The sequence below is a fragment of the Frankia sp. CcMO1 genome (assembly GCF_977945845.1).
Genome location: NZ_CDWTMG010000014.1, coordinates 1 through 40691 on the forward strand (window position 1 = coordinate 1; position 40691 = coordinate 40691).

The 40691-nt window shown below is 70.2% G+C and carries 30 protein-coding genes, 1 tRNA gene and 3 pseudogenes; 23 read left to right on the forward strand and 11 right to left on the reverse strand.

The genetic code is table 11. The annotated features are described in order from the left end of the window. The 5 genes and pseudogenes from AC08OU_RS03635 to AC08OU_RS03655 all read left to right on the forward strand — a co-directional run. A partial coding sequence (locus tag AC08OU_RS03635; RefSeq protein ID WP_476604354.1) for an ATPase, T2SS/T4P/T4SS family occupies positions 1-631 on the forward strand: 631 nt, incomplete at its 5' end. Beyond that, the gene (locus tag AC08OU_RS03640) at positions 628-1971 is read left to right on the forward strand and encodes a type II secretion system F family protein (protein ID WP_476602074.1); all 1344 of its coding nucleotides are present in this window, start codon (positions 628-630) and stop codon (positions 1969-1971) included. The genes AC08OU_RS03635 and AC08OU_RS03640, both read left to right, overlap by 4 nt. Positions 1972-2112: 141 nt before the next feature. Further along, positions 2113-2307 carry a DUF4244 domain-containing protein gene (locus tag AC08OU_RS03645; protein ID WP_041258051.1) on the forward strand — a complete coding sequence of 65 codons (195 nt, stop codon included), beginning with the start codon at positions 2113-2115 and terminating at the stop codon, positions 2305-2307. Between the two features lie 11 nt (positions 2308-2318). Next, positions 2319-2780: a TadE family type IV pilus minor pilin gene (locus AC08OU_RS03650; protein ID WP_462202813.1), complete on the forward strand. Its 462-nt coding sequence runs from the start codon at positions 2319-2321 to the stop codon at positions 2778-2780. Further along, a pseudogene (locus tag AC08OU_RS03655) lies at positions 2756-3163 on the forward strand (Rv3654c family TadE-like protein); the annotation flags it as partial. The gene AC08OU_RS03650 and the pseudogene AC08OU_RS03655, both read left to right, overlap by 25 nt. Before the next feature lie 32 nt (positions 3164-3195). Here AC08OU_RS03655 and AC08OU_RS03660 read toward each other — a convergent pair. Both AC08OU_RS03660 and AC08OU_RS03665 read right to left on the reverse strand, forming a co-directional pair. After that, positions 3196-3762 carry a hypothetical protein gene (locus tag AC08OU_RS03660; protein WP_476602076.1) on the reverse strand — a complete coding sequence of 189 codons (567 nt, stop codon included), beginning with the start codon at positions 3760-3762 and terminating at the stop codon, positions 3196-3198. Positions 3763-3973: 211 nt separating this feature from the next. Continuing rightward, positions 3974-6391 carry a DEAD/DEAH box helicase gene (locus AC08OU_RS03665; protein ID WP_476604355.1) on the reverse strand — a complete coding sequence of 806 codons (2418 nt, stop codon included), beginning with the start codon at positions 6389-6391 and terminating at the stop codon, positions 3974-3976. A 349-nt stretch (positions 6392-6740) separates the two neighbouring features. Here AC08OU_RS03665 and AC08OU_RS03670 point away from each other — a divergent pair, with 349 nt between their 5' ends. The 7 genes from AC08OU_RS03670 to AC08OU_RS03700 all read left to right on the forward strand — a co-directional run bounded on the left by AC08OU_RS03670 (position 6741) and on the right by AC08OU_RS03700 (position 18866). Beyond that, the gene (locus tag AC08OU_RS03670; RefSeq protein WP_462185864.1) at positions 6741-7082 is read left to right on the forward strand and encodes an STAS domain-containing protein; all 342 of its coding nucleotides are present in this window, start codon (positions 6741-6743) and stop codon (positions 7080-7082) included. Between the two features lie 38 nt (positions 7083-7120). After that, positions 7121-7651, forward strand: coding sequence for an ATP-binding protein (locus tag AC08OU_RS03675; RefSeq protein WP_462202610.1), 531 nt, complete (start codon positions 7121-7123; stop codon positions 7649-7651). A 517-nt stretch (positions 7652-8168) separates the two neighbouring features. Next, positions 8169-10508 carry a sodium-translocating pyrophosphatase gene (locus AC08OU_RS03680; RefSeq protein ID WP_476604356.1) on the forward strand — a complete coding sequence of 780 codons (2340 nt, stop codon included), beginning with the start codon at positions 8169-8171 and terminating at the stop codon, positions 10506-10508. 457 nt (positions 10509-10965) lie between these two features. Further along, positions 10966-14112, forward strand: a complete 3147-nt coding sequence (topA, locus tag AC08OU_RS03685) for a type I DNA topoisomerase (protein WP_476604357.1) — start codon at positions 10966-10968, stop codon at positions 14110-14112. Positions 14113-14288: 176 nt separating this feature from the next. Next, entirely contained in the window at positions 14289-16472 is a 2184-nt protein-coding gene (gene tmk, locus AC08OU_RS03690) for a dTMP kinase (RefSeq protein ID WP_476598867.1), read from the forward strand. Between the two features lie 57 nt (positions 16473-16529). After that, a complete protein-coding gene (locus AC08OU_RS03695) occupies positions 16530-17774 on the forward strand; it encodes a DNA polymerase III subunit delta' (RefSeq protein ID WP_476598869.1) in 1245 nt (414 codons plus the stop codon). A 195-nt stretch (positions 17775-17969) separates the two neighbouring features. After that, entirely contained in the window at positions 17970-18866 is an 897-nt protein-coding gene (locus AC08OU_RS03700; RefSeq protein WP_476604358.1) for a PSP1 domain-containing protein, read from the forward strand. Here the strand turns inward: AC08OU_RS03700 and AC08OU_RS03705 are convergent. Further along, a complete protein-coding gene (locus AC08OU_RS03705) occupies positions 18848-19582 on the reverse strand; it encodes a response regulator transcription factor (protein WP_476598873.1) in 735 nt (244 codons plus the stop codon). The two genes, AC08OU_RS03700 and AC08OU_RS03705, sit on opposite strands and share 19 nt — an antisense overlap. 331 nt (positions 19583-19913) lie before the next feature. On the opposite strand from AC08OU_RS03705, the gene AC08OU_RS03710 reads away from it, so the two are divergent. Next, positions 19914-19985, forward strand: a tRNA-Thr gene (locus AC08OU_RS03710). Between the two features lie 178 nt (positions 19986-20163). On the opposite strand, the gene AC08OU_RS03715 is transcribed toward AC08OU_RS03710, so the two are convergent. After that, the gene (locus tag AC08OU_RS03715) at positions 20164-20703 is read right to left on the reverse strand and encodes an inorganic diphosphatase (protein ID WP_462185870.1); all 540 of its coding nucleotides are present in this window, start codon (positions 20701-20703) and stop codon (positions 20164-20166) included. Positions 20704-20792: 89 nt separating this feature from the next. Here AC08OU_RS03715 and AC08OU_RS03720 point away from each other — a divergent pair, with 89 nt between their 5' ends. The 6 genes from AC08OU_RS03720 to folE all read left to right on the forward strand — a co-directional run bounded on the left by AC08OU_RS03720 (position 20793) and on the right by folE (position 28982). After that, positions 20793-21209, forward strand: coding sequence for a hypothetical protein (locus tag AC08OU_RS03720; RefSeq protein ID WP_476591795.1), 417 nt, complete (start codon positions 20793-20795; stop codon positions 21207-21209). Between the two features lie 9 nt (positions 21210-21218). Beyond that, positions 21219-22652 carry a D-alanyl-D-alanine carboxypeptidase/D-alanyl-D-alanine endopeptidase gene (dacB, locus tag AC08OU_RS03725; protein ID WP_476598875.1) on the forward strand — a complete coding sequence of 478 codons (1434 nt, stop codon included), beginning with the start codon at positions 21219-21221 and terminating at the stop codon, positions 22650-22652. Between the two features lie 95 nt (positions 22653-22747). Then, entirely contained in the window at positions 22748-23887 is a 1140-nt protein-coding gene (locus tag AC08OU_RS03730) for a zinc-dependent metalloprotease (RefSeq protein WP_476598877.1), read from the forward strand. A 73-nt stretch (positions 23888-23960) separates the two neighbouring features. Continuing rightward, positions 23961-25748, forward strand: a complete 1788-nt coding sequence (hpt, locus tag AC08OU_RS03735) for a hypoxanthine phosphoribosyltransferase (protein ID WP_476598879.1) — start codon at positions 23961-23963, stop codon at positions 25746-25748. Positions 25749-25983: 235 nt separating this feature from the next. Next, a complete protein-coding gene (gene ftsH / locus AC08OU_RS03740) occupies positions 25984-28245 on the forward strand; it encodes an ATP-dependent zinc metalloprotease FtsH (RefSeq protein ID WP_476598880.1) in 2262 nt (753 codons plus the stop codon). Further along, positions 28242-28982, forward strand: a complete 741-nt coding sequence (folE, locus tag AC08OU_RS03745) for a GTP cyclohydrolase I FolE (protein ID WP_476598882.1) — start codon at positions 28242-28244, stop codon at positions 28980-28982. The genes ftsH and folE overlap by 4 nt, the downstream gene beginning before the upstream one ends. Positions 28983-28998: 16 nt before the next feature. Here the strand turns inward: folE and hisG are convergent, their stop codons facing one another. Then, complete coding sequence (gene hisG, locus AC08OU_RS03750) at positions 28999-29847, reverse strand: ATP phosphoribosyltransferase (RefSeq protein ID WP_476598884.1); 849 nt, start codon at positions 29845-29847, stop codon at positions 28999-29001. A gap of 40 nt (positions 29848-29887) precedes the next feature. Beyond that, positions 29888-30217 (reverse strand): phosphoribosyl-ATP diphosphatase, encoded by a 330-nt coding sequence (locus AC08OU_RS03755; RefSeq protein WP_462185852.1) that lies wholly within the window; start codon positions 30215-30217, stop codon positions 29888-29890. Positions 30218-30373: 156 nt separating this feature from the next. On the opposite strand from AC08OU_RS03755, the gene AC08OU_RS03760 reads away from it, so the two are divergent. The 3 genes from AC08OU_RS03760 to AC08OU_RS03770 all read left to right on the forward strand — a co-directional run bounded on the left by AC08OU_RS03760 (position 30374) and on the right by AC08OU_RS03770 (position 34516). Beyond that, positions 30374-31168 carry a Cof-type HAD-IIB family hydrolase gene (locus tag AC08OU_RS03760; protein ID WP_476598888.1) on the forward strand — a complete coding sequence of 265 codons (795 nt, stop codon included), beginning with the start codon at positions 30374-30376 and terminating at the stop codon, positions 31166-31168. Positions 31169-31430: 262 nt separating this feature from the next. Then, positions 31431-32999: a TldD/PmbA family protein gene (locus tag AC08OU_RS03765; protein WP_462185849.1), complete on the forward strand. Its 1569-nt coding sequence runs from the start codon at positions 31431-31433 to the stop codon at positions 32997-32999. Then, positions 32996-34516 (forward strand): metallopeptidase TldD-related protein, encoded by a 1521-nt coding sequence (locus AC08OU_RS03770; RefSeq protein ID WP_476598890.1) that lies wholly within the window; start codon positions 32996-32998, stop codon positions 34514-34516. Before AC08OU_RS03765 ends, AC08OU_RS03770 begins: the two co-directional genes overlap by 4 nt. Before the next feature lie 87 nt (positions 34517-34603). On the opposite strand, the gene AC08OU_RS03775 is transcribed toward AC08OU_RS03770, so the two are convergent. The 4 genes and pseudogenes from AC08OU_RS03775 to AC08OU_RS03790 all read right to left on the reverse strand — a co-directional run bounded on the left by AC08OU_RS03775 (position 34604) and on the right by AC08OU_RS03790 (position 38559). After that, positions 34604-36400, reverse strand: coding sequence for a serine/threonine-protein kinase (locus AC08OU_RS03775; protein ID WP_476598892.1), 1797 nt, complete (start codon positions 36398-36400; stop codon positions 34604-34606). A gap of 230 nt (positions 36401-36630) precedes the next feature. Beyond that, positions 36631-36720: pseudogene (locus AC08OU_RS03780) on the reverse strand (IS5/IS1182 family transposase); the annotation flags it as partial. Between the two features lie 180 nt (positions 36721-36900). Beyond that, positions 36901-37473, reverse strand: a pseudogene (locus AC08OU_RS03785) (bacterial proteasome activator family protein). Between the two features lie 81 nt (positions 37474-37554). Then, entirely contained in the window at positions 37555-38559 is a 1005-nt protein-coding gene (locus tag AC08OU_RS03790; RefSeq protein WP_476598894.1) for an NAD(P)H-quinone oxidoreductase, read from the reverse strand. A gap of 886 nt (positions 38560-39445) precedes the next feature. On the opposite strand from AC08OU_RS03790, the gene AC08OU_RS03795 reads away from it, so the two are divergent. Next, the gene (locus AC08OU_RS03795; RefSeq protein ID WP_462203695.1) at positions 39446-40225 is read left to right on the forward strand and encodes a SigE family RNA polymerase sigma factor; all 780 of its coding nucleotides are present in this window, start codon (positions 39446-39448) and stop codon (positions 40223-40225) included. 184 nt (positions 40226-40409) lie between these two features. On the opposite strand, the gene AC08OU_RS03800 is transcribed toward AC08OU_RS03795, so the two are convergent. Then, positions 40410-40691, reverse strand: a 282-nt coding sequence (locus AC08OU_RS03800) for a hypothetical protein (RefSeq protein WP_476604359.1), incomplete at its 5' end; no start/stop codon positions are given.

A 40691-nucleotide genomic window follows, 5' to 3' on the forward strand; every position in this document is an offset into this window, starting at 1 on the left:
GAATGGCTGCCCCGATAAACTTCCCAAACAGGCCCTAGTGGAGGACACCGCCGAGCTCGTCATGGACCGTCCGGGGATGGTGCGGCTCGAGGCCCGCTCGCCGAACATCGAGGGCGCTGGCGAGGTGACCCAGCGCGATCTGGTCCGCCAGGCGCTGCGCATGCGCCCGGACCGGCTGGTGCTCGGCGAGGTCCGCGGCCCCGAGGTGCTCGATCTCCTCGTCGCCCTCAACACCGGTCACGAGGGCGGGTTGAGCACCGTGCACGCCAACGACACCAGTGCGCTGCCCACCCGTCTGGAGGCTCTCGCCGCCCTCGCCGGGCTGTCCCGCCCAGCGGTCCACAGCCAGATCGCGGCAGCGATCCACACCGCCGTTCATCTTCGCCGGGAGGCCGACGGCCGCCGCCGGGTCTGCGCGATCGGGGTGTTCCGCCAGGCGGGCAGCGGACTGGTTCAGGTCGTGCCGGCCCTGGTCGTTCCTGCCTCACCTTCCCGGAACGGGCTAGCCATGCGCGCCTGCGACCCGACGCCGGCGGAGGGCCTGCCGATCCTGCGCGACCTGCTGGACGTGCGCGGTGTCTCGCTTCCAACCCTGGTCGACGCCGGGTCGCAGGTGCGGAGGCGAGCATGACCGTACTCGAGCGCGTGGGGACCGTCCCGGCAACCGTCGCAGTCACCCGGCCGAGGACCGGAACCGTGATCGGTTCGGGAATCGGCCTGGTCCTCGGTGCCGTCCTGCTCACGCTGGCCGCCGGACCGGTGGCGGCGGGCGTCGTGGCCGTGCTGCTCTGCTGTCTCGCCCGGGCGCGACGGCGGTCACGGGAGCGGCGTAGGCAGGTGGCGGTCCGCCAGTCCGCCGAAGACCTCCTCGCCGCGTTCGCGGCCGAGCTCGACGCCGGCGCACCCCAGCTCGAGGCCCTGCGCCGGGCGGCGGGCGGCATCGACGAACTCGTTGCGGCACCGACGGGACGATCGGCCTGGGTGCCCCTGGACCAGCTCGGTGCCGCGCTCGACCGGACGGAGGAGCCCGGTCCATTGTTGTGCCGCAGTGAGGCGTCATCACTGCGACAGCTCGGAGTCGCCTACCAGGTCTGCGCGGCCGTCGGCGCAAGGCTGGCTCCCGTCGCGACGATGCTCGCGGCGGTCGCCCGCGCCGACGCGGTGCGGGCGGGCGAGCTGACCTCGGCACTGGCCGGGCCCCGGTCATCCGGACGGCTGGTGGCCTCGCTCCCGCTGGCCGGAATCGTCCTGGGGTCGCTCGCGGGAGCAGCGCCGATCGCGGTGTTGCTGGGCACGCCGGCGGGGATCGGATGCCTGCTCGTGGGCGGGCTCGCCGACCTGGTCGGAGTCCGCTGGCTTCGCCGCTTGGCGGACGGCGTGGAGCGACGGGGAGGGCCGGTAGCCGTGGATGCAACGGGCGTCGCGCCCCCGACCTCCGCCGCGGGGCACGACCGGTTCCTCGCCGACTTTCCCCTGGCGCTGGACCTGATCGCGGCGTGTCTGCGCAGCGGGGGGACCATCGTGTCGGCGGTGCGGGCCGTCGGCGCCGCCACCGGTGGTGTGTTGGGCGCGGAACTGTGCTCCGTAGGCGATGCACTCGCGGCGGGCGCCACGGTGGGCGCCGCCTGCGAGCGACTGGTGGCCGCGAGTCATGCTCCCCAGCTCACCGACCGGTTGCCCGGATGGGCTCGCCGCGGACGCGTGACCCCGCCATCCCGGCGGGCCAGGATGGTGCGGGCAGCGATCATGGCGCTCGATCGCGCGGAGACGTCCGGGGCGAAGCTCGCCGCCACTCTCACCCGACTGGCCGATCGTGCCAGGGACGAAGCCCACGCGGAGAGCATCGCCGCGGCTCGTCGGGCAGGTGTCCTGGCGGTCGCGCCCCTGGGCCTGTGCTTCCTTCCCGCTTTTCTCCTGCTCGGAGTGGTCCCCATGGTCCTCGGATCCGTCCCCGCGCTGTTGCCGGCCTGAAGTCCCGATCATCCAGCTGCCACCGCGGCGCCGAGCATCCAGGCCTGACCCATCGCTCGATCCCGATCCTCCCCTGTCCCGGAGGTAGTTCTCATGTTCCTGGCAGCCCGCTCCTCGTGCCGACGCCTGTCACGATGGCCGGTGTCCCGGCGGCTCCTCAGCGTGTGGCGCCCGGCCGTCCAGGCCCGCGACCACGGCATGTCCACCGCCGAGTACGCGGTCGGCACGCTTGCGGCCGTGGCGTTCGCCGGCGTCCTCTACGCGGTGGTGTCAAGCTCCGCGACCCGGTCGCTGGTCTCCTCGGTGGTGCAGCGCGCGCTGACCGTGGCGTTCTGAGCGCGGCCGTGATGCCTGTGCGCTCCTCCCAGCGGCCGCCGCGGCCGGTGACCCGTCGACGTGGGAGATCCGTCCGCGGGCCGGACCGCGGCCAGGCCACCGCCGAGCTCGCGATCGGCCTGCCCTCACTGTTCGTCGTCTTCTTCCTGGCCGCCTGGATGCTCGGTGCCGTCGCAGCCCAGGCCCGATGCGCCGACGCGGCACGCATCGGCGCCCGCTTGGCTGCCAGGGGGGAGCCGGATTCGGCCGTGCATACCGTGGTGATCCAGGCGGCACCCGTCGGCTCCACCGTGACGCTGCACCGTGGCGCGGGTCGGCTCGAGGTACAGGTGTCGGTGCACGTCGGTGGCATCGGCGTCAGCCGGCTGGTTCCCGGCATCGAGGTGGCGGCGCGGGCCGTCACCCCCGTCGAAGCGACGGCCGATCTTCCGTCCGATGCCCCCACCGGATGCCCGGCCCGGATGGCGTCGTGAGCGGGACGCGCCGGCTGAGGACGCTGCCGACCGTCACGCCGGGGGTAGCGCCGTCCGCCGCGGCCCCCGATGCAGGGTCCGCGACGGTATGGCTGCTGGCCGTCCTGTTCGCGCTGCTCTCGCTGGTGAGCGTCGCGTTCACCGTGACGGTGATCAGCACGGTCCGGCAGCGGGCCGCTGGAGCGGCGGATCTCGCCGCCCTCGCGGCCGCAGCGATGCCGCCCACCAACCAGCGGACGATGTGCGCGCGGGCCGACGAGGTCAGCGCAGCCAACGGGGCGCGGCTGGCGGCCTGCCGGGTCGACGGCAACGCCGTCGAGGTGACGGTCCTCGCGCGCCTACCGGCGGTACTCGGCCCGCTCCCGGAGCTGTCCGCCCGTGCCCGTGCCGGGCCGTGGGGAGGAGCGGAGGGTGTCTACTTCCCAGTCGGCGTGGACGACCCGGTTCCGGAACGGACGCCCTCGCGAGGTTGGGCGGCGCCACTCGCCGCATCACCGCCACTGTCACGGCGCCGCAGATCAGCGACGCGGGCGACGATCCGGTCACCCCGGTGGGGATGGGTGATGATCTGGCCCGAGGACGCTGCAGTGGGAGCAGTCGCGGGCATCGGAGCGGTCGCGGAGGCCGGACGCGCCTGGGGCGGGGCCGTCCGGGTTCGTGCCCCGCCGGTGTCGGCTTCGACGGACCGGGGGGCGCTGGTGGCGGGCGCGGCTGGCGCGGAACGCACCAGCGCCTCCATCTCCCGGGCGCGCTGGCGTTCCATCCGGTGGCGGCGGCGATCCCGCGCGAGGCCCTGCAGGAAGAGCTGCACGCCGGCCGCTACCAGCACTCCCGTTACCAGGCCGAGGACGAACAGGCCCCAGATGTCGAACGAGAGCATCTGCCCCATGATCAGGACATCGGTGTGGCCGCTGTTCTCCAACACGAGATCCGCGGTGAGAACTCCAGCCACCAGCAACAGCACGACACCGACGGTTACCACCGAGACCTCCAAAACCATGGACGTTGGCATAAACGACGGAGAAAAGCCGATCTGGTCGACATACCCGGGTCCGGTCGCGGGGGAACCACGCCGCGGCGAAGTGGTCACGGGGCTAGCCGATCATGGGGGACGTAATGAAGTAACAAATACGTGATCGAGAGCATCATCGCAGGTCACAGGCCTGTGGAGGGTTCGAAACGCGCAAGTTATTTCATTTCGACTCCATGGCGGTCACCGCGGCGAGGAGCCGCCAGGCAGCCGCCTTATCGAGCGGCTCATTGCCATTTCCGCATTTGGGCGACTGGACGCACGACGGGCACCCCGCCGGGCACTCACACGCTTCGATCGCGTCCCGGGTCGCAGCCAGCCAGGCACCGATTCGGAGAAATCCCCGTTCGGCGAAACCCGCCCCGCCGGCGTGTCCGTCGTAGACGAAGACGCTGGTGCGTTCGGTGTCCGGATGGCGCGCGGTCGAGACACCGCCGATGTCCCAACGGTCACAGGTCGCGAACAGCGGGAGCAGACCGATCGCCGCGTGTTCGGCGGCGTGGACGGCGCCGGGGACGTCCGCCGGCTCGATCGCGGCTCGGGCAAGCAGGTCGTCGGACAGCGTGTACCAGACGGCCCGGGTTCGCAGCTGACGCGGCGGCAGATCGAGAGGCTCCTGCCCGAGCACCTCGCCCGTCGCGATCAGCCGCCGCTGGTATCCGACGACCTGGCTGGTGACCTCGACCACGCCGAGGTGCACCTCCACGTCGGGCAGCACCCGGGATCGCGACGACTCCACCACCCTGATGTCGGTGTGGTCACGCGCGGTGGTCGTCCATTCCGGCGTCGACTCGCATACGAACGCGACGGATTCCTCGAGGTCGAGGTCCTCGACCACGAAGCTCGATCCCTGGTGAAGATAGACCGCGCCAGCGTGCACCGTCGTGTGCGAGGTCGCGGCGTCCACAGTGCCCAGGAGCCGGCCGGTCCGCGCTTCGACGATGCGAACCGGTGGTCCTCCCGCCCCTCGGATGTCCACATCCGGCCGGGCCCGTTGCGTCCAGAACCAGCCCGTGGGCCGGCGGCGCAGCCGTCCTCGGCGGACCAGGTCGTCGACGGCGAACGCAGCGGTCGGTCCGAACAACGCCAGATCCGCCTCGGTCAGCGCCAACTCGGCCGCGGCGCACTCCAGGTGCGGAGCGAGCACGTAGGGATTGTCGGGGTCGAAGACGCTGGCCTCCACCGGCCGTCCGAAGACGGCTTCGGGATGATGCACCAGGTAGGTGTCAAGCGGATCGTCCCGGGCGACCAACACGGCCAGCGATCGCCGGCCATCCCGCCCGGCGCGCCCGGCCTGCTGCCAGAGCGAGGCGAGCGTGCCAGGAAAACCGGCGGTGACGGTGGCGTCCAGCCCGCTGATGTCCACCCCGAGCTCGAGTGCCGGCGTCGCGGCCGCCCCGAGCAGGGCGCCCGAGCGGAGATCCTCCTCCAGGGCCCGTCGCTCCTCCGGCAGGTAGCCCGCCCGATACGCCGCCACCCGGTCGACGAGGTCTGCAGCGATCCGACCGAGTTCGCGGCGGGCAGTCACCGCCACCACCTCGGCGGCCCGTCGCGAGCGGACGAAGACCAGGGTGCGCACACCGTCCGCGACGAGGTCCGCCAGCAGATCCGCGGACTCGGCGGTCACCGACCGGCGGACGGGGGCGCCGTTCTCGCCCGGGCCGGGCGCGGAGGTCGGGTCCTCCCGGTCCGGCGAGCTCTGCCCGGCCGTGAGCAGCGGAGGTTCGTAGAGCACGAAGTCCAGTGGCCCCCGCGGAGATCCGTCGACGTCGACCACCTCGACCTCCACGCCGGTGAGCCGTGCGGCCGAGACCCCGGGATCGGCGACGGTCGCGGACGCAAGCAGGAACACCGGATCGGTCCCGTAGCGCGCGCAGATCCGCCGCAGCCGGCGGATCACCGCGGCCACGTGTGCGCCGAATACCCCTCGGTAGCCGTGGCACTCGTCGACGACGACGTAACGCAGGCCGCGCAGGAACTGGGCCCACCGCCGGTGGAAGGGCAGGATGCCACGGTGGAGCATGTCGGGGTTGGTCAGGACCAGGCCGGCGTGCGCCCGGACCCAGTCCCGTTCGGCCGCCGGCGTGTCCCCGTCGAACGCGGCGGCCCGGATACCGGTGAGCCGCAGCGACCGCACGGCTCTAAGCTGGTCGTGGGCCAGCGCCTTCGTGGGCGCCAGGTAGAGTGCCCGGGCACCGGGCTCGGCGAGCAGCCGGGACAGCACCGGCATCAGATAGCCAAGCGACTTGCCCGAGGCCGTGCCGGTCGCCAGCACCACGCTGCGCCCAGCGTACGCGGCCTCGGCGGCAGCCGCCTGGTGGCTCCAGGGGCTCGCGATCCCGGCGGCCGTCCACCGTCCCCGCAGGACCGGATCGATCCAGTCCGGCCATGGCGCCGGGCAGCCGTCCCGGGCAGGGACGCGCTCGATGTGCGTCATGCACCGCGCTCGTCGCACGTCGCGGCGCAGCCCGGCAAGGGCCGTGTCCGCACCGTCGACATCCACCGGCGAGCCCACGACGATCGAGGATATGCGTCTCGACGCGGTCACGGCGCCCTTCAGCCGGACAAACCCCCGGAGCATCGCCCTCTCGGGCCCCCGGCCGATCGAGCCCGAGGATCCCGGATCCCGGTCCGGGGAACATCTCGGCGTGGCTACGGGCAGCGATGCCGACGACAAGACGACAGGCGGACCACAGAGTGTCCCCGCGGGACCAGCTGCGTCGAAACCGCCGATGCAGTCGGTCGACCCCCACGCGAGCGCCAAGATCGGGGATACATTTCATCAGACGTCATCAGCCGGCGACGCCGCAACACCGGACCCGCGATCTGTGTCGCGGCACACCGGATTGATCCTCCTCGTGGGAGGGTAATGGCGCCGTGATGTCGGTCGCCCGAAGCACGGGACGGCCGGAGGCACACAAGGAGGATCCGTGGACCTGTCCCTCACGACACGCCAAGAAGGCAACCACACGGTCGTGGTGGTGGGCGGCGAGATCGACGTCTACACCGCGCCGAAGCTTCGCGAGCAGCTCATCGATCTCGTGTCCGGGGGGTCATACCACCTCGTCGTCGACATGGAAGGCGTCGAGTTCCTCGATTCGACGGGCCTCGGGGTCCTCGTCGGCGGGCTCAAGCGGGTGCGTGCGCACGAGGGTTCACTGCGTCTGGTCTGCACTCAGGAGCGCATCCTGAAGATTTTCCGGATCACCGGCCTGACCAAGGTCTTCCCCATCCACTCCTCCGTCGAGGAAGCCCTTGCCGCGAGCGACTGAGCCGGACATCACTCTTTCGCGAAAGGCAGGCCCGCCGTATGCCCACCGTTGAGCTGCGGTTCGCTGCCCTGAACGGGCACGTTCGTACCGCCAGGATGATCGCGACGGCGGTCAGCCGGCGCGCAGGAGTTCCGGTCAGCGCGGCCGACGAGATCAAACTTGCGGTGACGGAGGCATGCACCCGAGCGGTGCGCGTCAACCGCAAGCATGCGCCGCAGGCCCCGGTGCATGTCGCGCTCATCGACGGCGCCGATTCCTTCACCATCACGGTGGCCGACTGCGGTAGAACCGGAGACGAGGTCGCCCCCGGTCCGGACGGTGGCCTCGTCACCGCGACCACCCTGCTCGAACTCGAATCCGAGTCGACTCAGCCGCCAGGTTGGGCGGAACCGGCGGACGACGATCTCTCGGAGGACAACTCCGGTTTCCCACCGGGGCTCGGACTCGCCCTCATCGAGGGACTCGTCGACGAGATCGAGATCAGGCGCGGCCCCGACGGCGTGGGTACGGTTGTCGCGATGACCTGGCACACCGGCGCCACATCGGATCCCTGCGAATCCGCGGTGTAGGACCTCTCCGGTCTCCCTGCCTGGGCCTGGCGACTGTTCCAGCCTCCGACCGTGCCGCCATGTGCCCCGCGCCAGGTTCCGAAGGCGGGGCACCTAGAACCTGACATTGAGGTGGAGCCACGGCGCCAGTCTGCCATGTCAGCAATAGCACAAGTGATCTTTTTACACCGAATATTCCCGAATCGACCCGTTTCCGGATTATCGCCAGGGCGGTGAGAGGTACCCGAGAGCACGCGACCCGGGCCGCCGCTACCGAAAAACGAGCGCACGTCACAGACGTGTGGATAGACTCCGCCGCATCTCATGGACGGCTGATCCAACCATCCGTGATTCCCTTGGTGCTTCCCGCGAGACCGGTCAGATGTCTAGAAATGGGAAGAATCGGCCGATCTCGCCCAAAGCGTCGCCGGATGCGGCGCGTGACCGTGACCGTCTCGATGCCGTGGCGACCGCCGTGAGGGCGCCCAAGAGCACCGGCACCCTCACGGAGGGCGCACAGAGCAGACCGGGAGGAGCCATGTCCTCGATCCAAGCCCTACAGGCCGAGGGTGCTGGAATTGACCTTAGCGGCAGAGCCCTCGGACTGGTCGCCGGTGTGGCGATAGTCGCAGCCCTCGCATTGCTTGTTGCCGGTTATCTGGTTCGTGAGGTATTGGCGGCGAGTCCGGGCACCCCGAGGATGGTGGAGGTCGGCCGGGCGGTCCAGGAGGGGGCCGAAGCCTATCTCAGACGGCAGTTCACCACACTCGCGGGATTCGTCGTCGTCATCCCCTTCGTACTACTGCTCCTGCCAGCCGAGAACACTGGAGCAAAGATCGGTCGGTCGATCTTCTTCGTGGTCGGTGCGATCTTCTCCGCGTTGGTCGGATCCGTCGGGATGTCGCTGGCGACCCGGGCCAACACCCGCACCGCGGCCGCCGCCATGACCCGAGGGGAACGAGCCGCCGTCCGCATCGCCTTCCGCACCGGCGGGGTGGTGGGGATGTTCACCGTCGGTCTCGGGCTCCTGGGGGCGGCGGCTGTGGTCCTCGTCTTCCGGGACACCGCCCCCCAGGTCCTGGAGGGATTCGGATTCGGCGCCGCTCTGCTCGCGATGTTCATGCGAGTAGGCGGAGGGATCTTCACCAAGGCCGCCGATGTTGGGGCGGACCTGGTTGGCAAGGTGGAACAGGGGATTCCCGAGGATGATCCCCGCAACGCCGCGACGATCGCCGACAACGTCGGCGACAACGTCGGCGACTGCGCCGGCATGGCCGCCGACCTGTTCGAATCCTATGCGGTGACGCTCGTCGCGGCGCTGATTCTCGGGGTCGAGGCGTTCGGCGAACGCGGCCTGGTGTTCCCCCTGCTCATCCCAGCGGTCGGGGTTGTGACCGCGGTCATCGGAATCTTCGCGGTGTCGCCGCGGGCCGGTGACCGCACCGGAATGTCCGCCATCAACCGGGGTTTCTTCATCTCCGCGGTGGTGTCCGCGGTCGGCGTCGTCGCCGTCTCGCTGCTCTACCTCCCGGCGAGCTTCGCCGATTTCCCCGGGATGCAGGGGAGCACCCAGTCTGGCAATCCACGAGTGATCGCGATCGGCGCGGTCCTGATCGGGATCGTGCTCGCCGCCGCCATCCAGCTGCTCACCGGGTATTTCACCGAGACCGGCCGGCGGCCGGTGCAGGACATCGCAAAGGCGTCGCTCACCGGACCGGCCACCAACATCCTCGCCGGAATCGGGGTAGGTCTGGAGTCGGCGGTCTATTCTTCGCTTCTCATCGGTGCCGCGGTCTTCGGCGCCTACCTGCTCGGCTCCGGCAGCGTCACGATCGCGCTGTTCGCGGTGGCGCTGGCGGGGACCGGTCTGCTGACGACGGTGGGTGTCATCGTCTCGATGGACACCTTCGGGCCGGTGAGCGACAACGCGCAGGGCATCGCCGAGATGTCCGGCGACATGGACGAGGCGGGCGCAGCCATCCTCACCTCGCTCGACGCCGTCGGCAACACCACCAAGGCGATCACGAAGGGCATCGCGATCGCCACCGCGGTGCTCGCCGCCTCCGCGCTGTTCGGCTCGTTCACCGACACCGTGACGACGGCTCTCCGCGAGGCCGGAGCGCTGCCCGAGGCGGGTCGGGGCATCGTTGGCGGCCTGAACATCGCCTACCCCGACGCGCTGGTCGGGCTCACCATAGGGGCATCCGTGGTCTTCCTGTTCTCCGGGCTCGCGATCAATGCGGTGGGCCGCGCGGCCGGGCGGGTCGTCCTGGAGGTGCGCAACCAGTTCCGGTCCAGGCCTGGAATCATGACCGGCGACGAGAAGCCGGATTACAGTGCGGTCGTCGACATCTGCACCCGCGATTCGCTCCGTGAACTGATTACACCGGGGACGCTGGCGGTTCTCGCCCCGATCGCGGTCGGTTTCGGCCTGGGATACCCGCCGCTCGGCGCGTTCCTCGGCGGCGCCATCGCCGCCGGCGTGCTGATGGCCGTGTTCCTCGCGAACTCCGGCGGGGCCTGGGATAACGCGAAGAAGATGGTCGAGGACGGCAACCACGGCGGAAAGGGTTCGGAGGTCCACGCGGCCACGGTGATCGGCGATACCGTGGGAGATCCATTCAAGGACACCGCCGGCCCTTCGATCAACCCGCTGCTCAAGGTGATGAATCTGGTCAGCCTGTTGATCGCTCCGACAGTCGTGAAGTACTCGGTGGGCGCGGACGAGAACACGGGGCTGCGCATCGGTGTCGCCCTCGCCGCCCTCGCCGCCATCGCCGCCGTGATCATCATCTCCAAGCGACGGAGCTCAATGATCAACGATGTGCCCGCTATGACACAATCGACACCGACCCTCAGCGAGAAGATCAACGCCTGACCCACATCGTTCCGTCACCGCCGACCCCCGCGGCTCGCACGAGGCCACGCGGGTCGGCGGCGCTGTTTCGCACCGATGGAACCTCGGGAACCGGTGGAACCTCGGGATGCGGGATCGGCACCGCCCGTGGGCCGGGTGATGCGCCGGCGGACCATCCGCGCCACCCACATCGGATCGGAGAAGCAGTGGGTGAGCGTCGGGCTACGGTCGCCATACCGGGACGGGAGGATCCGCGAGACGGAATGGCGGCGTACGGTGCTGCGAGGCACCGCTCTCACTCCGACGGCCGCCACCCGCACGACCACCGTCCGCCGGACACCCGTACCGCCCCCGCCAGATCCAGTAACGCGCTCCGCCTCCGCAACATCCGCCATGTTCGAGACCTACGCTCCGTAGAAGCAACCTACGCTTTCGCCCCACAGAGCACTAAAACGAGCACGTCGCACCGAGGAGAGAAGTGCCAGCGCGCACGAAGACGACGACACGGGCGACCGCGCGGTCATCCGCACCGGTCGCCGAGCCCACCGAGGCCGGGCTCCCGCCGGAGACCGGCTCGAGCGAGGCATCCGCCGACGTACCCGTCGGCGCCACCAGCCGGACGGCAAACAGCAGGACGGCGAACGGGCGAACGGGGACTGGCCATTCGGAGAACGGCTCAGGCGGAGCCAGCGGCGCCCACGGCAGCCGCGCCACCGGCTCCGGCCGGGGCCCGGGCAACCGCCTGGTGATCGTGGAGTCGCCGGCGAAGGCGAAGACGATCGCCGGCTATCTCGGTCCGGGGTGGCAGGTCGAATCCAGCATCGGGCACATCCGTGACCTCCCGCGCAGTGCCGCCGATGTCCCGGCCGCGCACAAGGGCAAGCCGTGGGCTCGGCTCGGCGTCGACGTCGACAACGACTTCGAACCGCTCTACATCGTGACGCCGGACAAGAAACCGCAGGTCAGCAAGCTCAAGGCGCTCGTGAAAGACGCCAGCGAGCTCTACCTCGCGACGGATGAGGACCGCGAGGGCGAGGCCATCGCCTGGCATCTGCTCCAGACGCTGAAGCCGACGGTGCCGGTCAAGCGGATGGTGTTCCACGAGATCACCCCCCAGGCGATCCAGCGGGCCGTCGACAATCCGCGCGAGATCGACAAGAACCTGGTCCACGCTCAGGAAACGCGTCGCATCCTGGACCGCCTCTACGGCTACGAAGTCTCTCCCGTACTGTGGAAGAAGGTCATGCCGAGGCTGTCGGCGGGCCGGGTCCAGAGCGTGGCGACCCGCATCCTGGTGGAGCGGGAACGTGCCCGGATGCGGTTCCGCTCGGCAGAGTACTGGAACATCGAGGGCCTGTTCGGGACGACCGTCGCCCGCCAGGCGTGGTCGGACGCGGACGGCACACCGGGGTCCGGGCCGGGCGGACCCGGCACCGGATCCGCCCGCGGCGACGGGGTCGAGAAGGCCCCGCTCCCGGCGACCCTGGTCGCCCTGCACGGCAACCGGATCGCGACGGGCCGTGACTTCTCCCCGACGGGGCAACTCGTCTCCTCCGGGGTGATGCGGCTGGACGAGGCCGCCGCCCGGTCGCTGGCCGAGCGGCTCGCCGACGCCGCATTCACGGTGCGCTCGGTGGAGACCAAGCCCTACCGCCGTTCGCCGTACCCGCCCTTCATGACCTCGACGTTGCAGCAGGAGGCCGGCCGTAAACTGCGTTTCTCCAGCCAGCGCACGATGCAGGTGGCGCAGCGGCTGTACGAGAACGGCTACATCACCTACATGCGGACGGACTCGACGAACCTGTCCGAGACCGCCCTGACCGCGGCCCGCGCGCAGGCGGCGAGCCTGTACGGGCCGGAGTACGTGCCGGCACGCCCCCGCACGTACGCCAAGAAGGTCAAGAACGCGCAGGAGGCCCACGAGGCCATCCGACCCGCCGGGGACCACTTCCGGACCCCGGGTGAGGTTCGTGGCGAGCTCGACGTCGACTCCTACCGGCTCTACGAACTGATCTGGCAGCGGACGGTGGCCAGCCAGATGGCGGACGCCCGCGGCACGAGCGCCACGATCCGGCTCGGCGCGACCTCGTCCGCCGGGGAGGACGCCGAGTTCTCGGCATCGGGGAAGGTCATCACCTTCCCCGGCTTCCTGCGCGCCTACGTCGAGGGCGCCGACGATCCAGACGCGGAGCTGGAGGACCGGGAGCGGCGGCTGCCGGACGTACGCCAAGGCGACCCACTGACCACCCGCTCGCTGACCCCCCGCGGGCACACCACCAGCCCGCCGGCGCGCTTCACCGAGGCCAGCCTGGTCAAGACGCTCGAGGAGCTCGGGATCGGTCGGCCGTCCACCTACGCCTCGATCATCGGCACCATCCAGGACCGCGGCTACGTGTGGAAGAAGGGCTCGGCCCTGGTGCCGAGCTTCGTCGCGTTCGCTGTCGTCGGCCTGTTGGAGGACCACTTCACCCGGCTGGTCGACTACCGGTTCACCGCGACGATGGAGGACGACCTCGACGACATCGCCGCCGGCACGGCCGCCCCGACCGACTGGTTGACCCGCTTCTACTTCGGAACCGGCGACGGCACCGACCCGGCCGCCGACGGACTGAAGCATCTGGTCAATAAGCGGCTCGGAGAGATCGACGCCCGCGAGGTGAACTCGATCCCCCTCGGCGAGACCGACGACGGCACCCTGCTGGTCGTCCGGGTGGGCCGCTACGGCCCCTACGTCCAGCACGGGGAACGCCGTGCCAGCGTGCCGGACGATCTCGCACCGGACGAACTCACCGTCGGCAAGGCGCTGGAGCTGCTGGCCGCGCCCAGTGGCGACCGGGTGCTGGGAATCGACCCGGCGTCGGGGGCGACCATCACGGCGAAGGCGGGTCGCTTCGGCCCCTACGTCACCACCGACACCGACCCGCCGCGCACGTCCAGTCTGCTGCGTGGCATGTCGTTGGAGACGCTGACCCTCGACGACGCCGTGCGGTTGCTCACCCTTCCGCGCATTCTGGGTGCGGGGGAGGACGGGGAGGAGGTCACCGCCCAGAATGGCCGCTATGGCCCATATGTGAAGAAAGGCACCGAAAGTCGGTCGTTGGAATCCGAGGATCAGTTGTTCACCGTGACCCTGGACGAGGCCTTGGTGCTGCTCTCCCAGCCCAAGGCCCGCGGTCGGCGCCAGGCCGCGCAGAGCCCGCCGCTGCGAGAGCTCGGGACCGACCCGGCCAGCGGCAAGCCGATGGTGGTGCGGGATGGCCGGTTCGGCCCCTACGTCACCGACGGTGAGACCAACGCCAGTCTGCGCAAGGGTGACACGGTCGAGACGATCACCGATGAGCGTGCCGCGGAGCTGCTGGCAGACCGTCGGGCCCGCGGACCGGCCACCGCGAAGCGTTCTGCCCGGGGCACCGCGAAAGCCGGCACCGCCAAGACCGGCACCGGCACCGCGAAGACCGGCCCGAAAACCACCAAGGCCAAGCCGGGTACGGCGAAGACCGGCACCGCGAAGACCGGCACCGCCAGGTCCAAGACCGCCCAGACGGTGACGGACGACGGCGATGGCTCCGATGGCTCCGGTAGCTCCGGTAGCTCGTCGTCCGGTGGCACCCGCCGGACGGACTGATGGCGCTGCCGATCGGTAGGAGCCCTGGAGAACCTGGAGAAGCGGACGCGCCCCGGGTGGTTTCCGAGGTCACGGCGTTCACTGTCGGCGACTTGGAATCCACATCTGGTGACACAGGGCCGTCCGATGTGACCGGCAGGTCCACCACCCCGGTCGAGACGTCCGGAGGAGACCCTGTGGCCACCGACCATGCAGCCGGGCATCGGGACGCCGGGCGGCGCCCACCCCGGCCCGTCCGGCGACCGCGGGCCCACCGCTCGCCGAGCAGGCATCCGGTGACGACGGTTCCCTCGCCGCCGCTGCCGTCCGCCATCGCCGCCGGAGGCGACAGCGACATCCGTGCCGTCCTACGGATCCCCGCGTTCCGCCGGATGTGGATTCAGCTCAGCCTGTCCAGCCTGGGTGACTGGATGGGTCTGCTGGCAACCACCGCACTGGTGACCCAGCTCCAGGAGAGCTTCTCCGGGCAGGCGTACGCCATCGGCTCGCTGCTGATCGTCCGGTTGATGCCGGCCCTGATCCTGGGCCCACTCGCCGGTGCCCTCGCCGACAGGCTAGACCGCCGGCTGACCATGGTCGTGACGGACGTCATGCGGTTCGGGCTGTTCATGTCGATCCCGATCATCGGAACGCTCGAGTGGCTGCTCATCGCCTCGTTCCTGGTGGAGGCGGTCACCCTGGTGTGGGCGCCGGCGAAGGACGCAAGCGTCCCGCACCTGGTCCCCAAGGAGCAGCTCGCAGCCGCCAACACCCTCAGCCTGATCATGACTTACGGCACGGCCCCGATCGCCGCGACGATCTTCACGATGCTTGCGACGATCTCACGGACGCTCGGCTCCAGCGTGTCGTTCTTCCATGACTCCTCGCTCGACCTCGCGTTGTACTTCAATGCGGCGACGTTCCTCGGCTCGGCAATCGTGATCTGGGGACTGAAGGGCATCGGACGGGCCGCGCGGCCGGAGACCGGCCCCGAGCCCGGGTTCCTGGCCTCCATCACCGAGGGATGGCGCTACGTCGGCCAGGACAAACTGGTCCGCGGACTCGTCGTGGGCATCCTGGGCGGGTTCGCCGGCGCCGGCTGCGTCATCGCCCTCGGCCGGCTCTACGTGGAGATCTTGGGCGGCGGCGACTCCGCGTACGGGGTGCTCTTCGGCGCGGTGTTCGTCGGCCTCGCCGCCGGCATGGCCGCCGGTCCCAGGCTGCTCGGCGACTACAGTCGGACTCGCCTGTTCGGCGTCTGCGTGACCGGGGCGGGTATCACCCTGGTGATCGTCGCGATCATCCCGAACCTGGTCATCGCCTGCATCCTCGTGGTCGCGGTGGGGGCGTTCGCCGGCGTGGCCTGGGTGACCGGATACACCCTGCTCCAAGCCGAGGTCTCCGACAAGCTGCGGGGGCGCACCTTCGCCCTGGTGCAGTCGCTGGTCCGCATCGACCTGCTGCTCGTGCTCGCCGCCGCGCCCGGGCTCGTTGGCCTCATCGGCTCGCACGAGATCCATCTGTGGGGCGACATCAACGTCCGCGCGGACGGCGTCACCGCGGTCCTGCTCGCCGGCGGGCTGCTCGCCGTCGCGGTCGGCCTGTTCGCCTATCGGCAGATGGACGACCCGACCGGAGCCGCGGTCTGGCCCGAGCTGTGGAACGCGCTGCGCGGCCGGCAGCCGGCGGCCGTACGTCCCCGCCACGCCGGCCTGTTCATCGCGATCGAGGGCGTCGATGGCGCCGGCAAGAGCACCCAGGTGGAGCTGCTGCGGACGTGGCTCGCCTCCTCCGGCCGGGAGGTGGTGGTGACCTCCGAATCCGGCGGCACCGCGCTGGGAGCGGGCCTGCGGGAACTGCTCCTCGACCCGACGGTACGGCTGCACGCTCGGACCGAGGCGCTGCTGACCGCGGCGGACCGCGCTGAACACGTCGCGCGGGTGATCGAACCCGCGCTGGCCCGGGGAGCGATCGTCATCACCGATCGTTACGTCGACTCGTTCATCGCCTTCCAGAGCGTGAGCCGGGCCATCGGCACCGACGAGCTGTCCGTCCTCGCCCAGTGGGCGACGCACGCGCTGCTTCCCGACGTCACGGTCCTGTTGGATCTGCCGGCAGAGATCGTCCTGCGCCGCATGCGGATGGCCGCGTATCCCGGTCCGCCGCCGGGGCCGCCGGACGGCCCGGCCGAGGCGGACGACGCCGGGAAGTTGACCTTCCATGGCCGGGTACGCGAGGCGTTCCGCCGGCTGGCGCAGAAGGAGCCCGATCGTTATCTTCCGCTCGACGCGACGCGGTCACCGGAGGAGATCCACGCCGAGATCCGCTCGTTCATGGCCAGCCGCATCGATCGGCTGGCCGTCCCGCTCGGTGTGCTCTGACCGACGCGCTCCGGACCGACGCGCTCCGGACCGACGCGGCTTGGGGATGATGGCCCAGTGACGATCTGGGAGACGCTCGTCGGGCAGGACGCGGTGGTCGCGATGCTGAACGCCGCGGCGTCCGCCGCGAGTGCCGGGCTCGCGAGTGGAGGCGGCGCGCCGGCCGCCGCCCGTGCCGGGATGACGCACTCGTGGCTGTTCACCGGACCCGCCGGGGCAGGTCACCAGGACGCGGCGCGTGCCTTCGCCGCAAGCCTCACCTGCGAGAACGAGCCGCCGGGCTGCGGCGAGTGCACCGGCTGCCACACCGTGCTCACCGACACGGCCACCGATCTGCGAACCGTGCAGCCGGAGGGGCTCTCGCTCGGCGTGAAGGACGTGCGCGCGCTGGTACGCGACGCTGCCAGCGCCCCGACGGCCGGCCGCTGGCGCATCCTGCTGATCACCGATGCGGACCGGCTCACCGAGGCCGCGGCGAACGCCCTGCTCAAGGCCCTCGAGGAGCCGGCGGATCGGGCGGTGTTCCTGCTCTGCGCCCCCTCCGTGGAGGACGTGCTGCCCACCATCCGTTCCCGCTGCCGGACGGTCGCGCTACGGCTGCCCGCGGCCGCGGACGTCCGCGACGCGCTGGTTCGCGAGGGAGTCGACGAGCAGGTCGCCGAGACGGCGGCGCGAGCTTCCCAGGGCCATCTGGCCCTGGCGCGCCGGCTCGCCACGGATGAGCGGGTCCGGGCCAACCGGGCGGCGGTGTTGCGTATCCCGGCCCGGCTCGGCCAGGTCGGTGGCTGCCTGGCCGCGGCGGCCGATCTGGTGAACGCGGCGAACGCCGACGCGGAGGCCGCGAATGCGGAACGCGACGAGGTGGAGACCGAGGCGCTGAAGACCGCACTCGGCGTCGGTGCCACGGCGGTCGGCGGGAAGTCCAGGTCCGCGCGGGCCCCGAAGGCGGGGGCCAAGGGCCGGACGATGGTGGTGCGGGGTGCCGCGGGGGCGCTCAAGGAGCTGGAGCGAACCCAGAAGAGCCGAGGTCGCCGCACCGTCCTCGATGCACTGGACCGAGCCCTGGTGGACCTCGCGGGGCTGTACCGGGATGTCCTGGTCCAACAGCTCGGCGCCGGCGTCGACGCGATCCATCCTGATCACTGCGTCGAGGCCGCCGGATACGCCGCGGCCTCCACTCCGGAACAGACACTGCGCCGGCTGGAGGCCGTCCTCACGACCCGGGCGTCGCTGGCCAGGAATCCCGGTCTCGTCCCGCTGCTCGCGGTGGAGTCGCTCACCCTCGCACTACGCGACGCCTGACGACCGGCAACCCGCAATCCGCGACCCGCGACCCGCGACCGGCGGTGGGGACGAACCGGCGTAATGGCCTGTCTGGGCGGAAGGCCGGGCATATCGTGATCGCGACGCGGACATGCCGTTCGACCATGTCCGCCCGGGCGGGACCCGGCGGGCGGGCGCAGGGAGGTGACCGGTCGGATGCCGATGATGTGCGCGGTGGCGTTCTCCCCACGAGGCAAGCTCTACTATGCCGATCCTGGTTCCTGCAGCCCCCGGGTCGGCGACCGGGTGCTCGTCCCCAGCGAGGAGGGCCCCGAGGTCGCCACCTGCATGTGGGCGCCCCAGTGGGTCAGCGACGACATCGGCGACCTGCCGGTGCTCGTCGGGATGGCCGACGCGTCCGACATCCAGCGCGGGCAGGTCTCCCGGCGCCGGCGCGCCCGGGCGCGCGTCGCGGCCCGTCGCCTAGCCCGTGAGCATGACCTGCCGATAAAGATCGTCGGCGTCGACCACGTGATGGCCACCGGCGGCTACACAGTCTACTTCAGCGCGGAGGGCCACGTCGACTTCCGTGAGCTGGTACGGGATCTCAACCGGACGCTGGCGGCACGGGTCCAGCTACGGCAACTGTCCGCCCGCGACAGCGCCCGGGTTCAAGGCGGGATCGGTTCCTGCGGCCGCGACCTGTGCTGCGCTACTTTTCTCAACGACTTCGAGCCGGTGAGCCTGCGGATGGCCAAGGAGCAGAACCTCGCCCTCAATCCGATGCGCATCAGCGGGTCCTGCGGCCGGCTGATGTGCTGCCTGCGTTACGAACATCCCCTCTACGAGGAGTTCGCCGAAGCCGTGCCCGCGGTCGGAGACCGGGCGACGACCCCACACGGTGCGGGCCGGGTCGTGCGGCACGATGTTCCGCGCCAGCAGGTGGTCGTGGTTCTCGACGGCGGGGGCCGGACCTCGTGCGACCGGCGCGGATGCCTGCGCCTCCCGGCAGGTCCACGACGCCGCCTACCCCGGCGGCCCAGCGGGATGCTCCCCCCCCCGGACAGCACCTCTACAGCCGGCGGGGATGCGACAGCCCGGCGGGGAGGACGTCACGGGTCGAAGCGGTAGCCCATCCCGCGCAGGGTCGTGACCAGCCGGCGCTGCGGTGGACGACCCTCGACCTTGGTTCGTACCCGCCGGACGTGCTCGGTGACGGTGGCGGGGTCCTGGAACCGCGTGCCCCACACCTGCTCGAGGAGTTCCTCCCGGCTGAAGAGCCGCCGAGGATGCCGGGCGAGGAAGGCCAGCAGCTCGTACTCGCGCGCGGTCAGATCGATGCGCTCCCCGGCGACGGCGACCTCGCGGGCCCGCAGGTCGATGGAGACGTCTCCGTAGACGAGCGGGTCGCTGCCGTCCCCGGTGCGCTGCGGCGGCGGTTCCGCCGGCCGCCGGCGAAGCCGGGCACGCACCCTGGCCACCAGTTCTCGCAGCGAGTAGGGCTTCACGACGTAGTCGTCCGCGCCCAGCTCGAGGCCGACCACCCGGTCGACCTCCTCGGCCCGCCCGGTGAGCATGATCACCGGAACCTCGCTGGTCTGGCGGAGGTGGCTCAGGACGGCGAAGCCGTCCATCCTGGGCATCGCGACATCCAGCACCACCAGATCGATCTCGGTGGTCTGGAAGAGCCGAAGAGCGGCCTCGCCGTCCGCGGCCTCCAGCACCCGATAACCGAATCTCTCCAGACTGCGCGCAAGTGCTATGCGAGATGCCTCATCGTCCTCAGCGACGAGGAGCGAGGCTCCTCGCGTCGTCACTGCTGGTGCAGCGTCTCCGGCCCCGGTCATGGTGCGAAACCCTACGCATCCTCACCGGAACCACTGCGACCGGGGGTGGTGATTTACGGTGTTGCAGCATCCAAAGCTAGCTAAATGTGACATAAAGCGAATAATTTGCCGACTTAGGGCCATTTTGGCGACATAGCGCATCCCTCACCATGACAGCCCGAGACGGAGGCCTTCCAAACCGTGCCCGCCACTGGTGGCGTCACCGTGGAGGGCTGGGATCCGGGGCGACGGCGGGCATCTCGGCCCGCGCACAACCACCGGACCACCGCCGGGTCGAGCCCGCCCACGCATCTGGCATACTCGACCCGGGCCAGTGCGATCCTGGCCGTTCGCCGGAGTAGCTCAGTGGCAGAGCAATCGCCTCGTAAGCGATAGGTCGCGGGTTCAATCCCCGCCTCCGGCTCGCTCCCCCTCCCACCAGGGCATGGCCCAGTTAACAGGGATCATGGTCTCACAGCTCACCGGTCCATGACCTGTCAACTTGCATCGCTCCGGGCTCGTCCCGTGGGTTCCTGAACCTGTCCCACCCCGCTTGGGACGTGGGACAGGTCGTTACGGATACCACAAACCGGACGGAGGGATCAGGCCGACCTGGGTTCGGCCTCTTGGTCGTGCCCGTCCGCCTCCCCGGCCTCCGCCTCGCGCAGCCGCTTGATGGACGCCAGGATCTCCCGCTCAGCCTCCTTGCGGTCCACCCAGGAGGCGCCCTCCACCGACTTACCGGGCTCGAGGTCCTTGTAGACCTCGAAGAAGTGCTGGATCTCCAACCGGTCGAACTCCGGCAGGTGCCGCAGATCCCGCAGGTGCTCCTGCCGGACGTCGGCCACCGGCACGCAGAGAACCTTGTCGTCCGGGCCCTTCTCGTCGGTCATCTCGAACATGCCGATCGTCCGGCACCGCACCAGGCAGCCCGGGAACGTCGGCTCCTCCAGCAGGACGAGGGCGTCCAACGGATCACCGTCGCGCCCGAGGGTTCCCTCAATGAACCCGTAGTCCGACGGGTAGTGGGTGGAGGTGAACAGCATCCGGTCAAGCCGGATACGGCCGGTGTGGTGATCCATCTCGTACTTGTTGCGCTGCCCCTTGGGGATCTCGATGGTCACATCGAACTCAAGGTCCACTCCGCTCCCTGTCTCCTTCGTCTTCGCCCGGTCCGCACCGGGGCGATCGCCGTTTGTCACATGGTGCTCGTTCAAGCCGTGCCGTGCTCATGGCGCAGTACGTCGTGCTCGTGCCGTACGTCGTGCTCTGCCAGGCGGCGGATGTGCCCCGCCCGGGGCGCGGGCCACCCACTCCAGTGACCGCAACGAGGCATCACACCCACGACGGCGCACCTAGTGTCGCGGACGCCGCCTCCCACCCGAACCGCACCGTCGACACCACCACGTTTCCACCGCCGGATCTCCCGGGCACCGGAACCATGATGGCCACCGGCGACACGCCCGGTGGGGCGTTCTTCGTACCAGTGCCGCCCGCCGGCACGACACCTCTGGTATCCCGCCGCAAACCCTGGTGTCCCACTGCAAACCCTGGTGTCCTACCGCGGCGGGACACCGCCGGGCATGCCCGCGGCGACGGATCCGGGTTCACCCGGCGCGCCGTCGCCGACCGCCCGCTGGTTGCGTAGTGTCGGTTAGTGACGTCAGCCGCACCGGTCGCCCGGGTAGGGGGGCTCACCGCTCTGGCCGGCGCGCTGCTCGCCGGGTCCCTGTCCCTCGGTCCCACCACCGGGTCAGCCGCGGAGCTCGCCGGCAACGGGTCCGACCGCGCGGGCACCGCGGTACTCGGCGGTCTCGATCCGGCCGCGCCGATCCCGCAGCCCGCGGCGGTGGCGGCCCGCCTCGCCGGTCCGCTGGGTGATCCCGTCCTGGCGCGGCCCGCGGCCTTCGTCGTCGACGCGCAGTCGGGTCGGGTGCTCCTTGACGTCCGGTCCCGCATCCCCGTGGCACCGGCCTCCACGTTGAAAACCGCGGTCGCCACCGCCGCGTTGACCACCTTCCCCGACGACCGGCTGCGGACCACGGTGGTCTACAGCCCGCCCGCGGGCGGGAACGCCCGCACATCAGGCGGAACACTGTGGCTCGTCGGCGGCGGGGATCCGACCCTGACCGCCTCCACCGCGCTCGACGGCTATCCGGCCCTGGCCCGGCTGAGCGATCTCGCCGCTCAGGTCCGGGCCGCGGGTATCACCTCGGCGGCTCGGGTGATCGGCGACGGAGGGCTGTTCGTCGGTCCGGACCGGGCGCCGGGATGGCGCGACAACTACGTGACCGACGGGGACGTCGCCCCGGTCTCGGCGCTGGAGGTCGACGCCGGACGGTCGGCACCGGGAGCCGCCGGACCGCGCAGCCCCACCCCGGCCGCCGCCGCGACCACGGCCTTCGCCGCGGCGCTCACGACCGCCGGAATATCCGTCGGATCGGTGGCCACCGGCCCGGCGGACCCGGCCGCGCAGCGGGTCGCGGCGGTCTACAGCCCTCCGGTGCGGGTCTTGGTCGAACGCATGCTCACCCAGTCAGACAACGATCTCGCCGAGAGCCTGGGACGGCTCGTCGCCCACCGGCGGGGCCTGCCCGCCTCGTTCGCCGGCGCCACCCACGCAGTGAGGGGCGTCCTCGCCGAGGCGGGCATCCCCGTCGCCGGGATGACACTGGCCGACGTGAGCGGCTTGTCCATCGCGAACCTGATCATGCCCATGACCCTTGTGGCCATCCTGCGCGCCGCGGTCCTCCCCGGTCGGCCGGCGCTGCGCACCGTTCTCACGGGGCTGCCGGTAGCCGGGTTTTCCGGTACGCTGGGTGATCGCTACACCACTGGCGACACCGCCATCGGAGCGGGCGATGTCCGGGCGAAGACCGGCACTCTGCACAACGTCAGCAGCCTCGCGGGCCAGCTCGTCGACGCGGACGGCAGGCTGCTCCTCTTCGCGTTCCTCTCGCCCGCCGAAGAGGCGGGCGGCACCAAGGCCGCCCTCGACCGGGCCGCCGCGGCGCTCGCCGGCTGCGGATGCACCCCGGCCCGGTCGACGACCGCGGCGATCCCGCCGGCACCATCGCGCCCACCGGCCTGAGCGGGACCGTCGGCGCCCCCGGCGCGTCCCGTCCCGTTCTCGGCACGGTCCATGACCGGACGCAGACGACGGGCGAGCCCGGTACGCTCAGATTCGTGGACGCCGAGCTGGTCGACTGGGAACTCGCCGTGACGACGGCGAGAAAACTGGTTCGCCCCGGCCCGCAGATCTCGCGGGAGCAGGCCGGCGAGGTCGTCTCCGAGCTGCGGCGACTGGCCGTCGAGGCCGAGCGGCACGTCGAGGACTACACCCGGCTCACTCCCGCCGGGCCGGCCACCCCCATCACCGTGGTGGACCGGCCGGAGTGGGTCCGCTCCAACGTCGCCGGTCTGCGGGTGCTGACCTCCCCGTTGCTGGACAAACTGTCCGAACAGCAGCGCGGCAACCTCGCCGCGGCGGTCGGTCGGCGGGTCACGGGGGTCCAGATCGGCACAGCCCTGGCCTATCTGGCTGGCAAGGTGCTGGGCCAGTACGAGGTCTTCCTGCCGCCGGAGGAGTACCAGGCCGGGAGGGACGATCCGGGTCCGCTCAACGTGCCCGGGTCGCTCGGGGTGCCGGGGTCGGTCGGGCGCCTCAGCCTGGTCGCACCGAACATCGCGCACGCCGAGGCAGCCATGGGGGTCGTGCCGCGGGACTTCCGGATGTGGGTATGCCTGCACGAGCAGACCCATCGCAGTCAGTTCACCGCCGTGCCGTGGCTGCGGACCCACCTGGAGTCCGAGATCACCGCGTTCATTGAGGCCACGGACCTCGATCCAGACGTCCTCGCGGACCGCGTCCGCTCGGCGATGAGCGCGCTGCGCGGGGCGGTGTTCGACCGGGGAGCCGACAGCCCGAGCGTCGTGGAGGCGCTGCAGACCCCGGCCCAGCGAGCGGTTCTCGACCGCCTCCAGGCCATCATGACGTTGTTGGAGGGCCACGCCGACCAGGTGATGGACGCGGTGGGACCGAAGGTTGTACCCACCGTCGCCGACATCCGGACGAAGTTCGAGGGTCGCCGCGGCGGGGGATCGCCGATCGACCGGTTCGTCCGCCGGCTCCTCGGTCTCGATCTCAAGCTGCAGCAGTACCGCCAGGGGGGGGCGTTCGTGCGTGCGGTGGTCGCGCAGGCCGGGGTGACAGGCTTCAACACCGTCTGGGAGTCACCGGCGGCGCTGCCGGCCCGCGCCGAGCTGGTCGATCCCACCGCCTGGATGCAACGGGTCCTGGGCAGCCGCCCGCCGATCTCGGCGTGAGCACCATGGTCGTCGGGGCCGCGGGGGTCGCCGACTCCCCGGGCTGTTCCACGTCCGCCTTCCGGCCGACGTTGTGACCCCACCGATCGCTGGTGAGGACCACGCCGGCCATGCCGGCGACGTCCGACCGGGCGATCCGGCTCCGCGCACGGTTCACTCGTCGAGATCTCCCGCTCCCGCGGTCGCGGCAGTCAGGCTGGCGGTTCGCCGCGCGGTCACCGACCTGCCACCCGGCGGACTGGTGCTGGTCGCCTGCTCCGGCGGCCCGGACTCCCTGGCACTCGCCGCGGCCCTCTCGTTCGTCGCCCCCCGCCGCGCCCTGCGGGCCGGCATGGTCACGGTCGATCATGGCTGGGACGCCGGCTCACCCGAACGGGCGGAGCGCGTCGCCCGCCAGGGTCGGGCCCTCGGCCTGGATCCGGTGGAGGTCCTGACCGAGCACACTGCTCGCTCCGAGGGGATCGCCCGACAGGCACGGCGGGCCGCGATCGCGGCGGCCGCCGATCGGCTCGGCGCCCAAGCGGTGCTTCTCGGCCACACGCTGGACGACCAGGCCGAGACGGTGCTGCTGAGGCTCGCGCGGGGCGCGGGCGCCCGGTCCCTCGGGGGGATGTCGGCCGACGACGGCCTGCTTCGCCGGCCACTGCTCGGGATCCGCCGCGCGGACACCAGGGCCGCCTGCCTCGCCGAGGGGCTCGAGGTGTGGGACGACCCGACGAACCGGGACCCGGCGTTCACCCGGTCCCGGGTGCGTCACACGGTCCTGCCGGTGCTGGAGACGGAGCTCGGCCCGGGCATCGCCGAGTCGCTGGCGCGCAGTGCCGATCTGTTGCGGGCCGACGCGGACGCCCTGGACGCCATGGCCGCCGAGGTCTACGGCAAGGTCGTCATGGCTCGTGGCCAGCCGTGCACCGGCGAGGTCGCCTTCGACGTCGCCGCACTGGCCGGGCTCACCGCGGCGCTCCGCGGTCGGCTGCTGCGCCGGGCGGCCATCGACGTCGGAGCGTCGGCCTCCGCGCTGCGCGCGGAGCACATCTGGGCGGTGGAGGAGTTGGTAACGCGGTGGCGCGGACAGAAGCCGGTACCGCTTCCCACCGGCGCGCTCGCCCGGCGATGGGAGAACAGGGTCACGCTGACCGGGCCGGTGGTTCCTCCACCGTCGTCAGCCGGCCCCGCCGCCCGACAGCCGGATGCCGCCCGACAGCCGGATGCCGCCACCCCGCCACACATCGAGGAGGACGACCAGGTGAGTCAGGCCGCGACGACGACCCCCGACGCCGGAGGCGCCCATGACGGCCTCCGGCACAGCCCGCATCCCGACATCGCCGAGGTCCTGGTCAGCTCGGACGAGATCGCCGCGAAGATCGTCGAGCTCGCGGCCAGAGTGGACGCCGACTACGCCGGCCGGGAGATCCTGCTCGTGGGCGTGCTCAAGGGCGCCGTCATGGTCATGGCGGACCTGTCCCGCGCGCTGACGGTCCCGCTGACCATGGAGTTCATGGCGGTCTCCTCGTACGGGTCGTCGACCTCCTCGTCCGGCGTGGTGCGCATCCTCAAGGATCTGGACCGGTCGATCGAGGGCCAGGACGTCCTGGTGGTCGAAGACATCATCGACTCCGGGCTGACCCTGTCCTGGCTGCTGAAGAACCTGCGCTCACGCGGCCCCGCCTCGCTCGAGGTCCTGGCGCTCTTCCGTAAGCCCGAAGCTGTCACCGTGGACGTAGATGTCCGATATGTCGGCTTCGATATTCCCGGCGCGTTCGTCGTCGGGTATGGTCTTGACTACTCGGAGTATTATCGAACCCTGCCGTTTGTCGGGACCCTCACACCCGCGGCGATCGAGCGGGGCGCCCCGGCCTGAACCTGCCGGCCTTCCGCCCGCTCGGATACGCCCTCGATCGCCGCATCCGCCACGAGCGAAACACCGAACACCATCAGACCGCCACGATCGGAACAGCGCGGGCCGCCGATCCGTTGGTCGGATGTACGCGCGGTGAGATGCGCGCACCGGCGGTACCCTCGGCACAAGGGAATCCCGATCGAGGGCAGCACACACGTCAGGAGGGTGGAGCGCTCGTGTCCGGTGCTCCAGACAGATGACTCCAAGAAGAATTTTCCGCGGCTGGGTGCCACTGCTGCTCCTGGTCCTGTTCGTGATCATTCTCACGACGGGTGTCCTCTCGGGTCCCAGTGAGTACGGCAAGCGAGACCTGAACTTCGTCCAGCAGCAGATCGACGAAGGCCAGGTGGCGAAGGCCAAGATCCAGGATTCGAAGCAGCTCATCCAGATCCAGACGAAGGACGGCCAGAAGTTCGAGTCGTCCTATGTCACCGAACAGGGTGTCGTCCTGGCGAACGAGCTCCGCAACAAGCGGGTCGCCTACGACGTCTCGGTCGACCGTGGAAACATCCTGGTCTCGCTCCTGCTGAACCTGCTGCCCGTACTGCTGGTCGTCCTTCTGCTGTTCTTCTTCATGAACCAGATGCAGGGCGGCGGTAACCGGGTCATGAACTTCGGCAAGTCCAAGGCGAAGCTGGTGAGCAAGGACACGCCGAAGACGACGTTCGCCGACGTGGCCGGTGCGGACGAGGCCATCGAGGAGCTCGAGGAGATCAAGGAGTTCCTCGAAAACCCGGGCAAGTTCCAGGCGATCGGAGCCAAGATCCCCAAGGGGGTCCTGCTCTACGGCCCGCCGGGAACCGGCAAGACGCTGCTGGCCCGGGCCGTCGCGGGTGAGGCCGGGGTGCCCTTCTACTCCATCTCGGGCTCCGACTTCGTCGAGATGTTCGTCGGTGTCGGCGCCAGCCGGGTCCGCGACCTGTTCGAACAGGCCAAGGCCAATGCGCCCGCCATCGTCTTCGTCGACGAGATCGACGCCGTGGGCCGCCACCGCGGAGCGGGACTCGGCGGTGGCCACGACGAGCGGGAGCAGACGCTCAACCAGCTCTTGGTCGAGATGGACGGGTTCGACGTCAAGGGCGGGGTCATCCTCATCGCCGCGACGAACCGGCCCGACATCCTCGACCCGGCCCTGCTGCGGCCCGGCCGCTTCGACCGGCAGATCGTCGTGGACCGGCCGGACCTGCTCGGCCGCGAGGCCATCCTGCGGGTGCACTCCAAGGGCAAGCCGATCGGCCCGGACGCCGACATGATGGTCATCGCCCGGCGGACCCCCGGGTTCACCGGTGCCGATCTCGCCAACGTACTGAACGAGGCGGCTCTGCTGGCCGCCCGCTCCAACCTGAAATTCATCTCGTCGGGGCTGCTCGAGGAGTCCATCGACCGCGTGATGGCGGGACCGGAGCGCAAGACCCACGCGATGAGCGACAAGGAGAAGAAGCGCATCGCTTACCACGAGGGCGGCCACGCCCTGGTCGCGCACGCACTGCCCAACTCCGACCCGGTGCACAAGGTGACCATCCTGCCCCGGGGGCGCGCGCTCGGGTACACGATGCAGCTTCCCCTGGAGGACAAGTACCTCTCGACCCGCTCGGAGATGCTCGACCGCCTCGCCGTCCTCCTCGGCGGGCGCACCGCCGAGGAGCTGGTGTTCCACGACCCGACCACGGGGGCGAGCGACGACATCGAGAAGGCCACCCAGATCTCGCGAGCAATGATCACCCAGTACGGGATGAGCGACAAGCTCGGCGCGATCAAGTTCGGCACCGAGAACAGCGAGGTCTTCCTCGGCAAGGAGGTCGGCCACCAACGCGACTACTCCGAGGAGGTCGCCAGTGAGATCGACATCGAGGTGCGCCGGCTGATCGAGGCCGCACACGACGAGGCCTGGGAGATCCTGGTGACCTACCGGGACGTCCTGGACAACCTCGTATTGCGGCTGATGGACACCGAGACACTGAGTAAGGACGAGGTCGCCGAGGTCTTCGCGACGGTCCAGAAACGCCCCGTGCGTGGCATCTACACCGGGGTGGGGCGTCGCGTCCCCTCCGACCGGCCACCGGTGCAGACTCCGGCCGAGCTCGGCCTGCTGACGGCGGATGTCGCCGACCTGGTGAACGACCCGGGCCACGGTAATGGTGCCGCCGGACGCGGACCGGGCGGCAACGGGGCCGGGGGCAACGGGGCCGGCGGTCACGGTCAGCCCACCGGCGTGCCGGGGGCACCCGCGGGCTCGGGCCCCGGGGTCGACCCGCCCGGTCCGGGCGGGGGCGTACCGCACGGCACGGATGTCGGTGGTCCGGGTGGGAATGGCAGCCCCGGGGGGCACGGTTATCCCCAGGGCCGGGGCACGCCGGCGCCCCCCGGAGGCGAAGGTCCGGCCCATGACGGGCCGAGGATCGCCAACCCGTGGGCCCCGCCGAGCTGGCCGAGCGACGACGAGAGGAGACGCCGTTGACGTCTTATTCCGACGAGGCGTCCACTGCCGCGGGCGAACGACGAGGTGAATCATCTCCCGCGGCGGAGGCCCCAGGAATGGACGGTTTCGGCATCCCGGACCCCATCGCCGACGGCGACGGACCGGCTGTGTCAACCCCGGCGCCGGGCAATGGCAGGCCGCGGCAGGCCCGTCCCTTCGACCATGACCGAGTCGCACGCGCAGTTCGTGAGCTACTGATCGGGATCGGCGAGGACCCGGACCGCGAGGGTCTTCGCAAGACCCCGGACCGGGTCGCGCGGGCGTACCGGGAAGCCGTCGAGGGTCTTGGCCGGGATCCCTCCGAGGTCCTGACCACCGTCTTCGATGAGGGCCACGACGAGATGGTGCTGGTCCGTGACATCGATTTCTCGTCGCTGTGCGAACATCACCTGGTCGTGTTCTCCGGCAAGGCGCACGTCGCCTACATCCCCAACAGCAAGGGCCAGATCACGGGCCTGTCGAAGCTCGCCCGGCTGGTCGACCTCTACTCCCGTCGCCCGCAGGTCCAGGAACGGCTGACCTCGCAGATCGCGGACGCCCTCGTCGAGGTGCTCGACCCGCGCGGAGTGATGGTCGTCATTGAGGCGGAGCACCTGTGTATGTCGATGCGCGGTGTGCGCAAGCCCGGGGCCACCACGGTGACATCCGCGGTGCGTGGCCAGTTCCTCAGCACCGCTACCCGCAACGAGGGCATGTCGCTCATCCTGCACAGGTAGCTCCGGGTAGCAGGGATTACAGGCGGCAGGCCTGAATCCCGGAGACGAGGATGCCCCGGGCACCCAGCTCCCAGAGATCGTCCATCATGCGGTTGACCTCGGCGCGCAGCACCATCGCCCGCACCGCGACCCAGTCCTCGCGCTGCAACGGAGAGATCGTCGGGGACTCGTAGCCAGGTGTGATTTCGCATGCCTTGTCGAGCACGGCCGTCGGAACGTCGTAGTCCATCATCACGTACCGCCGGGCGACCAGAACCCCCTGGATCCGGCGCAGCAGACGCTCATGCGAAGGGGACAGATCGGCGCCCCTCTTGGCGATCACGATGGCCTCCGAGCGCAGGACCGGCTCGCCGAGCAGCTCCAGACCCGCGGCCTTGAGCGTACGGCCGGTCTCGACCACGTCGGCGACCGCGTCGGCGACGCCGAGCCGCACCGCCGTCTCGACCGCACCGTCCAAAGTCACGATGCCACCCGGGGTGACCCCCCGACCGGCAAGGTCGGCCCGGACCAGCGCGGGGAACGACGTCGCGATCCGCTTGCCGGCGAGCTCCGTGATGTCCGCGAGCGTCCCCTCCGGAGCGGCGTAACGAAACGTGGCGAACCCGTATCCAAGCGGAACGAGCTCCTCGGCGGCGGCATTGCTGTCGAGGAGGAGATCACGCCCGGTGATACCAAGATCGAGACGACCCGACCCGACGTAGACAGCGATATCCCGAGGGCGCAGGAAGAAGAACTCGATGTCGTTCTCGACGTCGGCGACCACCAGCTCGCTCCCCTCGCGCCGCGCGAGGTAGCCGGCATCGGAGAGCAACTGACCGGAGGCGGCCGACAACGCCCCCTTGTTCGGAACCGCGATACGAAGCATCGTCACTACTCAGCGTCTACGAGAAAGGACAGGGCATCGATCACAGATGGGAGTATACGTCGTCTAACGAAAGGCCTAGAGAAATCATCAGCAGCTGACTCCAGTAGAGTAACTGGGAGATCTCCTCGGCGGCCCTTCCCCGGCCTTCGTGCTCGGCCGCCATCCACGCTTCAGCGGCCTCCTCGACCAGTTTCTTGCCCAGATGGTGGACGCCCTGATCGAGCGCGGCGACAGTTCCCGAGCCGGGTGTCCGACGCCGCCATTTCTCGGCAAGCTCGACGAAGAGTTCGTCGAATGTTTTCAGGTTGGATACATTCGACGAATCGGATGCGCCGACGGATGGCACGGCGGGCCGATCGGCAGGGACCATGCTCGGCATGCTACCCGTCACCGGGCGGACGACCTCCGCCCCGCAGGCCCGCGGCGCGGAGCGGCACACGACGACCACAGACACGCGCTCCGCGGCCAGCCGGCGAGCCGGTGCGACGGAGTCCCTCCACCGGCCGCCATGTTGCTGGTTAACTTGATGACTGTGCTTCCGCCCGCGATCATCGCCACCGACCTGGACGGGACGCTGATCCGCAGCGACGGCACGGTGTCCGAACGCACCCGCGGGGCGCTGCGCCGGGTGGAACGCGCCGGGGCGACCGTGGTGTTCGTGACGGGACGACCCAGTCGGGTGATGGCCGGCGTCGTCGCCCAGACCGAGGTCTCTGGGCTCGCGATCTGCGCGAACGGCGCGCTGGTCTTCGATCTCGACTCCGGCGAGCCGGTCAGCCATCGCTGCCTGGAGTCGGCCACGGCCCTGCGGCTGGCGGCGGCGATCCGCGCCGCGGTTCCCGACGCGGTGTTCGCGGTCGAGAGCGGCGTGCGCTTCGGCCGGGAACCCGCCTTCGAGACGATGTGGCCCGATCCCGAGGAGATCGTCGCGGAGTTCTCGGAGCTGCTGGGCGTCCTGCCGGCGACGAAACTGCTTGTCCGGCGGGGCGGCGCTCCGTTTACGGAGGTGTACGACGCCATCGTCGAACTCGCCGGGATGGAGGCCGTCGTCACAACCTCCAGCGCGGACCTTCTCGAGATCGCGGGACCGGGGGTGTCGAAGGCGGTGGCACTGGCTGAACTCGCCGCCGGGCGGGGGGTGATCGCCGCCGACGTCATCGCGTTCGGAGATATGCCGAACGATCTACCGATGTTCGCTTGGGCCGGATACGCGGTCGCCGTCGCGAATGCCCATCCCGAAGTACTGGCCGCCGCCGACGAGATCACCGTGTCGAATGATGAGGACGGGGTCGCGATCGTCCTGGAGCGTCTTTTCCCATAACTACAATGATCTTCTTGGGTATTCTGGTCCATCCCGATCCCGACCGGGCCGCATACCGGGCCGGGCACTCTTCGTGAATACCCTCCGGCCGGTTCCCGGCCGACGACGGGGATTCCCGGCGGACCGCGGCGTTGATGCCTGCCCGGCCGGATCCGGACACGGCAGCGCCTCCCGGTCTCGCGCTCTCGCAGCGTCTGCATGCGCAGCGTCATCCGAGCATGCCGCCCCGACATCCGTCGCACAGACGGGCCAGGATAGGGGCATGGCAACCCTCGTCCAGAACTCGGCCTCATCCGGGCTGCCGGCTCACGAGATCGACGGCGAGTTCCTCGCGCTGCCGCGCACCGCGCTCGCCGACGCGGCTCTGCAGACCGCACGTGATCTCGGCGCGACGCACGCCGACATCCGCATCGAACGGCTCAAGGACTCCTCGCTGTCGTTCCGCGACACCTCGCTGGAAAGTCGCCATGAAGGCGCGACGCTGGGTTTGGCTGTCCGGGTGGTACACGGCGGCACCTGGGGTTTCGCCGCCGGCGTCGACCTGACGACGGACGAGGCGGCGCGGCTGGCCCGCGAGGCCGTCGCGATGGCCCAGGTCGCCGCCCCGCTCAACTCCGAACCGGTCGAACTCGCCCCGGAACCGACCCACACCGACGCGGTCTGGGTCTCGGCCTACGCGACCGACCCGTTCGCGGTCGACGCCCGGGACCGGGTCGAACGGGTCGGCGGCCTGTGTCGGACGCTGTTCGCGGCGCACGATGTCGACCATGTCGACGGCCGGTTCAGCGCGGTGATGGAGAACAAGTACTACGCCGACCTGACCGGGACCACGACGACACAGCAGCGGGTGCGGGTGATCTGCCAGATCGAGGCGACCCGGGTCGATCCCGCGGGCGGCTTCGAGTCGATGCGCACGATCGCCCCGCCCGTCGGTCGCGGCTGGGAGTGGCTGGTGGCGGGCCCCGCGGCCGGCTGCTGGGACTGGGAGAGCGAGATCGACCTGATCCCAGGTCTGCTCGCCGAGAAGTCCGGGGCCTCCTCGGTCGAACCAGGGCCGTACGACCTGGTCATCGACCCGTCGAACCTGTGGCTGACGATCCACGAGTCGATCGGGCACGCCACCGAGCTCGACCGGGCGCTCGGCTACGAGGCCGCCTACGCCGGTACCTCCTTCGTCACCCTCGACCAGCTGGGCACGCTGCGGTACGGCTCCCCGGCGATGACCGTCACCGGGGACCGCACGGCCCTGCACGGGCTCGCGACCATCGGCTACGACGACGAGGGCGTGCAGACCCGCCGGTTCGACATCGTCCGCGACGGCCAGTTCGTCGGGTATCAGCTCGACCGGGCGATGGCGGCCCGCAATGCCGCCGTGCTCGGTGTCGACCGCTCCAACGGCTGCGCGTTCGCCGACTCCCCCGCCCATGTGCCGATCCAGCGGATGGCGAACGTCTCCCTGCTCCCGGCGCCCGGCGGCCCGTCGACCGAGGAGCTGATCAGCCGGGTCGACCGCGGCATCTACGTCGTCGGGGACAAGAGCTGGTCGATCGACATGCAGCGGTACAACTTCCAGTTCACCGGCCAGCGGTTCTACGAGATCCGCTCTGGTCGCATCGTCGGCCAGCTCCGCGACGTCGCCTACCAGGCGACGACGACCGACTTCTGGGGGTCCCTGGAGGCCGTGGGAGGCCCCGAGACCTACGTGCTGGGCGGTGCGTTCAACTGCGGCAAGGGCCAACCCGGCCAGGTCGCGGCCGTCAGCCACGGCTGCCCGTCGGCTCTGTTCCGCGGCACCAACATCCTCAATGCTCGCCGAGAGGCCGGTCGATGAGCCGGCCGGCCGGACCGGAACCAGTCTCAGCCGACGGAGGAAGCATGGTGCGCGAGGCCACCCACGAGATCGTCGAACGCGCCCTGGGCCTGTCGAAGGCGGACGGCTGCGTAGTGATCGCCACCGAGTCCAGTGCGGTGAACCTGCGCTGGGCCAACAACACGTTGACGACCAACGGCGCCAGCCGGGACCGGTCGATCACCGTTATCAGCGTCATCGGCCGCTCGTTCGGGGTGCGGACGGCCTCCACCATCGACTCCCCCGGTCCCGGCGGCCGCCCCACCGCGCGTCCCACCGACCTGCCGCATCCCACCGATGCCGACGGCCTCGCGGAGCTCGTCCGCGCCGCCGAGGACGCGGCCCGGGACGCCGAGGATGCCGAGGACTACACGGACCTGCTCGGGCTGGACACAACGGCCGTCCGCGCGGGTGCGGGGTCGGCGGGCGGCGCGGCCGAGGCCTTCACCGATCCGGCCGCCCGAACCAGCACCACGGTGTTCGCCTCCTTCGCCCGGGACCTCGCGGAGGCGTTCGCCGCGACGCGGGCGGGCGGGCGGCGGTTGTTCGGCTTCGCCGAGCACAATCTGACCACCACGTGGCTCGGGACGTCGACGGGGCTACGGCTGCGGTACAGCCAACCGACCGGCAGCGTGGAGTGGAACGCCAAGAGCGGCGTTCCCGGTGGCTCGGTCTGGCACGGCCAGTCGACCCGTGACTTCACCGACGTCGACGTCGCGGATACCGACGCGGCGCTGCGCGACCGGCTGGCCTGGTGCGAACGGTCGCTGGAACTGCCGGCCGGCCGGTACGAGACGCTGCTGCCGCCCTCCGCGGTGGCGGATCTGATGATCTACATGTACTGGACGGCTGCCGGTCGGGACGCGGCCGAGGGCCGGACGGTCTTCAGCCGGGCCGGCGGCGGCACGCGTCTCGGCGAGGCGATCGGACCGGCGGGGCTGCGGCTGGCCAGCGATCCGCACGACCCGGAACTCGCGACGACCCCCTTCGTGACCGCGCAGTCCTCCTCGTCGATGTCCAGTGTCTTCGACAACGGGCTGGCGCTGAGGCCCACCGACTGGATCTCGGACGGCACCCTCGCCGCCCTCGTGGAGACCCGCGCGTCCGCCCGTGCCACCGGGGTCCCGACCACCCCGATGATCGACAATCTGATCCTGGACGGCGGAGGCTCCGCGTCGCTGCAGGAGATGATCGCCTCGACGAAACGCGGGCTCCTGCTCACCAGCCTGTGGTATATTCGCGAAGTCGATCCCGAGGTGCTTCTGCTCACCGGCCTCACCCGGGACGGGGTCTACCTGGTGGAGAACGGTGAGGTCACCGGGGCCGTCAACAATTTCCGCTTCAACGAGTCACCGGTCGACCTGCTCGGCCGCCTGGCCGAGATCGGCGCCACCACCCGCACCATGGCGCGGGAATGGGCGGACTGGTTCACGCTCACCCGCATGCCCGCGGTACGGATCCCCGACTTCAGCATGTCCTCGGTCAGCCCGGCGAACTGACCGCCGGGCCTTCCGGGGACGGACGCGGATGCTCTCGTACCTGGTCACCCCGCCGCCGGGCCGACGGGGTTCTCACATCCTGGACGGTTAGGACGTCAGCAGGTTCGCGTGATCCTCCCACCAGCTGTAGAGGCTCGACAGGCTGGCACCCTCCTTGGACACCGCGACCTTGTCGTCGTCGAAGCCCCAGGCGATCCGGTAGTCACCGTTGCTGAGACGGATGCAGACAAGCGGTCCGCGTTCGTCGCCGTTGTGGTTCCACCGGCTGGACCCCTCCTCCCCGGAGCGGCATCGGCCGGTCCCGTCCACGTGGGACCGCTGCCCGGCGAAATAGTCGTTATAGGCGCTCCGGGTGGAGAATTTTCGCAGATAGACCAACGTGGTGTCGGTTGCCGTCTTGCAGGAGAGCGCTGCGATCACGTCGTATTTCGATTCCAGGTCGGCGCGCCCCCTGCACGTCGAACGATTGAGAACGGAAGCCTTGAGAAGATCGTAGAGGCTTTCCTGACTCGCCGTGAACCGTGGGACGGTTGACGGGCTGGCCACAGGCGGGTCCGGTGGATCTGATTCCGCCACGGTCGTCGACGGTACGACGGCGGGAGTCGGGGACGGCGCGGCGCTCGGCGTCGCGGCCACGGGCGCGGGCGCGGTGACCATGGCTGGCGCTGTTCGCGGCGACGCGGGGCTGGTCGTCGGCGTGCGGAGGGTCGGGTGAGCCGGCGAGGTCCAGGGAGCAACGGTCGCCGGTCCGCCCGCCGAAATCGCCGTCAGTCGCCAGACGCCGACCATGGCCCCGGATGCCAGCAGGAGGACGGTGAGGACGACCGCGGGAACGACCAGTCTCCGGCCCCGCCGTAGGCCTCGCGCATCCGTTGGCCGACCGGGTGCGCGGTCGCCTTCAGAAACCTTGTGGTGCACGATGGTTGGCGACTCGCTCGTGTCCCTCGCTCTCGGCGCGCCCTGGCTGCCGTCGGACGCCGTTCTCAGGGAACCCTCCGGATCGCTGAGAACGGTGTCGTCCAAGGGAACGGAGGATGCCGGTGAGACCCCCAGCGCGCTGGTCCCGACGTTGCGGCCAAGAGCGTCAAGCTCCTCGACGATCTCTGTGACGGAAGGTCGCCGCTCCAGATCGAGGGCCATCATCCGTCGGATCAGGCTCCGCAGCTCCGGCGGGATGTTCACCGGCAGCTCGGGCACGTTCCCGGCAAGTATGGTCGCCGGCCCGTCACCGGGACGGGGCGCGAAGGGCGCGACACCCGCGAGCAGGGTGTGCAGGGTGGACCCGAAGGCGTAGACATCCGCAGCGGTTCCGTACTGGCCGCCGTTCAGGACCTCTGGCGCGCAGTGGATGGGAGTGTAAGCGGCAAGGCTTGCGGACGCACCCGGATCGGCCATGATGGCGGCCGTACCGAAGTCGCTGAGAACGATATGCCCGTCCGGGGTGACGAGCAGGTTGCTGGGCTTGATGTCCCGGTGGATTATGCCGGCGCCGTGCGCGGCGACAAGCGCCCGGGCCAGCCGCGTGCCGACACCGATGGCCTCCGGCACGGACAGCGCGCCACCGTCCCGGATCCGCTCGGCCAGGGAGCCATCGCGGAGGTACTGCATGACGGTGAACGGTCTTCCGTCAGCCGTCGTTCCTGCTCCGAAGACGCTCACGACCTCCGGAAGATGGGACAGCCTGCCAACCGCCTGGCATTCACGGCTGAAACGGCGGGCGGCGTCGCCGCCTCCCAGGGCAGCATTGATAATCTTGATTACCACGGTTCTGGCGAAAAGATTCTGATGGGCAGCGTAGATAACACTGAAACCACCGAGCGCGATCAGATTGAAATCCCGATAGGGGACGTAATGAAGTAACAAATACGTGATCGAGAGCATCATCGCAGGTCACAGGCCTGTGGAGGGCTCGAAACGCGCAAGTTATTTCATTTCGACTCCATTCCCCCGTTTACACCGATCCCTGTTCAGGTTGGCGTCGCCACCTCAACTTTTATAAATCCCAAGACGCGGCTGTGCCGGATGGCTGACGACATCCCAGGCGCGGATCATCTTCCGCCCAAGCCGGATCATAACAGTCCCGCCACCGGCATTCGGGGCATCACGTGGATTGGATCGTGGTGACGGGACCGCCAGGCACACCCGGCCCGCACCCAGTAGGCCATCGCGTTCACGATCTCCCGCTGTTCGTGCACCGGCGGCCGGAGCCGCGAACGGCGGTAACCGACCGCAGACAGACCACAGACGATCTCGCGGTCCGCTGGTCCGCTGGTCCGCTGGTCCGCTGGTCCGCTCGTCCGCTCGTCCGCTCGTCCGCTCGTCCGCTGGCCAGGTGGCCAGGTGGTCCGGGACTCACGGATCGGGGACTCGCGAGTCCCGGACGGTCAGAGGTAGGCCCCGCGGCCGAACGTCTCGCTGCCGGGCTGCTGCCCGCTCGGCAAGGCCCGCCGGCGCATCTCCTCGAGCTAAGCCTTGGCGGCCATCTGTTGGGCGAACAGCGCGGTCTGCAGGCCGTGGAACAGACCCTCGAGCCAGCCGACCAGCTGTGCCTGGGCGATCCGCAGCTCGGCATCTGACGGCGTGCGCTCCTCGTCGAACGGCAGCGACAGCCGATCGAGTTCCGAGTGCAGGTCCGGGGCAAGCCCGTCGGAGAGCTCCTGGATGGAGCTGCGGTGGATCTCGCGCAGCCGGACTCGGCTCGCGTCGTCCAGCGGGGCGGCCCGGACCTCCTCCAGCAGCTGTTTGATCATGGTGCCGATGCGCATCACCTTGTCGGGCTGGGCGACCAGCGCGGCGATGGGGTTGCCGCCGTCCGGGTCCTCCGCAGCCTGCAGCGCCTGGTCACCGCCTGGGGCCAGCGGCCGCACCGGTCGGTTGAGTACCCCCGAGTCCGCGGTCTCGTGCAGCGCGCCGTCAGGCCCGACGACCATGACGCGGGGTTCCGGTTGATCCGTCATGCCCCCTATCCTGCCCCGTGATCCGCCTCTCACGGCACTGGCTTCGCCTCCACGGTCACGCCGAGTGTCACCCATCGAGGGTCATTCCGGGATCGTGAGTACTACCTTTCCGACATGTCCGAAATCAGCCACATGCTGGTGTGCCCGCGCGACCTCGGTGATCGGCAACACCCGATCGACGACCGGCCGGATCGCCCCCGCCTCGATCGCCGGCCAGAAGTCGCCGCGGACACCGGCCACGATGTCGGCCTTCTCCTCGACCGGCCGCCCGCGCAGCGACGCGGCGTGGACCGCCGCCCGCTTGGTGAGCAGGGCGCCGAGGTTGAGCTCCCCTTTCACCCCGCCCTGCAGGCCGATGACTACCAGGCGGCCTCCCACGGCCAACACGGCGACGTTGCGGGCGAGATACACCGCGCCCATGTTGTCGAGGATGACGTCCGCCCCGTGGCCGTTGGTAGTCTCGCGGATCCTGGCAACGAAGTCGTCGTCGCGGTAGGAGACCGCGAGGTGGGCGCCGAGCCCCCGCACCCTGGCCAGTTTGGCCGCAGTGCCGGCGGTGGTCGCGACCAGCGCGTTCGGACGTAGCGCGCGGACCGCCTGGATCGCGAAGGTCCCGATGCCGGACGCCCCGCCGTGCACGAGGAAGACCTCATGGTCGCGCAGACCGGCGATGCCGAAGACCGTGGAGTACACCGTGCAGGCCACCTCGGGCAGAGCGGCCGCCGTGATGAGGTCGACCCCGGCCGGGACCGGCAGCACCTGGCCGACCGGCACGTTCACCCGACTCGCGTAGCCGCCCCCGCTGAGCAACGCGCACACCTCGGCCCCGACCTCGGCCCCGACCTCGACCCGGTCCACGCCGACGCCGAGAGCCGCCACCCGCCCGGAGCACTCCATCCCGATGATCTCAGAGGCGCCGGGCGGCGGCGGGTAGAAACCTTGCCGCTGGAGCAGGTCCGCGCGGTTCACCGCCATCGCGACCACCTCCAGGGTGACCTCGCCGGGCCCCGGGGCAGGAGGGTCAGCCACCGTCGACCACGTCATGACCTCGGGCCCACCGGGCGCTTTCACCGTCACAGCATGCACCCGTCACACGCTACGGCTCCTCGGCACGCGACGCCGCGGCATCATCCGGCGTGCGGGCATGTTCATGCCACGGCCGTACAGATGTTCCGGTGGGGTGGACGACGCCGGCTCGGGCCTCAGACCGGCTCGGGCTCCGGTTGGGGTGAGCCGGGAGCCGGCTCGGTATACGGCGAGGGCTCGTGCGGAGCCGGCGGCAGGTCAGGAGCGTCGGGCAGGAGCGGGCCTGGATCATCCGGGATCGGGGCGTCCGGATCGAGCGGGGGCGGGGGACTCGGGCGATGGGGACGGACGGCCTCGGGCATCGCGACAGACGGGGTAAACAGACCAGACCGGGTAGACAGGACAGACAGGACAGACACAGATTTCGCCGTACCCGGCGGGCGTCGCGGCGGAAACATCTTCCTAGCATCCCATGTCGGCCGCTCGACCCTCGCCGCGGCCTGATCGCCGGCCATCCCGCTGGACCGGCGTCGCGCATCCGTGCGCCGCCCCGTCCTCGCGACCGTCCCGCCCGGATCTCGGTTCATCGGCTCGCACCTCCGGCCCTATGCCGTCAAGTCCTATGCCTCTATATCCTATAATGTGGCTGCCTCGGCCGGTCCGAGACGGGTTTGTCCCCGTGGCCGATGCCAACGCGCGCCAGGACCATCACCATGTGTGGCCAGCCCGACATCATCGGACCGAGGGTAAAGCCACTGCTTCGAGCGTATTAACAGTGACCGCCCCACTCGGCATCCAGGTACCACGACGCATACCCGATCGAGTCGCTACCGTCATATGCACATCGCCCTGAACTCATGGTTCTCTGCAACCAGTGACAGACGACCACAGCATCGGCTGTCCGGCCGGCGCCGCGGACGCGCCGGCCTCGACGGGCCCGGGGAGCGTGCCAGTGGAAGCGGTCGCGGCCGACGACGAGCCCGAACATCCCCATACCCAGGCGGAGTTTCATGCCTTCTTCGAGAGACATCACCGCGAGCTGAGCCGGTTTGCGTATCTCCTGACTGGCGATCACGACGTCGCGGACGACATCACCGCGGACGCTCTGACGGCCGCCTGGTCCGCATGGGACCGGGTCCGCTCCGCAGACCTTCCACTGGCGTATGTCCGGCGGATCGTCGCCAACCTGGCGGCCGACCGGGTCCGGAAGGTCGTCCGCGAGCGACGCGGGCTGCTCTTCCTTGGTCAGCGGGCCGACCAGTCGGCGCGGATACCCGATCTCCCCGCGGTCATGGATCTGCGCTCCGCGCTGATGACACTGCCGCCGGGCAAACGTGCGTGTGTCGTGCTCCGCTACGCCTTCGACCTGTCGGAGATCGAGACGGCTCGCACGCTGGGTATCTCCGTCGGCACGGTGAAGAGCCAGACCGCCAAGGGAGTCGCCGAACTGGAGCGGATTCTCCAGAACACCGAGCTACCGCCGGCCGGTGCCGCGGAGGTGGCGAGGCCACAGGTAGCGTCCGGTCAGTCGGGCACGTCACGCGGCGCCACATCCCGATCGGGCGGTTCCCGGGTGAATGGGTCCCGATCGGGCTCGGGTCGCCTGGGACGGCGGCGGGGCAGTGGTCAGTCCGGCAAACCGGCGGGTCCGAGCCGGTCGGCGTTCGCCTGCCTCGGCCGCGTCAAGCTATGGCCCTGGTGGCAACAGCGAGTCGGCGAGGCATAGATGACGCAGAAGGCGCCCGGGGTTCCAGGGGCCCGATCATGATGCGCAGGGTGGCGCGGCGGCGCGGCGCGGCGGGCCTCCGGCCGATTGCCGTCCCTCCGCTCCGGGGACGGGTGACCGCGTGGCTAGCGACCACGGAACAGGCGACCGTGGAACCAACAGCTCGAGCGCAGATGGTCGAGGGTCAGCCGATCGCGTCGGCGAGTTCCGCGGCGGCGACGGTCATGGCGGCAATCTGGGGGAGCTCCCGTTCCCCGACCGACTCCGCGGCATGCTGAGCGCCGAGATGGGCCGGCACCGCCCCGACTCCGATCGCATCCGCAGACGTGTCGCGGCGGCAGTCGATGCTCCCCTGAGCGGCACGATCATCCGCCCCCTCGGCCCGATCGGACCTGTCGGCCCGAGCGGTCCACTCAGCGCGAACGGACCACTCAGACCGCCTGGTTCGATCGGCTCCAGCACCCGG

Bases quoted from the DNA above. Each gene is read 5' to 3' on its own strand.
- AC08OU_RS03640 (WP_476602074.1), top strand. From the start codon at position 628: ATGACCGTACTCGAGCGCGTGGGGACCGTCCCGGCAACCGTCGCAGTC.
- AC08OU_RS03650 (WP_462202813.1), top strand. From the start codon at position 2,319: ATGCCTGTGCGCTCCTCCCAGCGGCCGCCGCGGCCGGTGACCCGTCGA.
- AC08OU_RS03665 (WP_476604355.1), bottom strand. From the start codon at position 6,391: ATGCTCCGGGGGTTTGTCCGGCTGAAGGGCGCCGTGACCGCGTCGAGA.
- AC08OU_RS03675 (WP_462202610.1), top strand. From the start codon at position 7,121: ATGCCCACCGTTGAGCTGCGGTTCGCTGCCCTGAACGGGCACGTTCGT.
- AC08OU_RS03680 (WP_476604356.1), top strand. From the start codon at position 8,169: ATGTCCTCGATCCAAGCCCTACAGGCCGAGGGTGCTGGAATTGACCTT.
- AC08OU_RS03705 (WP_476598873.1), bottom strand. From the start codon at position 19,582: ATGACCGGGGCCGGAGACGCTGCACCAGCAGTGACGACGCGAGGAGCC.
- AC08OU_RS03720 (WP_476591795.1), top strand. From the start codon at position 20,793: ATGGCGCAGTACGTCGTGCTCGTGCCGTACGTCGTGCTCTGCCAGGCG.
- ftsH (WP_476598880.1), top strand. From the start codon at position 25,984: ATGACTCCAAGAAGAATTTTCCGCGGCTGGGTGCCACTGCTGCTCCTG.
- hisG (WP_476598884.1), bottom strand. From the start codon at position 29,847: ATGCTTCGTATCGCGGTTCCGAACAAGGGGGCGTTGTCGGCCGCCTCC.
- AC08OU_RS03755 (WP_462185852.1), bottom strand. From the start codon at position 30,217: ATGGTCCCTGCCGATCGGCCCGCCGTGCCATCCGTCGGCGCATCCGAT.
- AC08OU_RS03760 (WP_476598888.1), top strand. From the start codon at position 30,374: ATGACTGTGCTTCCGCCCGCGATCATCGCCACCGACCTGGACGGGACG.
- AC08OU_RS03765 (WP_462185849.1), top strand. From the start codon at position 31,431: ATGGCAACCCTCGTCCAGAACTCGGCCTCATCCGGGCTGCCGGCTCAC.
- AC08OU_RS03770 (WP_476598890.1), top strand. From the start codon at position 32,996: ATGAGCCGGCCGGCCGGACCGGAACCAGTCTCAGCCGACGGAGGAAGC.
- AC08OU_RS03775 (WP_476598892.1), bottom strand. From the start codon at position 36,400: ATGATGCTCTCGATCACGTATTTGTTACTTCATTACGTCCCCTATCGG.